A 57671-nucleotide genomic window follows, 5' to 3' on the forward strand; every position below is an offset into this window, starting at 1 on the left:
AGGAAGAAGAGTATCGTTATAGTTATCGTAATGCCCTCGTTTATGAAGAAGAAGGTAAAATAGCAGGCTGCTTATTCGGTTATAAAGGAGAGCTTGAACAACAATTAGACAAACCGTTACAAAAGAAGCTGGTTCAGTATGGACTTGATCCAACGGTCTCTTTCTTTCCTGATCGAGAAACTTTTGCAGGAGAATGGTATTTGGACTCTATTATCACTCATAAAGATTATCGTGGAAAAGGAATTGCTAAAAAATTAATTTCTGCTCTTCCTGATATTGTAAAAGAGAAAAAGAAACGATTATTGGTCTAAATTGTGATCAAAACAACCCAATTGCTCGTTCGGTTTATGAAGCAGCTGGTTTTCAGAAAACCTCTGAAATGATTTTGAGTGGCCACAACTACGACCATATGCAAAAAACAGTATAATCAAAATAAAGAAAGAGCTGGAACCTTTTGTCCCAACTCTTTCTTTTATCTACATTTTTTCAACAAGCTTCCTAACTACTTCTTCTGCATGTCGCAACAACATACCTGCTGAATTATTTCCATATTGTAATCCTTCAATAATTTGTCCATGAACAAATAAATTTTCTATTACACCATAGCGTTGACTGACCGCACAAGAATCTGGCCAAGTAACTTGAACGCCATCGAAGGGTTCTGGTTGAAGAATCCGCTTGTTTAGTGTGTTATTTAGTAATGCACTATTGTATTTAGAAATTTTAATTTGTTTGTTTTGTCCCGTTGAATTAATGAGATAGTCCACTTTCAATTTTCTACCTCCTGAAAAACCAATTTCAAATTCCGTTGGAAATTCAGTTACAGACTCCATATCTTTGAATACAGAAACTTGACCACTATCCCACCAAGTAAGGAGATTATTTACTGTTTCTTGAGGAATGGACGTTCGAATCAACTCAAAAAGACCTTTATATTCTTGTCTGTATCTTTTTTTATCTATTTCATTTAATGCTAACCAATAATTTGGAAGATAATAATCCATATGATGAATAATAGCTTGAAGAACCCCAAATTTTTCATTATCAATCAATTGTCTTTCTAATTGTTCTTTTGTTCCTTGACCAAATTTAGCTATTGTTTCACTTAAGTTGATGCCAAGTGATTCACATTCTTTTTCAAACCACTCTATCATTCTATCTAAAGAAACAAAGCCATTTTGTCTCTGTTTTTCAAGTTCAAGATTTTCTAGAGTCACATACTGTAAGGATAATGCAGGCTCATGCACTCGAACAGTAGTAAAGCGACCGGTATCTGAAACAAAATAAATTTTCATGTCTTCTTTCAACATTTTTAGGCAGCGCATCATATCTAACCCTGTTAATCCAGTACCAATAATTCCAACTCGTGATCCTTGTGGAATTATTTGTAACTTCTCTTCGGCAGGATATGGGTTGTGAATATAACGGGGGTTACCATATAAATCATAAGGGTCCTGATAGGCCATATGACCTACACAAAGGTGTACCAGATCAAATTCTTCTACTGAAGAAGGCGAATGTACAAGGATTTTTCCATTTTCTAATAAGTCGAGATCCGTAACCTTTTCCAAGATAACGGTAGCATTCAGGTCTTGAATGGCTTGGTCCATCACTTCACGTAAATACTCGCCATACCATGGTCTTGGGAAGTGTATTTTAGCAGCATCCGTATAACCTTTTTTTCTTCTATCCATTCTGCAAAACCTAATTTTTTATCTTGGTCCATACTCATTGTATCAGCGGGCTGGTTTAGCAATAATACATCTGTATCTGGCTGATACGGAAGTCCAGTTCCTATGGTTTCGGGTGAATCATATATAACAATTTCTTGATCTTTAAAAATGGGATATTTGCTCATTTCTTTTAAAACACTTACTCCAGCAACTCCCATGCCAACAATGGCAATTTTCATATAGTAGCCTCCATTTATCATTTGAAATTTCTATTTTTTCAAAAATTAATTCAATATTACTTTAATTCTTATCAGATTAAATCCATTCTGGTTGCAACAACCTTTTTCAACGTGTAAAATTGAAACTATTGACTCATTCAAAATCATTTAAAGGGAAAGGAGAGATTGAAATGGAAAAACGTTATGAAGAACTCAAAAAAGCTGAAAAAGGAGCGATCCGTAGTATTGTTGCTTATGTTTTCCTATCGCTTTTAAAAATTATTGTAGGAAATCTTTTTCATTCCGTTTCTTTACTTGCAGATGGATTCAACAACTTAACAGATGTCATTTCTTCGATTGCTATTTTGATTGGTTTACGAACAGCCAGAAGACCTGCGGACGATAACCATCCGTATGGGCATTGGAAAGCTGAAACGATCGGTAGCTTAGTCACTTCTTTTATTATGCTTTTAGTTGGATTTCAATTAGCTTATTCCAGTATTAATCATCTCTTCAGCCGAGAGCAGCTTCCTATACCTGATGGCAGAACAGCTCTTGTCGGCCTATTTTCTACAATTGTAATGTTTAGTGTTTATCTAGCCAATATCCGTTTAGCTAAAGAAGTTCGAAGTAGCGGATTAAGAGCCGCTGCTAAAGATAATCTAGCAGATGCTTTGGTCAGTTTAGGAACTTCCATAGCAATTGTTGGTACCATCTTCAAATTATATTGGTTAGACAGTGCAATGGCAATTATTGTTGCTTTAATTATCTTAAAAAATGGTTTTGAAATTTTTAGAGATAGTAGTTTCAAATTATCAGATGGATTTGAAACGGAAGAGCTAGAACTATACCGTCAAAATATTTTAACGATTCCCGACGTGATGGACGTAGGTGAATTGAAAGCTCGTAGTTATGGAACGAATATATATGTCGATGTAACCATCAAAGTTGCTGGCAGCCTTTCTGTTGAAGAAGGACATCGCATTACTGAAGAAGTAGAAGAGCTTCTTTCTGCCCGTTATGGTATTCAAGATATTGATGTACATGTAGAACCAATAGAAAAAATCCAAGCAGATCACTGAGGAATCAGAACCTTTGATAATCAGTGATCTGCTTTTTTTTATGTATGTAAATCTATCAAATACTCTTCCCATATTTCTTGCAGTAATTCGCCACTACTTTCCTGAAAGATTAAATCAAAGGATTGCAAGCTAGGTACACTGGTTCGATTGATTAAGACAGAATGTTCTCCACTAAATGCATCCAAAAGGCCCGCTGCTGGATAAACATTCAATCCTGTTCCAATTACGATCAACAAATCAGCCTCTGCTATGGCCTCCCACGCTTTTTGAAAGACTTCTTCATCCAAAGGCTCGCCATATAAGACAATATCGGGACGAATCAGTTCTCCCTTTTGATTACGTGCAATTCCTTTTTCATCCCATACCCTTTCTTCTGTTGCAACGGGTTCATTAAAATGATGGACTTTCCATTTACTAGCATTTCCGTGAACGGGCCAAACATGACTAACACCTGTGGCCTGATGAAGATGATCAATGTTTTGAGTGATGATATCTACTTTTTTACCACTCTCTTCTAATTTTTTAAAAAAGATATGCCCAAAGTTCGGTTGTGCATCTGGAAACTCCAATGTTTTTCGATAATTTTTGAAAAAGAGTTCCGGATAACGTTCTAAGAAATCTACATGAAGAGCTTCTTCACCAGAATATTGCATTTTACTTAATTGATCATAAATTCCTCCTGAAGATCGAAAGTCAGGAATTCCACTTTCTGTACTAATACCTGCCCCAGTAAAAGCTACAATGTGTTTTGCTTCTTTAATCATAGTAGCTAGTTGTACTTTCGTATCCATTTTCTATCTCTCCTCAAATATTTATTATTTTTTCTCTTTTTCCCACTGCATCAACCATTCTTTTTCACCAGTAGGTTCATCTATCATTCTTTCTTTGAATTTAAATCCATTTTGTTTATAAAATTGACAGGCACGTTCATTTTTTTCGTACACTTTTAATTGAATTATTTTTCTATCACATTTCACATACTCGATTAATTTTTTCCCATAGCCTCGTCCTTGAGAGTCGGGAAACACGAACAAAGCGGATAAGTAATTTCCCATCATCGAAACAAACCCTTTCACCTTGTCATCTGCTAAAATAATCAAATTTTCAGATAAAGGAAGATATAATCCCCGAATCGATTCTTTATTTTCCAGCCAATAGTCTGCACTAATAAATGAATGTGATTCAAGGGAGACATCTAACCAAAGATTGGTTAACTCATCAAGCTCTTCTTCTTTTGCTTCTCTAATCTCCACAAATCCACCTCTTATACTCTTTGAGTCTTTCTTCACATATCTAGTATACCGTATAAGTTACATTTTTTTAAGCTTTGAATATTGAAGAAGTACACTCTTTCAATAGTTATGAACAAAATAAAAAGCAACCCTTGAATGTGGCTACCCTTTATTTTTAATCATTTATCATTTTTTATTTAATTAAGCCTGCATTTTCCAAATATGCTTTAGCTACATCTGCAGGATTTAACCCTTCTACGTTTACTTGATAGTTCATCTCTCTCATTTCACTATCCATTATTTTTCCTGAAAGCTTATTCAGTGCTTCGACAACGTCAGGATTCTCTTCAGCTGTTTCTTTTCTCATCAATGGTGCCCCTTGATAAGGCGGAAATAACTTCTGGTCGTCTTCTAGAACCGTTAATCCGTATTCACGCAATTCACTATCCGTTGAATAAGCATCCATCAAATTAATTTCACCACTTTCAATTGCTGTATAGCGTAGTTTGGGTTCCATCGTTACTAAATTGTCAAATTGGATTCCATAAAGAGACTGAATTCCCAAGTATCCATCTTCCCTATCTGCAAATTCACGAGTGAATCCTGCTTTAACATCCCCAACTACACTCTTCAAATCGGTAATCGTTTCTAGACCGTATGTTTCTGCAAAAGATTTCTCTACAGATAAAGTATAGGTATTGTTAAATTCCATTGGTTCTAAGAAAATCAAGTCAAATTGTTCCTCCAAGCCTTCTTTCGCTTGTTGATACACTTCTTCCTCTTCATTACTAACCGCAGTTTCTTTTAAAAATTCAGATATAGCTGTACCAGTAAACTCTGGATAAATATCAATACTATCCGTTCTTAAAGCATTGAAAACAAAACTTGTTTTCCCTAAACCTGCTTCTAACTCTACATTCCAATCTGTCTCTTCTTCAATCAAAATTTTATACATATTTATCAAAATTTCAGGTTCTGCACCTAATTTTGCACCAATCACTAGTGTTTGATTTTGTGAAGTTAAAACAGGAGCTATGACTAAACCTAAAGCAACTACACCTAGACCTATAATTGAGAACATTGCCTTTTTGTAAGAAAGATTTTGAAATTTTTTAAGTAGGTAATCAAATAACAGAGCAAGCAATGCTGCTGGAATGGCTCCTAGTAAAATTAAATTTGTGTTATTGCGGTCAATCCCTAATAAAATCAAATCTCCCAAGCCACCTCCACCAATGAGCGCGGCTAGCGTTGTTGTCCCTACTATTAAAACCATAGCGGTACGAATACCTGCCATAATAATTGGTAACGCTAGTGGGATTTCTACTTTAGTTAATCTTTTACGCGGATTCATCCCCATTGCATGAGCTGCTTCAATTAAAGAGGGATCAATTTCTACAATTCCTGTATAGGTATTCCGTAAAATCGGTAAAAGTGCATAGGCAACTAACGCTACAATTGCAGGGAATTTACCAATACCAAGAAGAGGAATTAAAATTCCCAATAATGCGAGTGATGGAATGGTTTGGATGACAGAAGCAATTCCAATAATAATTTCTGCTGCCTTTTTATGTCTAGTTAGATAGACTGCTAAAGGAACGGAAATTAAGACCGCAAACAACAATGCGATAAAAGAAATTTGAATATGTTCACCTATTGAACTCCACAGCTCACCACTTCGATTATTAAATACATTTATGAATTCACTCATGTTGATTCCCCCTCTCTTCCGTATTTTCAGCTAAATAAAGAAGAAGTTTTGACCGATCAATCATTCCTATAATCTTATCTTCTTTTTCAATTAAAAGAGCATCATTTTCAAAAAGAATGTGTACTACTTCTTCCAGTGATGCCGTATAAGGTAATCGAATATCATCCATCTTTATTTCTTTATTCATAGGCTGCATAATCGTCTCTAATTTGAAAGGTTTTGTCTCTTTTTGACGATCCCCTCCCAGAAAAGTAAATACAAATTCATTGACCGGATGTTTTAGTAATTCTTCTGGTGTACCTACTTGTACGACTTTCCCGTCTTTCATAATACAAATTCGATCAGCTAACTTAAACGCTTCTTCTCGGTCATGTGTTACAAAAACAGTTGTCTTTTTTAGTTGTTTTTTTAATTCTAATAAATCATCTTGAAGTTTTTCTCGACTAATTGGATCCAGCGCGCTAAACGGCTCGTCCATCAAAATGATTTTAGGATCTGCAGCTAAGGCACGAATAACTCCAACTCTTTGTTGCTCGCCTCCTGAAAGTTCATGGGGCTTACGTGATGCATATTTTTCTGGTTCTAGACCAACCATTGTCATTAATTCATTCGCACGGCTTTTCATTTTTTTGGCAGGCCATTTCATCAACTCAGGTACAATTTCAATATTTTCTTCAATAGTCATATGAGGAAACAAAGCAATTTGTTGAAGAACATAACCAATATCCCATCTTAATTCGTATAAATTATACTCACTAATCTTCTTTCCGTGCATACGCACCGTTCCATCTGACAAAGCAATCAAGCGATTAATCATTTTCAATAAAGTTGTTTTTCCACTACCACTAGGACCAATAATGACAAAAAACTCACCCTCATTGATCTTTAAATCTACCCCATCTACAGCAATCGTTCCATCTTCATACTTTTTAGTAACATTTTCAAACGTAATCATCTCAGTCTCACTTCACTTTCTATTTAAAAATCAAAATTTTATTATTTTTACTGTACCATTTTATTTATTTCATTACCTTTTATATGCTTTTTCCAAAGAAATCAATGTCATTCGATAAATTTACTTAATATTTACTAATTTTATTTACTTTATGTATTGAGTAATCTAAAGAAAACCTTTACAATAGAAGAAATAAAACTTTTGAGGTGAATGGAAATGGAACAAGTAGACAAATTGAAAAAATCTTTTAAGAAAAACTTTGGAATGGAACCAACTCATTCTTTTTTTGCACCTGGTCGGATTAATTTAATTGGAGAACATACTGATTATAATGGTGGCTTTGTGTTTCCATGTGCGATTACAATCGGCACTTATGCAGTAGCAGCTAAAAATGGTTCAAAAGAAATGCGCTTATTCTCAGAAAATTTTCCTGAAATAGGGATTTTGTCTTTTGATATAGAAGATGATCTGTATAGAAAAGAACATGGCTGGGCAAATTATGCAAAAGGTGTTTTGAAATACCTAAAAGAAGCTGGTCATGATCTTCATGAAGGAATTGACATTCTTATTGAAGGAAATATACCAAATGGTTCTGGACTTTCTTCTTCTGCTTCCTTAGAACTACTGATAGGTGTTCTTTTAGAAAAAATGGAGAACTTACAATTAGAGCGTTTGGATTTAATTCAAATTGGGAAAAAAGTAGAAAATGAGTTCATGGGTGTCAATAGTGGAATTATGGATCAATTTGCAGTTGGGATGGGTGAAAAAGATACCGCTCTTCTTCTAGACACTAATACGTTGCAGTATGAAAAAATACCTGTTGAACTAGATGACCATGTAATCATCATTATGAATACTAAAAAACGCCGTGAACTAGTGGACAGTAAATATAATGAACGACGCAGTGAATGTGAAGCTGCTTTAGCAGAATTACAAAGTAAACTAAATATTCAGTCTTTAGGTGAGCTAGACGAGAAAACGTTTGACGAAAATATTAATATGATTAGTACAGAAACTTTAATGAAACGCGCCCGTCACGCCGTTACAGAAAATCAACGAACCATTACTGCAGCTGAAAAATTAAAATCTGGGGACTTAAATGCGTTTGGAAAACTAATGAATCAATCACACATTTCTTTACGTGATGACTATGAAGTAACAGGTATAGAACTAGATACCTTAGTAGAAGCGGCTTGGGATCAACCAGGAGTATTAGGGGCACGTATGACTGGAGCTGGCTTTGGTGGTTGTGCCATTGCCATTGTTAAAAAAGATGAAACAAACACTTTTATTTCTCAAGTTGGAGACCGTTATGAAAAAGAAATTGGCTATCCTGCTGAATTTTATATTGCTGAAATTGGTGATGGAGCAAAAGAACTTACCGAATAATATTTCTAGTTAAAGGAGTGAAGTCTCGATGGACCAATTGATTGTCGATTTTCTTACCTTTGGTATTAAGAAAGGTTATATCCATCCAATGGATCGTATTTTAAAACAAAATGAATTATTAGCATTACTAAAAAAAGAAGAGCTAGATCCTTCTATCCAGGAATCAAACCCACTTCCTGAAGCTAAAACATTAATCCCATATTTTATCGATTACGCAGTAGAAAAAGGAATCATTATCGATATTCCTTTTAAAAAGAATATCTTTGCTGCCAAAATAATGGCACTACTGACACCAGATGCTTCTCGTCTAAACGAGCATTTCTGGGAAAAATATAAATCTGATTCAAAAATGGCTACTGACTATTTTTACCAATTAAGTATGGATAATGATTATATTAAAATGGAAGATATTGCAAAAAATATTGAATTCGAACATGATACAAAAGTTGGAAAGCTTGAGCTAACCATCAATTTATCTAAACCTGAAAAAGATCCAAAAGAGATTGCTGCTGCTAAATCACAACCTACTTCTTCCTACCCAAAGTGTCCATTATGTATGGAAAATGAAGGTTATGCAGGTACTCTGACTCATCCAGCGCGCAGTAATCATCGCATTGTACGTTTCCCTTTAAATGGAGAGACATGGGGACTTCAATACTCACCTTATGCTTATTATACCGAACATTGCATTTTCCTTGCAGAAGAACACCGTCCTATGAAAATTAATGAACGTACTTTCGAAAACTTATTCTCTATTATTGAGCAATTTCCACACTATTTTGTTGGTTCGAATGCTGATCTACCAATTGTAGGGGGTTCTATTCTATCCCACGACCACTATCAAGGAGGAAAACATACCTTTGCAATGGATAAAGCTTCTTTACTTGATTCGTTTACTTTGCCCTCCTTTCCCCATGTGAAGGCAGGCATACTTCAATGGCCCATGTCCGTCATCCGTTTAGAAAGTATGGACAAGAATGAACTACAAAAAGCAGCCGTGTATATTTTAGATAAATGGCGCGTCTATTCAGATCCAAAATCTGATGTTTATTCTTTTACAGAAGACATACCCCATAACACCGTTACGCCTATTGCTCGTAGGAGCGGAGAAGCCTTCGTATGCAATTTAGTCTTACGGAATAATCGAACGACCGCTGAATTTCCGGCAGGATTATTTCACCCTCATCCTGATGTTCAGCATATCAAAAAAGAAAATATTGGTTTAATTGAAGTAATGGGTTTAGCTATTTTACCTCCTCGTCTGAAAGAGGAACTGATTGAAGTTGAAAAATTCTTACGCGGAGAAGAACATGCCATGGAAGACATGCATGAGGAATGGGCTAGAACGATTTCCTTTCCAGTAAACGGCGAAGAAAAAGACGTTACGAAAGTTGTTCAAGAAGCTATCGGAGAAGTATTTCTGCACGTTCTCGAAGATGCAGGTATCTATAAATTAACCAAGGAAGGTTTAGAAGGCTTCTACAGATTTATAGATACACTTTAAAAAAACAGAGGCCTTCCTACATGGAATATTTTCCAGTATGCATGTAGGAAGTTCTCTGTTTTGTTTATAATCTATTTTTATATGAACAAACTTCTTCATTTTTTATTTCTCATTTACGAGAGCAGGATTTTCTTCTAAAATCATGTGAATCACTTTTCCGTTTAAATAGGCAATTCCTCCAATTGTAAAAAAGACAATATATGGGGCAATGTAGAAGGTAAGGAAAAGCAAGAATCCATCCATAATAAAGAGAAAGACCGTCCATTTCAAATACTTTAGAGACATGAAGAAAGATATCGTCATTATTTTCTTTTTATTTATTTCCATTATCCCTAACAGAGGGTAGATATATATCAGCATAAAAACACAAAGAATGCTGATGAATAAGATAACGAAGAGGAAAAAAGTTGAAATTGCTTGATTAAAAGAATAAAGAAACTTCATATCTATAAATAAAAATAGACCAGTCAATACTGTTGCCAATCCAAAAAGAAAAGTGGACTTGAATTTATTTAGAAAAACTTCTATAAATTCTTTTACTACCCCTTTTCCGCTTTGCTCTGCCAATTTCATTCCTACATGAGAAAAAGCCACTGTAGAAGGACCTAGTGTGATAATCGGAAAAGAAAAAACAGCCCAAATTAAAGTAAGCATCATGAAATCAGAAAGTAATCCCATCATTCTCCATAATGGATGATTCAATTCAAAAAAAGTTTTCATTTTCGTGTAGTCCTTCCTTCTTTATATTCCATGGCTGCAAGGTACATTAAAAATTCTACCGTCATTTCTTTTCTTTCCGAATTAATAGGAATTGCACCAATAACTGGCGAGTCAGATGCCTTCGTCTTATTGATTAAGAAAAATTCAGTCAAATCAACTCCAAAAGCACTCATTTCTTTTTCGTTATTCTTAAAATAAATAAATTCTGCCTTCCAATTTTCTATATCTTCTTCATCCAGCATTTTTTTCAAATCAATAAATCCACCTAATTCTGCATAGTGTTGAATCGTTTCTTTATCAGAAATAACAAAATCAATTTCATGACCGGCAATCAATGCAGTAAATTTCCCCATTTGGTCATAATCTGTATATACTTCTTCACTGGTAGAAAATGAAATGGAAGTATCGAATCTGTATTCATGATTTTCATTGAAATCTTTCAAATAATTCTCTTTGAAATCCTTCATCCAACCATCTGCTTCTTCTTGTTTTATAGGACTATTAATTAACGTACCATTCCATTTTGTTTCCGGTTTAGTAAGTAAAGCAGGAAAATCAAGTAGAAGGATCATTATAATGAAACCAATAATACTAATAACATGTATTTTATAATAGTCCCAAAAATGTATACCTGCTTCTTTTATATTGTGAATCTTTTTCATCTTTTATTTATCCCCTTATGTATGAAGTACTAGTTAGAAGTATTATACAGGAATAATGACAAAAAAGAGTGAACATTACATAAGTGTAATATCCCCTCTATTTTCTTCCTACTTATCCTTTCACACCTGCTGATGCTACTCCTTGCACAAAGTACTTTTGTAGAGATAAAAATACAATTAAGACAGGTATCAAAACTACTACTGAAGCAGCCATTATCAATGCATACTCAGCAGAATATTGCGTAATAAACATTCGCAAACCGATTTGGATTGTCTTCAATTCATCCCTTGTTAAATACAGTAATGGACCTAAAAAGTCATTCCATGTATTTACAAATGTAAAAATAGTTAAAGTGGATAATGCTGGTTTGGAAAGGGGCAACATGATTTTAGCATATATTTGATAATCATTCATTCCATCAATTCGAGCTGCTTCAATTAAAGAATCAGGAATTCCTTCATAGAACTGTCTCATCATGAAGACACCAAAGGCTGAAAAAGCCTGTAACAAGATGATGGCTAAATGAGTATTGTTTAGACCAAACTCTCTCATCATAATGAACTGCGGAACCATATACGCTTGCCAAGGGACAGCAATAGTCGCAATATAAGCCAAGAATAAAAAGTTCTTCCCTTTAAAGTATAACTTAGAAAATGCATATGCTGCAAAACTACTTGTTAGAAGTTGTAAAAATGTAACAATTAAAGTAATTTTTGCAGTGTTTTTAATAAAGTTGGCTAGTGGGATGCGAATCCAAATGTTTTTGTAATTACTCCAAACTGGATTTTTTGGAATCCATTGAATGGGAAATGAAAAAATGTCTTTGTCTAGTTTTATTGATGAGGATAACATCCATATGAAAGGGAACAACATCGTAATCATGATCACAATCAATAAAACATATATTAGCACAGTTGAAAGTTTCGTTTGCTTTTTTATCGTAATCCTCTCCCTTCCCTATTCTTTGTTAAAGTTTCGTTCTCCTCTAAACTGAACAACTGTTACAATCAATACAATCACAAACAACAACATGGAAATAGCACTAGAATAACCGAGTTGCCAGTTTTTAAAAGCAGTATTATATATTTCGTATACCAAAACCAAAGTAGAAGTACCTGGACCTGCTTGTGTAATCATATAGACAATATCATATACCTTAAAACTATTAATAGTCAGCATCATTAATACAAAAAATGTCACAGGACGTAATTGAGGAAGGGTTACATTCCTGAATTTACTCCATTTATTAGCTCCATCTAATTCTGCAGCCTCATATAATTCTTCTGAAATTCCTTGTAGACCTGCCAAAAAAATAACCATATAATAGCCCATTTGTTTCCAAACACTAAAAAGAACAACAGTAAACATAGCCCAGTCTTTATCTGCAGCCCATCTAGGCGGATTTAATACACCCAGCATTCTAAGAATTTCATTGATCGGTCCATTTACTGGACTGAAAATCATATTCCAGACCGCTGCAACTGCCACTAGAGATGCTACATATGGGAAAAAGCTAATCGTCCGAAAAATATTTTTTCCTTTTATTTTACTATTTAACAGTACAGCTAAACCTAGGGCGCTAGCTAAGGTCAATGGAACCGTACTTACTACATAAACCATCGTATTCAGGAATGCATCTCTGACTCGAGTGTCTCCCCACATACGGGTAAAGTTATCAAATCCTATAAATTTCATTGGATTACTGCCATCCCATTCGTGAACAGATAAAACAATTGCAAAAAGAATAGGGCCTAAAGTAAAAATTGCGAACCCTAAAAAGTTAGGGATTATGAAAGAATAGGCTGTTATATTTTCTTTCCATCTTCTTTTTTTAGCTGATTTACTTAACTCTGTGGTTTGTTGCATCCGTCTACCTTCCTTTCATAAAAAATATTCTTAATAAAAGCCATTTTAAGAAAAGCTGACTCTTGAAAATGATCGTCAGCTTTTCTACTGATTATGGCTTGCATCATATAATCTCTTTTATTTTAATTTTACTACTTGTTCGCTAACGTTTTTCAGTTCATAACTTATCGCCGCATTTTTAGTCATGATGTTATCATGAGCATCATTTAAAATGGTTTCTACTTCTGCAGCATGTTCATCTAATGGTAATTCTAAGTAATTTGTTTCAACTTGTAGAGCGTCTTTACTCTGCTCATCTGAAGGGAAACTTTCATTAGAAGTAATAGTGTTTATAACTTCTTCTGTTTGGATTGCTGGCATAGTTCCTGTTTCTGCAATAATTTGTGCACCCTTTTCACTAGATACAAATTCAACAAATTTATAAGCTTCTTCTTTATTTTTCGAATTGGAGCTAATACCTAAAGAAGTGATTGTTCCAGCTGCAGTTCCCTCAGGAGCATTGTTTGTTAAAGGCATGGTTGCAATTCCCCATTCAAAATCCTCACTCTCACCACTAGAAATTGCTTCAGATAGAGTTGGAATGAACCAAGTTCCCATTACGAGAGAAGCAACATTATTCTGATAAAATGCTGCAGAATAGTGTAGACTAGATGTCTTTAATGCTGCATAATCTTGAACAATTTCATCATCTTGTTGAGCTAATACTTTTTCATAAACTGGTTCTAAGAAAGAATAATCATCACTTACAAGAGTGTTTTTACCATCGAGTATTCCATATAACTGAACTTGACTTCTCCATGTGTGGTAATGGCCGCCATATACTTTTTCTCCATTTGCCTCTGTAGCTTTCTCTGATACTTCTCTGATTGTTTTATCATATTCATCAAACGTGATTCCATTTTGTGGATAATCTACCTTTGCTGCATCAAATAAATCTTTATTATAGTACATTACATAGAAATCACTACGGAATGGTAATCCATAAAATTCATCATCTACCGTAATTTGTTCTACTGTACCGCTATACTGATTTAAATCAACATCTTTTGTTAATTCACTCAATGGCTCTAACTGATTCTTATTTACTAAAGATGCATACCCAGGAATATCTTTTATTGTAACAATATCAATACTATCATCTCCACCAGATAACTGCGTTCCTAAAACAGTCATGAAATCGGTTGAACCTAAATCCAACAATTCAATGTTCACACCTGGATTATCATCTTCAAAAGCTTCTACAAGTGGCTCATAATAAACAGTAGCATCTTTATCCCATAAAGCCCATGTTAAAGTCGTTTCATTTCCATTTGCAACTGTCGAGTCCTTGCTTCCACTGTCTTCAGTTCCACTATTATTTCCACAAGCTCCCAAAATAAGTGTACTTAAAAGTAAAGTAGACGCTACATAGGTAAATTTGTTTTTAAACTTTTTCATTTTTATTCCTCCATTTTTTTATTTTTGCATTTTTTACCAATACATATTCCAACTTCTAGACAGACGCACTAATGATTCTAAATAGTAGTAGTCACCCCAAATTACGGATTCATCTACCCCTTTATTACTATTTTTATCATATACACCATGTTTCAATAATCCATTCGCTTCCGAAATTCCTTTTGTTGTATATAACTCACTTAAACTTTTAGAGATTTTAATCGCAGCCTCTTCATATCTATTCCGATTTGAATTAGAGAGTGGAAGTTGCTTAGCTAATTCTAAAAGCCCACAAATAGATATTGCTGCTGCTGAACTATCACGTTCTTGTTGGCTTCCTTCCTGGAATATTAAATCCCAGTAAGCAACGTTATCTACTGGTAGTCGAGAAATATAATAATCTGCCAGTCCTTGAGCTGATTCCAAGAATGTATAATCTCCAGAATGCAGATAACTTAGTGTAAATCCATAAATTCCCCAAGCTTGACCTCGCGCCCAGCAAGAGTCATCTGAATAACCTTGTGCCGTTGAACCTTCCACACCTTCGCCTGTTCTTCGATCAAAGAAATACGTGTGATAGGTAGTATTGTTTTCTCGAATGATATACTTTTGAGTTTGCTTTGCATGACGAATAGCTGCTTTTTTGTATACGTCATTCCCTGTTAATTCACTAGCTTTATAAAGGAGTGGCAGATTCATCAGTCCATCGATAATCATTCTTCCATTTTCATTTAGATCATCTAGATTTCCCCACGCTTGGATAATTCCAGCTTTTTCATTAAAACGGACCATCAGGCAATCTGCAGCCTGAACAATTAAGTCTCTAGATGTCTTTGTTCCGTTTACTTTATAATCAGCTACTGCTGATAAGCTATATAAAAATCCTATGTCATGCGTTTCTAACTCTACTTTATTCTCCAAACGTTCTTGAAAAGATTTCATTTGAACTGAAATTACTTCATCGAACTCATTTGTTTGAGTTATCTCTTTTGCTAAAAATAACATTCCAATCCAAAAACTAGACGTCCAATAATTATTAGGGGTTGCTTCATAAATCAAATGATGAGATGCTGCTCCCGGAACTTTATTATAGAAAACGGGAATATTCTTCCTAATTCGATCTAATACAAAATCCAAATCATTTTTTAACCATAAGAATTCATTTTCCACATCATTTCCACCTTTAAAGTTTTTCCAATCTAAATACATATTTACGATGATATGTTCCTCCTTCTTTTTTCGATCTTAACTCTGTTCGGTATACAAGGACCTCCTCCCCTCCATGTGTTTTGATTTGTTCACTTAAAACGAAAGCTTCTTCCTCGTTCGCTTGAAAATGCAAAATTAATTCATCATTTTTTCCTATCCAATGAACGGAATTATTTAGAATGATGGGTTTACATCCACTGACAAAGTTTTGAATTACAGCGTTCTCTCTCTCTGTTGCAAACTTAAGTTGATCTTCTAATTCAATCTCTCGCTGTTCTGGATTATATTTCCAAGTTCGTTTATAAGACAGTATATCTGCTGTTTGCGTGTACACTTCTTGTAAATCTACAGAAAACAGTATTTTATTTTCTAATTCTTGGTATTTTGCATGTATGGCACCAAATTCACCAAATTGCTGTTCTTGCCCATTTACAATCGGAACAGAATGTCCTAAAGAACGATTATGTAAGAAGTGATAACGATGATTATCATCAAAATAATCTTTCGTATATTCACCTGCTCCAAAATCAGTCAAAAATAATTCGTCCAAATTTCCAATTAGGAAATGACCAGAATCATTGTGGTTATGAGACTCATCATTCCGTCCCCCTTTGGTTGCAAACACAAAATTTTCTTTCACATTTTTTACAATGAGCCACTCTGAGTTTTTGAAATAGTGACAAAAACTAGCCTCTTCTTCTTCATACACTTCTGTCCATATCAAATTTCGATAGAGAGGCGCCCAACGATAGCAATGATCAAAATGAAGTGAATTTATCTTAGAAACGGAAGGAGTCCGAACCTTATATGTATAACGGCAAAATGTTAACAGACCACTAGGAATTTCACTATCATGAGAATCAGAAAAAGGTATAAATCTTTCCTTGCCGATATGAGTGTAGTAAGGAAAAGATGCAATGGCTTTTAATTTAGTATTTGCTAAATATTTATCATCCTTAAATTTTTCTTGGTACTTCTGTGCAAAATAACAATAGTAGCCAAATCCATAAGACCAATATGCAACGCCTTCTACACAAGCTCCATCTTCTCCAAAGCTACTGAGATACCTATCAAAAGATGTTTCCAATCGTTTAATAATTTGATTTTGTCTGTCGCTATTATAAGGAAGTAAAGATAATGCAGTCATTCCGATACAACCAGCAATCACTGCGCTCCAGTTATTTTCTAACCGCTCCCATTCCCATTCTTTCTCTTCAAAAGGCAAAAGAATTCGATTTTCAATTTCGTCTCTGATTCTTTTTTTATCTGATTCGAAAGTAGTACTTCATGTAACTCCATAATTTCAGATAGCGTTTGAGCCGTTTCAGCTGCAAATAAATCAATCATTCTTGGACTGCTGCTATCAAATGTCTGTTCGACCGGATTCAATTTTAAATGGGCAGGGAGCGCCCACGTGTATTCATTACATACTTCCCAGATTACTTCTTCCAGAAATTCGATAACTTCCGGTTGATTTGCAGATATACTTATGGAAAGAGCTAAGGTGGATAATTGACGACGTCTTTCAAAATATTGCTTTTCCAAAGTTAAACGATTCCCTTGAAGAAGATAATTTTGATATCCCTTCAAATCAATAGTAGCTACTTGTCTTTCTTCCATTATTTTAGAAGTATCTCTTACAATCTCATCATAGAATGTTTCATTCACCATTGTTCTCATATTTTTCCTCGCTCAGTCAACACAATATTCTTTTCTTGTTCTTGATAAAACATTCGTATTCTGTTGCCTTCTATCAAAACAGTGGGAATCTCTATTTTCTTCAGAGCTTCAATTCCTCCCACTAAACTAATCAAGCGATGATATCCTGGTTCTAATTTTTTTCCACACTAGGAAATACACTTCGATTAAAATAAATATTCGTATTGGGTTCTGTAGTCTGAATTTTTGGATTAGCGAACCCTTCTAGAGCAAGGATGGCTGATGAACCTACAGGAGAGTTATAAATAATCCCATTTGGAATCATTTCTACACTATCGCGATCCTCAACAGGAACAGAGAATCCTCCTTCTACTGCATGAATAGAACGTTCGTTGTGAATTTCATGGATTCGCACATGCCAATCTAAAAAAGGAATAATCGTTGTACGGATACGGACATTTTTCCATGGATGCCAGACGCTTATCACATATTCATCATTAATTTCATAATCTTCACTTACGAGTTTACTTCGATAGTAGGTTTCTTCTTCTGAAAGAGCTAAGCAATTATCAAAACCGCCTTGTTTATAATAAATGGATCCTTTAGAAAAACTTACTCCAAATGTGGTCGAATAAACAAATTTACTATACTTACCGTCTACATGAGCTTGTTTTTTTTCTAATTGTCCAGCGACGTAAGCTTGTAATTGATTCCCACTTTGAGAAATTAACATTCGAGCTTCTGGAATGGCTTTTTGTTTTTCAGAATAATGAATTGGTAAGGATTCTGCTTTCCAAAAAGGATGTTCTGCAGGAACAGCTAGCAGTAGAAAGGTTTTTGTAGCCCAGTAAGGAGAACCAGGTCCATTGTATCCTTCAGCCATGATAAGATTAGGGTAATGATAACCGATTGTTAAAAGTCCCTCCGTAGAAAATATGTCTTTTTGCATCCACTGCTGCATATTTCTACTCAATATCCCTTTCATTTCACCCCAAGGAATTGCTTCCACATCTGCAAAGACCAAAGCAGACCAGAAAGCTGACTGAGAAAAACGATAAGAAAGACTACGGCCAAAAGGCAATGCCTCCCCCTTTTCATCAAACCAATATTTAAAAGTGCTAGCAAATTGAATCGCTCGTTCTTTAAAAACTTTTACTCGTTTTGGATCTTCTTCTTTCATGTACTTGCAATACAAAAGACTATAGTAATGGATCGCAAATGAAATATAATAATCAACTTGGCCAGGATTTTCATCATAGTACCATCCATTGCCAAGATAACAGGTATCAATAAAGTCTAAATCCTTTTTTACTTGGGTCTGATCCCATTCACGACCACAAACTTTCATGGAAATGTTAACTAATACACGGAAAAACAACCAATTACTCATCGGAATAGTATGGTTATTGATTTGCATGAGCCAATTGCAAAGATAATCCTGTTCTTTCTGATTCAATAAATCCCAAGTCTTATCTTTCGCAAGAATGAGTGTATTCGCTAAGGAAGCCATTTCTACCAGTCTCTGATCGTAATCCCCAGCCTCTCCCCAATAATAAGGACTTTCCGGATTCGTACCTTCTTTTATGCCTTCTAAATAATATGCTTCTAATGTGGGGTGGTTGCAATTAGTAAGAAATGGAGCAAATCCCCATAATGGCCTTAGAAATCCTTCTATTTCTTGGATATCTTCTGAATAAACCGTTCCTGTATTCCCTAACTTTAGGCGGCCAGGTTTACTTCTTTCATAAAATGGAAGTAGAGGATTTATTATATTTAAAAATGCCTTTTCATATTCTTCTTTTGTTTGAAACTTATTTATTTTTAAATTTTGTTGTGAGAACATAAGATTGCCCCTTTTTTAGTTAAAAAAATAGTTTTTACTACTTAATTGAGAATCCCTTCAACGTAGCCTTCCTTGTTTTTAAAAAGACTATAAATTGCTTACATTCATACTTATTGTATAACTAACAGATTTTATTTACAAGCTTTTTAGTAAAAAAAATTATTTTTACTACTTTTTTACATTAATCATCTATTTATCTGTTATAATAATAATAAAAAGAGAAAGGAGACAGCATGTGCCTACAATAACTGATATTGCTAAAGAAGCAGGATTATCTATTGCTACAGTATCACGAGTATTAAATTATGACCCTACTCTATCTGTAACAGATGAAACCAAGAAAAAGGTATTTGAAATAGCTGAAAAACTGAACTATACGAAATATAAAACGAAACGCTCTAAAAGAATTGAGAAGAAAAAAGAATAGCAATTGTTCATTGGTTGGGCAGTAAAGAAGAAATTGGAGATACTTATTATATGTCCATTCGGATTGGAGCAGAAAAAAAGCACTTGAATTAGGCTATGCTCTTATAAAAGTATCAGATATGGATGAGAATTTCCCGGTAGACATTGATGGAATATTAGCTATCGGAAAATTTGATCAAGTGACTGTCAAAAAAATATCAAATCAGCATAAAAATGTTGTCTTTGTGGGAACAAACTATCCTTTAGAAAACTTTGATACCGTAAATGGAGATTTCACTCAAGCTTCAGAAAAAGCTTTAGAATTTTTAATAAAAAAAGGTCATAAAAAAATTGGCTTTATTGGGGCAGAAGATGAAGCCAATCTGTATGGATTTAGAAAATTTAAATCTCCAGCAATTAATGCTTATCTTGATTATTTAAATTTTTATGATCTATATAATGAATCCTATTTCTTTTTAAAAATACATCTGATTCAAATGTTCAAGTTGGATATGAATTAATGGAACGGGCTCTCACGGAATTAAAAGATGATCTTCCTAGTGCTTTTTTTGTTGTGAATGATGCAATGGCTCTAGGTTGTTTGAGAGTCTTAAAAGAAAAAGGGTTAAAAGTTCCAGATGATATTAGTTTAATAAGTATTAATGATTTGTCTGTAGCAGAATTTATTTCTCCGCCTCTTACAACCGTAAAAATTTTTACGGAAGAAATGGGTGAAGTTGGTGTAAAAATGCTTATTGAACGAATTGAAAATTATCCTATTGCTCGAAGAGTTATTTTAAGCACAAAATTAATTGTAAGAGATACTGTAAAAAAAATAAAAGATAAATGCTAGGGAACTTTCCTATAGCATTTATCTTTTATTTTTTTTAGTAGAATCACGTTCCATATAAATAGTAGATAGTGTTATTTTTTTTACTATTTCCCGTTTAGACTCTATTCGTTCTATCAATAAATCAATCCCAGATGCACCGAGGACCTTGGTGTCAACATGGATTGTAGAAAGAGCAGGATAAACATAACGGGCAACGTTACTATCATTAAAGCCAATTATACTAACTCTTTCCGGTACCGGAATTTGTTTGTTTTGCAATTCCCGCATCGCACCTATTCCAATGGAGTCGTTTGCTGCAAAGAAAATAGTTGGTAAGTCTTCTGGATGATCGATTAAAGCTTGACTCATCAATTTTTGACCTGAATCAGTAGAAAAAGGCCCTTCATAAAAATATTTTTCATTATACAGATGAAGTTTTTCTAATTCACGACGAAAAATTTCCTTTCGTGGATCTTTCAATGGATGAGGCTGATCCTGAGTGTACTCTTCTCCACCAAGAAAGCCAATCTTTTCATGACCTAAAGAAATTATTTCATCTACAACAGAACGAACGGCATATTCAAAATCAATAACAACTGAATCTGCTCCTGCACTCATCTGATCAGAGTCAATAAAACAGAGAGGTTTTTTAAATTTTTTTAACTGTTGCACTTGTTTTTTATTAAACTTTCCAATAGCACAAATCCCATCAATATCTTCATCTATTTTTATAGGTAACTTATGAAATAATCGTTCAACTTCTAAATTTTGCTCAGTAATTCGTTGCTCTGCACCTAATCGAATTGCTTGATAGTATAAATCGTCTAATTCTTCCTCCGGTGTATACCATTGAAGAAGTAGTATTTTCTTAGAAAATTTTTTTGTTTTATATTTTTTGTAATCTAATTCTTCTGCAGCATCTAAGATTCTTTTACGTGTATCATCACCTACTGAAAGAGTTTCATCTTCATTTAAAACACGAGAAACAGTAGCTGTAGAAACATTTGCTCGTTTTGCGATATCTTTTAAAGTTGCCATTTTCTGCTTCTCTCCCATTTAAACAGTAGATAAACATTTACCTAATGTTTACTTATTATTTCAAGTATACTTTTTTCTTTCGGTATCGTCAACGTGAGAATAATAAGTTATTCTTTTAGTTCAATTGGCAATCCATCTGGATCTTTAAAGAAGGTATATGGAGTATTTGTAGATTCATCTATGCGAATTGGCTCACATACAATTCCTCTCTTTTCCAACTTTTCTACAGTTACCTCAACATTTTCTGTAGTTAAACATAGGTGTCTTAATCCAACCGCTTCCGGGCCCGTTTTTCTTTTCGGTGGATTCGGAAATGAGAATAGTTCAATCTCACTGTCTCCAATTTTTAGATCCAACTTATATGAATCACGTTCTACTCGATAAATTTCTCGAATAATGGGTAATTCTAATATTTCAGTGTAAAAATGTTTGGACTTTTCATAATCACTAGCAATAATAGCTACATGATGAATTTTACTAAAAAGCATAATGTGCCCACCTTTTTTCTTTTCTTTTTAGTATACTAGAATGTTCTAATGGATGTCTAAAAGACAAAATAAAATACCAACAAAAAGCTCTTAAAAACCAGAAACTTTTTGTTGGTATATTTATTGGCTCTAGAATATTAAGTGTTGATAGATTATTTTGTACTTGTGAAAAAACACAAAGAGACAAATGAATTTTTCCGTTAGAATGAAGGTATCGAGTCTTTATCTAAAGGAGGAAATTCATTTGTCTCATACTCATTCTATACGAACATTACTAGGAATTAAAGATGAACATATTATTATCCAGAAAGAAAATTGCTTGAAAGAAGAAGTGGCCAACGGCCTTCACTGTCACGTTCTCTCAGCAACGCTTACTTACACACCAAAAGCATGTGTCCGATGTGGGTGTGTAAATCAGAAGTCGATTGTTAAAAATGGCTTGAAAACAACACGTCCACTGCTTTTAGATACCGCTGGCTACCCGACTTATTTAAATTTGAAGAAACAACGTTTCTTGTGTCGAGAGTGTGGGAAAACCTTTATTGCAGAAACAAGTGTCGTCAAGAAACGTTGTCATATCTCAGAAGATGTTAAACGCTCTATCGCGGTGAATGGGACGCGAAACATGTCCGAAAAGGACATTGCACAAATACATCGGGTTTCTAACCACACAGTCAAACGTGTCTTTGAATCCTTTTATGATACGTTTCGCCAAACCTATCAATTTCTGCCTGACAATCTGGCCATTGATGAATTCAAGAGTGTCAAAAATGCGGCCGGGGCCATGAGTTTAATCATTTGTGATTCCGATCAGAAAAAAATATTCGATATTCTAGAAGACCGTAGAAACAAATCGATTATCGATTATTTCATGCGCTTTCCTAAAGAACAACGTGCTAAAGTAAAGACAGTTGTGGTGGACCTCTATGGTCCTTATCAATCTCTTTTTCAAGCGATTTTCCCAAACGCCGATCTCATCATTGACCGATTCCATATTGTCACACAAGTAAACCGTGCGTTCAATATAGCACGGATTTCTTTCATGAATACCTTAAAAAAGTCTAGTGATCTGAAGGATAAACGCGATTACACCAAACTGAAAAGGTATTGGAAACTTCTTCTAAAAAGGGAAGAAGATTTATCTGCGACGGAATACTCCTACCAAACGCTATTCAAGGATTCTAAAACAGAGCGAGGCATCGTTCAGTATCTTTTATCACTGGATGAAGGTCTTAAACAAAATTATGATGTATATCAAACGATTCTTTTTATGACAAATTATCGAAAACCCGAACTCTTCACTGCCTATATACATGAAAAAAAGAATCATCTAACAGCTAAAATGGAACAAGCATTAAAGACCTTCCGTAAATCAGAAACAGCTATTGTAAATGCCTTAACCTATCAGTATTCCAATGGATTAGTCGAAGGGATCAACAATAAAATCAAAGTCATTAAACGAACTGCCTATGGATATCGAAATTTCTATAATTTCCGTAATCGCATTTTCATTGAATATAAATTACTGGACATAAAAACAGCAGCTTAGGAACCAAATAGTTCCCCAGCTACTGCTATAAAACATTGTGAAAGGTACTCTTCATAAAAGCTCAAAAATTCAATATCAACACTTCTTGACAAAGAGCCTATACATTTGCATTACCAGAAATAATTTTTTCAATTAATTGTTCAGGATTTCGAATTCCTTCTTGAACTCCAACGTTCACAAGTTTTTTTCCTTCAAATCTTGTTTTATCTAAGCCAGTATCAGAAGCAATAATAATTCCATCGGCTTCTTCAATCTCTTGAGCTGTTAATTCATTTTCTACTCCAATTGACCCATGGGTTTCGACTTTCATATCGACTCCCATTGCATCTGCTGCCTTTTGTAAATTTTCTGCTGCCATATACGTATGAGCAATTCCAACTGGACAAGCGGTTAGGGCTACAATTTTCTTTTTCTTCTCTGTCATTGTGAACACCCTTTCTGTTGTTTCTAATCTAATTATAACCTTTTTTTAATATAAACAATTTTATCTTTTAAACAAAAAATAAAAAATACACTCGTAAAGGTATCGCCTGTAGCGATCCTCAAAAGTGTATTTTTTACTTTTTCTTATTCCTTAGTTAAAACATTAGAAACCACACAAAGTTCTGAATAAGAGTTATTTAATGATTCAACTTCAATCGTTGATGTCATTGAGGAAATAAAAAATGACTCTCCTTGTTGAATCTCTAGTTCTTCTTGATCACTTACTATTTTTATAGCTCCTTCAACACAAAGTCCTGCATAAAATTTTTCATCTAATTGAATTGTTTTTTTATTTTTTATTTTTACAGAAAAGACTTCAAAAGAACGAGCTATACTTGCTGGAACTAATCGATCAACTGTAAAATTGGATTCTTCTAAAAGCTTTTCTTTTTCTAAGAAAAATTTTTGTTGAACATCTTCTACAGAATACTCTTCATAATCAAAAATATCCAAACAAAAATCTAAATCTTTCCCCATAAATCTCGCGCCTTCCGGAACGACAATACCTTCTCTTTCAAACTCGCAACGCACAACTAAATCGGAAGGCTCCATAATTTCAACCATCAAGACATTTTCACCAATTGCATGAGGAACACCACCAGGAATATATACGATATCACCTTGTTGAATAGGTATTTCTTCAAAACATTGATCCATTTTTTCTAAATCTTGACTCTGAATAATTTCCTTCCATTCTTCTTTTGTAGGAGCCTGTTGAAAACCTAAACGAATGTACCCTTTTTCACTATCTCTTATTTTTAAGATGTAATAGGCTTCAAATTTTCCCCAGTCTGAATTCATAAAGTCCTTTGCAAATTCGCGAGTAGGATGAGCCTGCGTATGCAATCGCATAGACGAATCCAAAAGTTTAATTAAAAACCCTAAATTTAAACCATATTGTTCGTAATGTTTGGAGCCCAAATAGGAAATTGGGTCCCGTTCAATCATTTCAATAAAGGATTGATGATGGACGACGTGAGAAATCCCTTCTTTTTCCACTTCTAATAATCCTTTGTTATTAGCTTCCACGGTTGAGGCAATCCACTCTTCGGGCTGCTCGGAATCCTTTGCGGGAGTTCGATTCTTTAATTCGTCTATTCCCTTTCCGCCAGTATAATTTCGCCGAACTCGATTATCTTTAAATTTTAAAATTTTCATTTTAGCACTCCTTTCTTATTCTAAATACAATTTCTATATTTTATGTATAATCCATGATCGATAAAAAATTATTATTGTCTATCATTCTATTATACTATATATATTGTATAGAACTATTTTAAATTCTATCAGTTTATTCAACTGTTACTGATTTAGCTAAATTTCTTGGTTTATCTACATCATAACCGCGTTGTAACGTAGCATAGTAAGCTAATAACTGCCCTGGTATAACAGCAACTAATGGAGCTAAGATTGGATGGGTTTTTGGTAAAATAAATTGATCCGTTTTCAGTGCCAACCCTTCCATAGCGATCACACACGTTTTTGCTCCACGAGAACGTACTTCTTCTATATTTCCTCTCGTATGATTCGCACTAGACTCTTGCGTAATAAACGCTAAAACGGGTGTTCCTTCTTCTACTAAAGCAATTGTACCATGCTTTAATTCACCAGCTGCAAATCCTTCTGTTTGAATATAAGAAATCTCTTTTAATTTTAAAGCTGATTCCATAGAAACGAAATAATCCAATCCTCTACCTATGTAGAATGCATTTCTTGTATCTTCTAAATATAAATTAGCTAGTTCTGATATCCGATTTTTTTCATTAATAATTGTTTCAATAGCATTAGCTGCAATCCCTAATTCTGGAATCATGTTGATTTTCTTTTCTAAGCCTTTTTCTCTAGCAAGAACATCTGCTACTACCGCTAAAACAGTTATTTGTGCAGTATAGGCCTTGGTCGAGGCTACTGCAATTTCTGGTCCTGCATGAAGTAATAAGGTATCATTCGCTTCTCTTGATAAAGTTGAACCAGCAACATTTGTAATTGTTAACGTTGGGTAATCCCATTTTCTTATCATTTTTAGAACTTGACGACTGTCTGCTGTTTCTCCAGATTGGGTTAGAAAAATAAAGAATGGCTTTCCAGAAATTAATGGTGGGGCATAAGAAAACTCACTAGAAAGATGTACTTCTACTGGAATCTCTGCAATGTTTTCTAAAAGTGGTTTACCCACCCAACCAGCGTTATAACTCGTTCCACAAGCTACGATATGAATCCGATCTGCATCCATCAAATTTTTTCTTAGTTTAGTTGGAATAGAAAGCTTTCCTTCTGCATCTTGGTAGTGTTGAACAATCTTTCTAATGACAGCTGCCTGTTCTTCTATTTCTTTAATCATATAAGAAGAATGTGTACCTTTTTCAAAATCAGATGCATCTAATTCAGCTTGATAAGAGTCTCGAATTACTTTTTCTCCATCAATAGTCTCTATTACTACAGAATCTTTAGTTAAAGTAATCATTTCCCCATCTTCAATCTCTACATACTGATTGGTTTGTTGCAGAGAAGCCATGGCATCACTGACAACTACATTGAAATCTTCACCCAAACCGATTAATAGTGGGCTTTTATTTTTTGCTGCGTATAAGACATTAGGAGTGTTTGCGTCTAACAATGCAAATGCGTAAGAACCTTTTACTATTTTTAATGCTTCACGAAAAGCTTCTTTTCCAGAAAGATTTTGTTTGTCTGCAAGTCGTGCGATTAATTGAACCACTATCTCACTATCCGTATTTCCTTTTCCTTCTATATTACCTAGGTATGTATCTTTAATTTCAAGATAATTTTCAATTACTCCATTATGAACAAGAGTAAAACGGCCATCTGCGGACTGATGTGGATGAGCGTTCATAACGCTTGGAACACCATGTGTAGCCCAGCGTGTGTGCCCAATCCCTACGTTTGCAGGAATATTAAAATCAATGTGTTTTCGTAGATGAGCAATATTTCCTTTTTCTTTAAATAAATGACCTTGATTTTTTTGATCAAAAATAAAAATCCCTGCTGAATCATAACCACGATACTCTAATTTTTCTAGACCATACATTAATACTTCTTGTACCGCATCTTCACCGATATATCCCACTATTCCACACATAATAAAAATCCTCACTTCTATTTTTGATTGCTTCTAGGTGTGGGAGTAAGTTTTTGTTAAAATGAAACAGTTCACATGGTTCCATCTTTTTTTACCTTACTCTGTAGATTACACAAACCTTGAGTGATCCGCCGAATCATTCGATTCACTCAATCCTCGTCACTTAAAAAAACTGAAATCTCTTTTTAAGCCTGGCGCTATCCTGATAAATTACCCGATCCTCCTCTTTCTTATTTTCCAGAAGCAATGTAATTATATACTAATTGACGTCATTTAGTCAAAAGTTTTTTAAATAAAAAAGCTGCCATTTAGACAACTTTTAATGAATAGTAGAAAATAATCCATACTTTAATTTAAATCGATTCAAAATTTTAATCCATGAATTACTAAATAGCAAGATGAAAAAGACGTTTGATAGCGCATGGGCAAGATCAAAGAAAAAGCTAGATGTGTAATAAAGAGCAATTACTTCCCAACTAAATGTTAAACCCAGCCCAAGAATGACCCACAAATTCATCAACCAACCAAAGAAAAATCCCATTATAAATCCGTAGATACACCTACCTACTATATTTTTCATGATCCATTTATTTCGGAACAAGCCGGCTAAGAGCCCAATCATTCCCCAGGCAAACATTTGCCAAGGTGTCCAAGGACCTTGTCCCAGGAATAAATTAGATACAATGGCTGTTAACGTACCGATGACAAAACCACTCTGCGGTCCTAATACTATTCCAGAAACAATCACAACAAAAGTAGACGGCTGGACACTAGGTAACGAAGCAAATGGCACACGACTAACCGAAGCAATCGCTCCTAAAATCGCTAGCATAACTAATTCCCGACTGGTTAGTTTCTGATGTGAAAAACGAATCATAAACGGAACAAATGAAGCAGCCATTAATAATAAACTAAAAGCTAGATAATGCTGTTGAATCCACATAGGGAATGCAAGTAATCCAACAAAGATAACAGTCGTTATACCAATCAAGATTTGTTTTGAACGAGCCATTTTTTTTGTGCCTCCTTGATTGTAATCACTTGTGGAATAGGTAGCTTACGAGTAATCCGATTCATCACTGTTGTATAATACATATTGCCTTGAAAGAAGTCACGAGTATTTTCTGTAATTGTAATCTGTCCTTGAAAAATCATACTGCATCGATTGGCAGTAACAGAAGCAAACTCAACATCATGTGTAACCATAATAATCGTCATACCTTCTACTTCAGCTAACTTACGTAATAACTGTTCCAGCTGAACTTTAGAATCAGGATCTAGTCCCTTTGTTGGCTCATCAATTAACAAAATGCGAGGGTTCAAAAGCAATGTTCCAATCAAAGCTGCTTTTTGTAATTGACCTCCACTCAAATCATAAGGGTGACGATGTTTAAAAGGCTCTAGATTAAATTTTTGTAGTAATTGAGTAATATGTTCTTCCGCATGAGGTACCTCAAATGCTTTCGTAATCATCATGTATTCTTTCCATAGGCTATCTTGTAAAAAAAATAATTCCGGATTTTGTGGTAAGTAGCCCATTACTCGAGGATCCATTTTCTTTTGTTTCTTTCCATCTACTTTCATACTACCGTGTTGAGATTTTAAAATACCATTCATAACCTTTAATAAAGTAGACTTCCCGGTTCCATTTGCTCCGAGAATGGCATGAATTTCACCTGCACGAAAAGAAACCGATAAATTATTCAGAACCAATGGAGAATAAGGATCATATTGATAATCTATTTCCTTTAACTCCAAGATATTATTCTTTTCTTTTTCGATATTCTCAGTTTGAAAATCACTTTCTAGAATCGTTTTTTGTTCTAACCATTGCTTCGCTTCTTTTACACTTAACGGTATTTCTTCTTCATTGATATGATTACTATACGTTAAATATAGTCGAGCGGCATTAGGGAGATAACTTTTTAAAAGGGTATCATTCGCAAGTTTTCCTACAATTTTTTTTGTTTCTCCAAAATGAACCAAATTCCCTTGGTCTAAAACCATTACTTTATCGGCTACGGAAAAGAGCTCCTCCAAGCGATGTTCAGCTATGATAACGGTAATCCCAAATTCGTCATTTAAACGAGCTAGCGTTGAAATGAATTCTTTAGCCGCTATTGGATCGAGTTGACCTGTTGGTTCATCCAACAAAAGAATATCAGGATCCAGTAGTAACACTGAAGCCAAGTTAATTAATTGCTTTTGTCCTCCTGATAATTCATCCGTTTTTTTTGTTAGTAAATCACCTAAATCAAAAAAGTGAACCATTTCGGCAACTTTTTTTCGCATTTCTCCTGTTGTAAATCCCATATTTTCTAATCCAAATAATAATTCATCCATTACTGTATCCATCACAATTTGATTGTCCGGATTTTGAAATACCATTCCAATTTCTTTTGCTCGAATCAATGGTGTATGATTACTCATTGGCTGAGATTTATAGATCATTTCTCCTTCTGTTTCACCATGAGGAGCTATATCCATTTTCAACAAACGTAATAGAGTGGACTTCCCACTCCCGGATGAGCCACAAAGAACAATAAACTCTCCTTTTTCAACAGAAAAAGTGAGGTCATTTAGTGCACGTTGCTTTTCTTCTGGGTAAGAGAAGCAGATTCCTCTAGTTGATATAATTTCCACTTAATAACTTCCCTTCCTTCCATTACTATGGGAAACCCAATAAAGAGAACCCAAATCACCATTAATATATTTTGAAATCCACCTTGCCAGAACGGTTCTAATTGAGGGAGCAATTCGAGAACACCTATTTGAGTTCTCCATCCGTAGAATAGCATAACACCACTAGTTAAAAGAAACAGTAAAGCTAGATAGTCTCGGCGTTGCATTTGAAATGCGTGGTAGTGACTCCTTCTCCCTGTACCATATCCTCTAGCTGTCATTGAGTCGGCTGCTTGAATCGAATCCTCTAAAGATCCGCTCAATAACATTTGTAGTAATTGCATTCCATTTTTAGCTCGCTGGCGGATGTTTCCTTCTTTTATCGATAATCCTTTTACAGATTGCATATCTTGCATGTCATTAATCTTCCTTCTTAAAAGTGGAACAAAACGCATGGCTAACATAATCAGCAGTGTCCATTGTTGACTAAATTTTGAAAAGACGAATAGAAATTTATCTGTTGTAAATAATATATTAAATGTTACAAACAAAGCCAAAATCCCTACTAGCGTTAGAGCAATCATTGCTCCTTGAATGATTGCTTCTAGCATAATTTGTTTATTAAATAAGTAAAATAAAATATGGTTTCCTCGTTGATTAAATAAAGGTGTTAGTACAAATGTAAACAATCCCATAGTGATCATGAGTGTAGTCCATTTTTTTAATTCTCTTCCCTTATCTAGCATCATATTGAATAGTATGATTAAAAGAAAAGATATCATTAAAAAGATGGGATGCTGATATAACATGATTCCTGTTACTGTTCCTACAAAATAAATCAACAAAACAAATGGGTGGGTAGAGCGGATTCCTCTTACCAATCTCCAGAATCCTCTAAATAATTTTTCGTATAATTCCAATTAACAGAATCTCCAGGTTCCACAGCGTAAGCACCCGCGCTTCGATCAATCATCTTTCCGTTTACACGTATGTGCCATCCACTTAACTCACCCTCATCAAATTCGTACAAATTAGCAATTCCACGCATATATGCAGAACTACCAGAACCAGTTATTTCATATTGAATACCATTCTGTTTAAAGATTCGAAGAGTAACATCTAGAGCTGTATCTCCCTCGCTGTACTCCACTGCCGTATTATTTAGAATCGTCCCTTTAACGGAAGGATCACTCGTAACAGAAACCGTAACCGTTTCTACAGGAATTACTACTTCAGGCACCTCTTCTGGCTTTTCAACAGGAGCTTCTGTGGTTTCTACAGGAGCTACTGGTGTTTCAACAGGCGGAGTCATTTCTTCAACTTCTTCCTCTACTTTAGGAGGAGTGGGTTGGACTGGTTTCTCAGAAGGTTTACTTTCTTTTTGCTCTTTCTTTTGACTTTGTGGAGAGTTAGATGATGAATAATCCAAATCTGATTTTATAGATTCTTCATTTGGTTTTTCTATCTTTTTAATAGTGGTATCATTTTTTTCTGTTTTTTCTGATTCTTTACTTATAGACTTGTTATCTTTAATAATATTTGAAGAATTACTCTCTTTTTCTAGGCTACTTTTACTACTTTCTTCTGATGATTTTTTATCAGACTCTTTCCTAGCGGTCTTTGAACTTGTTTTCTTTTTATCATCTTTAGAAGTATTTGGTTCTTCATTGTTGGATGATAATGAAAAAGAGCTACTTTCAGAAAAAGCTATTTCTTTTTTATTATTACTTGAATCCGAATTTACTGCTTTAATACCGACGGCCAGTAAGAGAACGAAAATCAATGCTATAAATATGGAGAGATTTCGTTTTGATTTCATTACTTTTCTCCTTTTTCTAATATTATTTTGAATCTAGTCATTATTTTAATTTTGAATAAAATTTAATCCCAGATTGAATCAACAAACACCTATACGCATCAAGTGGGAAAGGAACGTTCACCACTTAATGCGTAAGGGAAGGAGATATCAAAAGGAATACTTTTTATTTATATAGAGTTTTTAAATTTTAGTATGTTTCTTTCTATTTACATAGATAATTATGGATCCCATTGTAATGGTTAGTAATCCTAATATTGCCACGTTACTTTCTTCTAATCCTGTATCTGGTAATTTTTCTTCAGAATGATTCGCATTATTTTTTTCATTAGTATTGCTTGGATCTACTGGGTCTGTTGGATCTACTGGATCTGTTGGGTCCAATGGGTCTGTTGGATCTACTGGATCTGTTGGATCTACTGGATCTGTTGGGTCCAATGGGTCTGTTGGATCTACTGGATCTGTTGGGTCCACTGGGTCCGTTGGATCTACTGGATCTGTTGGGTCCACTGGGTCTGTTGGATCTACTGGATCCGTTGGGTCCACTGGGTCCGTTGGATCTACTGGATCTGTTGGGTCCACTGGGTCCGTTGGATCTACTGGATCTACTGGGTCCACTGGGTCTGTTGGATCTACTGGATCTACTGGGTCTACTGGGTCTACTGGGTCTACTGGGTCCGTTGGAACTTCGGTAGGATTTGGATTCTGATAAATTGATCCTGTTCCTCCCACAAATTTTTCATAAGCTACAAAGGCTAGTAATGCTTGTTGCGTAGCCATGCCATTTGATTTTCCATCTTTAATAACATGAGCATATCCTTCGTCTTCTTGTTTAAATTCTAATAAGTGTTCCAGCAAGTTTCCACCTGGTTTTGTAAATGCTTCACTTGTTGGGTCAATTCCTACAGAAGCTAGTCCAACAATAGCTTGGGAAATAGACTCACTTGAATCTCCCCCATTCCATGTATCAAAGAAGCCACCATTCTCTTGTTGCATGGTTGACATAACCGTTACAGCACGATCTATTGCCGTTTTTACATCCGCGCGGTCTTGGTAAGGTGCTAACGCCGATAAAGCCATTCCAGTGATGTCCATGCTAGGAGTATTTCCGAAAAATGACCAGCCTCCATCTGCTAATTGATTTTTCAATATTCCATCAATTAAAGTTTCGCGTGTTCCTTCTGTGACTTCATAGTCATTACTATCCAAGGCAATTAACGTATAGATGTAATTATTGATAAGTGTGCTTTCTTGTTCTAACATATTTTCAATTAAATTGTATCCAGCAAAGTTAGTCGCATCTTTCCCTTGTAAAGACAAAGAGATGATAACTTTTTGAAGGTTTAAGCTATTCAGCTTTCCGTCATTTTCTTTCAGTACTGTTTCAATAGAATCCAGGTAACTTGTTGGAATCTCGAAATCAGTAACATGTGCAAGACTCCAAATCCACCACTCACTAAAGTACTCAAACGTGATATCGTTAGAATCAATATAATTTAGAACTCCTTGAATTTGAGCTGCAATATCTACTTGACTTGGGGCTACTGGGTCCGTTGGAACTTCGGTAGGATTTGGATTCTGATAAATTGACCCTGTTCCTCCTACAAATTTTTCATAAGCTACAAGTGCTTGTAATGCTTGTTGCGTAGCCATGCCATTTGATTTTCCATCTTTAATAACATGAGCATATCCTTCGTCTTCTTGTTTAAATTCTAATAAGTGTTCCAGCAAGTTTCCACCTGGCTTTGTGAATGCTTCACTTGTTGGATCAATTCCTACAGAAGTCAAGCCAATGATTGCTTGGGAAATGGATTCACTTGAATCTCCCCCATTCCATGAGTCAAAGAAACCACCATTTTCTTGTTGCATCGTTGACATAACTGTTACGGCACGATCTATGGCTGTTTTTACATCCGCGCGGTCTTGGTATGGCGCTAACGCTGATAGGGCCATTCCAGTAATATCCATACTTGGTGTATTTCCGAAAAATGACCAAGCTCCACCTTCTAATTCTTTACTCAATATCCCATCAATTAAAGCTTCTCGTGTTCCTTCTGTGACTTCATAATCATTGCTATCTAGCGCGATTAACGTATAGATATAATTATTGATTAACGTACTTTCTTGCTCTAACATATTATCAACTAAATTATATCCAGCTACGTCAGTAGCATCTATTCCTTGTAAAGATAATGAAATGATTACTTTTTGAAGCTCTAGACCATTTAATTTTCCATCTTTTTCTTTTAGTACTGTTTCAATAGAATCCAGGTAGCTTGTTGGAATCTCAAAATCAGTAACATGAGCTAAACTCCAGATCCACCACTCACTAAAGTACTCAAAAGTGGTGTCATTTGAATCAATATAGTTTAAAACTCCTTGAATCTGAGCTGCAATATCTACTTGATTGGGAGTTTCTGGACTTGTTGGATCTACTGGATCTACCGGATCCGTTGGCTCTCCAGGACTTTGTGGTTCCTCGGGATCTGTTGACTCTCCAGGATTTTCTGGTTCTTCTGGATTTTCTGGTTCTTCTGGATTTTCTGAGTCTGAAAAATTTTGAATTTCCAATTGAATATGATCTCCATCGTTCAATAAAGTGGTAATTACTCCATTTTCAGATACTTTATTATTTACTGATAAATTCCAATAATCAAACTCACCTAGTGTTTGATTTCCAATATTATTGATGTAAGTGAAGTACGTTTCATCTACCGCTACATTTAATTTTAATGAATTACTAGATGCTGCTTGATAAAGGGCGTCATAAGCAGAACTTCTTGCATCTAATGAAACATTAGTTTCTGGCATTACCAAATTACCATTTAAATCTTTTGCTGAAACGGTAACTGAAATATCTGGATCATTTTCTTCAGGATTCATAGATATCAATACAAAGTTTAAGTTATCTCCATGACTGATTTTGTAATTGGAAACACCTACTTGAGAATACTCCCCTTGTGTAAGGAAAGACCAATAATTGTTTATACCGTCCCCTTCAACATTTCCAATTGCTTCAACGAATTGACCTAAACCACCATCAAATTCAGTAGTAGCCACTTCAACTCCCTGCTTTTCAGCCGCTGAAATTAATGCATCATAAGCAGTAGCCCCTTCTTCAACTTTTACAGCTGTTAAAGGAAGAACTTTATTCCCTTCACTATCTGTTGCTTGAACAGTTACAGCATGATCTAACGTGGCTGCTAACGTTTCTTGGGGAATGAACCCAATAACACTGCCTAATGTAAATAAAAAAGAAAGTATTAAAATACTGATTTTTCTTAACTTTTTGTTCATTTGTACACTCCTATTACTTTATTTATTCTTTTCAATATAATAACCAAAACTTAAATCAAAAAAATACACCTCTTTTAACGAGATGCATGTAAGCGTTTTATGAACATGCAAACGAAATAATTCATTTGCATACACACCTCCCTATACTCGTAGTTGGAATGGTAGAAAATAGGCAGATATCCTGGCTTGTGGTTTTTGCTTTCTATTGCCTTCCCATCTTGATGACAGTGGCATAATAATAGAAAACTCGCACTTACAGTGGCGGTACCGCGTCGGATTTGAACCGAACTTTCCTTTTATTGACATCACTTAATGATGTTAACCTATTATTCAGTATTTAATTTCTACTTTCATTATATGGGACAAAAACTTGTTTTACAACTAAATGAAGAAAAACTAATTTTTCAATTTTTAATTATCATAGATGCTATATTTTTATTACAAAAAAACCAATCCGTTTTATACGTTCTACCTGTATTTACAACGCTAAAGTACTTTTTCAAAGTCTATAACTGTATCTATAGATGGGTTTTACTAACACCCGTTACAATTAACTGGTTTTTATAACGCCGCCCGTTCTATCTTGTTTGACACAAAAATATCTATTCACACAAAAAAAGAAAGTAAGAAGTTCTTTAGAACATTTCTCACTTTCTTATTATCTATTAAATTTTAACCTCAGAAATAACTCTTTTTCGTTCAATCACTATATATGTCGCTATACTTACAATCATCAATCCAATCATGATAATAATACTTTGCATTCCGAAAAACAAATCAAAGTGATCAGATAAAACTCCTACAAAGGTAGGTGCAACAGTTGCTCCAATTCCTCCTGTGACTAAAATCCATCCCATAGCCATCGGGTATTGTTTGATGGACACTCCAGCTAAAGTTACAGCAGTTGGATAAATCCCTCCCATCGTTGCTCCAAGAGCCAATGAAGAGAGAATAACTGTTAGAGTAGTTTGACTATAAATCAGAGCTACAAAGGAAACAAACATACCTAAGCTGATACCAATCAACAATCTTTTTCTAGACATTTTCCCACTCACTATAGAGCAGTATACTCGACCAATTAAAATACCTAGCCATAGAAAACTGGAAAGTAGCTGAGCTTTTTCTAGAACCAAAACATTCGTATCTACAAAAAACTTCACTAACCAACCTGTTATTGCAGCTTCACTACACATATAGAAAAACAAAATAGCAATAATAACCCAAAATAGACTATCTTTTAAAAATTCAAATGAAATTTTCCGTTTTTCTTTCGGTAGTACTTGTACATCAATATCTGCTTTTGAAAAGAAGATTTGTGAAAGAATAATAAAAACAATAATCATAATTAATATTAATTTCCAACCTTCACCACCCACATTTGCCATTGTTAAAGTCAATAAAAATGGTGAAATCAATGCTCCAATTGCAAAGATAGCATGCATAAGGTTTAGAGCTTGCGGGCTACTATTAGAAACGTCATTTACTGTTTTATTTGTGAAGTTTGAAACACTTCCTCGACTGATCCCAACGAAGAAAAAAGCGAGAAACAAGAAAAATGCATGACCTACTCCACTAATTAAAATAATAAAACCAATGATTACAAAACTTCCTAACACAACCACTGATTTTTTCAGACCTAAGTATAAGGGAACAATCCCACTTAGAAAACCTGCTACTAAGTTCCCAATTTGTTGTCCTGAAACAAGTAAACCACTAACAGTGTCATCTAATTGATACTTATCACTAAGTATCGGTAAGAGCGAACCAAAAAGCATTCCATATAATCCATTAACAAAAAACATAAAAAAGCTAACGCCAATTATATATTGTGCCTTCTTGTCTAAACGCCCATAAAATGAATTTTGAAACATAATAGCCTCCTAAAATACAATGATCATTATATGTAATTTTCACCAATATCTTTGATGAATGAATGGCAATCCTCTTTTTCAGGAGCCTTATCTATGTCAATATTCAATTATATCAATTTTGATCCACGTTTACTTCATAAATAGAAATGCATCATAATTTATATTCTTGATTTAATAGTTCCATTTGTTTTTTTCGTAGAAAGAAATATCCAAAAATAGCTACTAACGTATTACTAATCAACATCCCTAACCATACACTATATTCACCTAAACTAGAAATTTGTGTAAGAATAAAAATAATTGGTATTCTAAATACATACAGTCTCGAAAAACTAATCATCAAGTTAAACTTTGTTTGTCCGGTTCCTTGGAAATACCCGATAACAATTTGCATGGCTGCCCATGGAATTGCTGAGACTGAATAGACGGTAATCGCGTTGACAGTATGTCTCAAAACTTCAGAATCCTGATTTGTAAATAACGCTGCTACAGGAGTTCTAAATATAATGAGGATGGATATGGTACTAAAAGCAAGTGTACAAGATATTATGAAACTCTGATTAACAAATTTCTTTACACGCTCATAATTTTTAGCCCCTAAATTTTGAGCTACTAATATAGATACACCTGTTCCAAAACCTGTTAAGAAAGAAAAGATAACGGAGTTAATACGATTAGTAATTCCAAATGCAGTTAATACGCCTACGCCATAGGCTAAAGCATATTTGTTTACGATGATTTGTCCAAAAGACATCGTAGATTTTTCAATCATAATAGGAAATCCGATCGTAAGAATTTGCTTGATCTCATCCCATCTAATTAAAATAGGATCTTTTTTGCTAACTATTCTTTTGTTAATAAATAAATCATAAAGTGCAAATCCGGTTATAACAGCATTACCCATAAATGTGGATAATAAGACTCCTGCAAATTTTAAATCAAAAACAAAAATAGTTACAACAAGAAATACTAACTTTACTATAATAGATGTTGTATTTACTACTGTAATTCCCATTGTTTCGCCTTGGGCACGTTTGATTCCATAGTAAGCTCGATTCATAAATAACAGTAGAATATTAAAAGATAGAATTCGAAAATAGGTTGTCGCCATTTCAAGTAAACTTGGGTCAATTGAAAATAGCAGAAGGATTGGACGAGTAAACAAGAAAACTAGCAACGCTGAAATACTTCCAATTAAAAAAGCTAAAATTAACAATTGGTGCATAATATGTTTTCCACTTCTACCTGCACCAATTTCTTTCCCAATCATACTTGTACTTCCAATTGCTAAACCATCACCAATCGCTACAAATAGACTCTCAATTGGTTGAATAAAAACGATTGTCGCAAGTTCTAAAGCACCAATTTGTGAGACAAAAAGGATATCTACTAATCCATATAAACCAAAAAACAAATTATTTACTGCTACTGGACTCGCAATTTTAATAATCGTTTTATTTATATTCCCTTCTAATATTTCTTTTTCATTCATATTTTCTCCTTCAATCTTTAATTCAATTGTTTTTTAAACATTATTAGAAGACCTTTTCCTATCAAAAAGATAGTTCTAGGTCTTCTATATATGTTTAACTATTTAATTTTATCATACGTATATTAGATACGTAATGTATGACCAGTGATTCTTTCTATACGAATCTATATAACATTTTAGTTGGTTTAAATAAGGTCTTGTCCACCATTAACTTGAATAATTTCTCCTGTTAGGAATGAAGCTTTTGGTCCAACTAGGAAATCAATTACACTTGCAACCTCTTCAGGTTGACCCAATCTCTTCAGAAGAATATTGTTCTTCCATGAGTTGAATACATCAATATTTGTTTCTTTAATTTGTTTGTGGAAATCAGTATCAATCGTTCCTGGTGAAACTCCATTTACACGGATTCCATATTCCGCTAAGTCTTTTGCCATTGCACGTGTCAATGTCACAACTGCTCCTTTAGAAGTTCCGTACATTCCTGCTCCTGGTCCACCTGCATTCCATCCTGCGTTAGATGCAAAGTTAATAATAGAAGCATCTTCACCCTTTTTAAGCATTGGAATAGCAGAACGTGTTACGAAGAACACACTGTCCAAGTTTAAAGCTAGTACGTCACGGTAGAATTTTGTTTCCATTTCTTCGAAACGGGAACGTCCGCCAAGTCCGCCAGCACAGTTTACTAATACATCTAGGTGATCATATTTCGCTTTGATTTCTTCAAAACCTGCTAGTACAGCTTCTTCTTCCATCACGTTGAAATAGTATAGATCTACTGTTACGCCAAGATCTTTCAGCTCTTTTTCCGCTGCTGCTCCTTGTTCTTTGTCAATTCCATTAAGAATAATAGAATATCCTAGCGCACCTAGAGATTTAGCTGTTGCTAAACCTATTCCTGTTGTTCCACCTGTAATCATCGCTAACTTTGTCATTTTATTTATCTCCTCCTACGAAGTCTTCTCTATGTGGTGTGAAAATATCTAATAATTTTCCTTTTTTCAAGCAAACAGCACCATGAATAATTTCTGGCTCTTTATAAGTTGAATCGCCTGCTTTCAAAACTTTCTTTTCTCCACCGATATCAAATTCGAACTCACCTTCAATAATGTACGTAATCTGCTCATGTGGATGGCTGTGCATAGCACCAAAGGAACCTTCTTCAAACATTACTTCTACAACCATTAAATTATCTTCATATGCTAAGATACGTCTAGTAACACCATCGCCTAAATCATCTGTAACCATATCTTCTGACATATAATAATGTTGAACCATATTTCTATCGCCTCCTCTTATTTTTAGTTAACTTTAAATAAGGTCTTGTCCACCATTAACTTGAATAATTTCTCCTGTTAGGAATGAAGCTTTTGGTCCAACTAGGAAGTCTATTACACTTGCAACCTCTTCAGGTTGACCCAATCTCTTCAGAAGAATATTGTTCTTCCATGAGTTGAATACATCAATATTTGTTTCTTTAATTTGTTTGTGGAAATCAGTATCAATCGTTCCTGGTGAAACTCCATTTACACGGATTCCATATTCCGCTAAGTCTTTTGCCATTGCACGTGTCAATGTCACAACTGCTCCTTTAGAAGTTCCGTACATTCCTGCTCCTGGTCCACCTGCATTCCATCCTGCGTTAGATGCAAAGTTAATAATAGAAGCATCTTCACCCTTTTTAAGCATTGGAATAGCAGAACGTGTTACGAAGAACACACTGTCCAAGTTTAAAGCTAGTACGTCACGGTAGAATTTTGTTTCCATTTCTTCGAAACGGGAACGTCCGCCAAGTCCGCCAGCACAGTTTACTAATACATCTAGGTGATCATATTTCGCTTTGATTTCTTCAAAACCTGCTAGTACAGCTTCTTCTTCCATCACGTTGAAATAGTATAGATCTACTGTTACGCCAAGATCTTTCAGCTCTTTTTCCGCTGCTGCTCCTTGTTCTTTGTCAATTCCATTAAGAATAATAGAATATCCTAGTGCTCCTAGAGATTTAGCTGTTGCTAAGCCTATTCCTGTTGTTCCACCTGTAATCATTGCTAACTTTGTCATGTATACATTCTCCTATTTCTATTATATTTTTATTAATTGCATCATCACTATTGTTGAATCATCCATGACATTTCAAATCGGGCATTTTGACTTTTTTGTCTAACGATTATACTTGTTCGCCACTCTGAAATTGGATTGCTCGGTGAATCTGCAATAAATAATTGACTATCTTTAAGATTGATTGTACTTATTACTTGTTGTTCTCCTAATTGCCAAGTCAGTGTAACCATTTCTTCAGCATTCTTCGGAACTAATTCTTGAATATTTTTAAAATAACTATAGCCATTTTCTTGGTATCCTAAATCAGCATTTTTCACAACTGTAAACAGATCATTCAAATCTGTAAGTAGAGTCGATTCTACATGGAAGAAGTTATCATAAACATGTTCCTTATTAGAACTAACCATGAATAAATCATTAAATCCTTGATCATTTAGAGAGATTTCACGTTCAAAATCTACACCTTCATATACATCTTCTGCTTTTGCATTGACTTTTGTATCAGAGAAAGACAGTTTTTGACCAGGTAAAAATGAAGTTTGGTCTTGTCCATCAACCATTACAGTATTATGAGATGAGCTACGACGATGCCATTCATTACATACAACTGATCCATAACCAGAGTTAGATAGATCACGTGTTAGTGTTTGATCATTTAGCATTACTTCAATGGTCATTTTATCTGGGTGAGCGTGTGACGGACCATTGTGCCCGTATTTATAGAAAACATCAATCCGTTCATTTTTCAATAATGCGTAGTTTGATTTTTCCATATCCACGGATTGTCTATTTGGCTCAACTGTTTCGACTTTGTTTATTTCAGGAACAAATAGTAATTGCTCCAATGAAAGATCATTTTCAAAATAACACGGTTTCGATAATGGAAGTTCTCCACGCTCGTAAGTAGCCGAGATTATTTTTATAAATAATTTACCCACTTCACTATTTTCACCAAATAATTTGGCACCAATAGCGTAAATGTAAGAGTAGGTTTTCAAATTCAGTTTTGGCTAACCATCATTCGGATTGGGTAGTTCTTGATTAGAAAAAGCATAGTTGTATGCTGCTACTAACATCTTCTTGATGACATCCATTTCTTCAAATGAATGCTCGTAACGTTGTGCAAATAACGCAAGATAAGATACACCCTCAAGAGTAAAGAAATTATAGTGAATGGACCCTTCATACCAGAATCCATCTTCAGTAACCCCTTCTCTTAGTTGTCGATTAATATTATAGGTTCCATCAAATGCAAACTCGATCATTTTCTTGTTTTCACTAAACAAACCAATTACACCAATCGCACTATTTAACCAGCATGATATATTATGAACTTTGTTTACTTGTGGATTAGCTAGTGCAAAGAACTCTTCACTAAACTCTTCCTTGATGTTCTTCAATAATTCTTCTGGTAATTCCTCTTTAACCAATTCTAAACCGGTAAAGATTCGAATGAAGAAGATAGATTCATTCAAACATTGTGGCATAATTCTGCCGCAACCCCATGCAAAATCAGATAAATCATCATAAAATTCATCTTCTTTATTATGAAGTTTGAATTTTGTGTAGGAATTAAAGTAAAAACTAGATATAGAAACTAATGTATCCATATACTTTTTATCATTTGTTGATTTATAGAGTACTGCAGCTTTCAGAATTGTAAGAGCTGCTTCATTTCTGTATATCGTACGCCACACTCTTGTTAACAATGGAGAAGAATAAACTTCACCACACAAGGGACATTGATGTTCATTTTCATTTTCTGGGTTATAAGTTAGGACACTTCCGTCTTCCTTACAAAAATAGTGATGACCCCAAGCACTCGTTTTGGATGGATCATCTTTAAATGTTGAATAAAAACTATCTACTTCTTTTTCTAATTGATTTAACATTGACTTCATCTGAGGTTTCTCCTCTAGAGCAGTCGCTAATTTACTTGTACTAAAGAAATCCATTAAGATACAACACTCCTTTTAAGCCTGCTTTTCATTTGAACTTTTACGATTGTTCTGGCATAAACCATATACAAGAAGCCAAAGAGAAATGGCTCTCCTAAAAGAACAGCTGTACCACTAGGCAGAGATAACAATCGCTGTAATAGATTGTTTATAACAAAATAAGTAAACATTACAAGAGCAACAGTAAACATTGCTTTAAAAATGTAAATCAGTCGTTCCTTACTTTTTTGCAGAATGGTTTTATCCATGTAACTAGAAGCAGGCTTCTCATCATTGATTTCAGCTAGAATTGGTTTTAAAACAAACATCTCTATAATCCCAATTCCTAAACCTAAAAAGAAAACCAAATCGATTAATCCTGTCCTACCTATATTAGTTCCCCAGGCAACTAAGAAATAAATAGCACCTGCAGCCCAAAATTGAATAAACCTTGAAATGTTTTTTGGGGTAACAATTTTATTAAATAGTTTTTTTACCATGTATCTCACCTTTATGATCTCTTTGAGCTGTTATCAATAGAATCACAGTCCCTATCAAGAATACACTTACACCAACTACTAACAGAATAAAAGAAGTAGAAATATTCTCAAATGGTACTGCTCTAGCTGATTGTCTAGCATTTAGAATCAAAAAGATTGTATATAAACCAGATCCACCTGCAGCTAACCCTGCGAGTAAAGTTGTCAAGGCGTTCGATGTACTCCATTCATTAAATGAAGTTAAAATAGCTATCATAATTAAACTAGCAAAGATGAAAAGGAACAAAAAGAATCCGATTTCTCTAATAAACATTAACGTAATCGCTTCAATGTGAACCTGTGATAAGGCTAGCTCCAAAATAGCAACACCTATCATAATATATTTAACGATGTGAAATAACTTTGATTCAATCATTTGAATTGCTCCAATCTTTACGCATAATACTCAGCTAATTTTTTCTCAATATATTTATCTCGATCCTGAGAACTTTTGATGGTAATCAATAAGCTTAACCCTAATATACCAACACTTATTACCATCAATATCAGCATCAGTAAAGAATATTTAGAAACTTCTGGTAAAAGGAAACATCGAATCAACTGAACAGCCAACAATGCAGCACACATTACCATTCCACTTTTTTGATAAAGTCTTAAACGAACAGCTATTAAGAAACTAAATAGAGAAATAGCAATGGTTAGTAATACATAAACACCAACTACATAGCTAACTCGCATATGGTTTAATGTAAATAAAGAGACAAAAGCATTTAAAGCTATGAAAAGCATCATTAATGAATATGCTGAATCGTTGTCCTCATAATAAACATCTGATTTTTTCATACGATTGCCTCCTCTTTAGCTGGTTTACGAAAATTATTCCAAGCAATGACCGCAATCAAAACAACTGCTACTGCAGGTATAATATATGTTAATTGCAACATAACCGTTGGATCTTGACGTGTATCTAATGTACCTATATCCAATGTTTTATGCCAATCAGTGAAATATGGCATCGTTTGTATTAATGTTACAACTCTTGTAATTAGATAAATAGCCACGGCACTTAGAGCACCTATCCATAACCAGTTACGACTTTTATGATCAATACCAGTAAGTAAACAAAAACCTGTAGTCACTATAATCACTAGTGAAGTACTAAAAATAAAGTGATTAACAACTTGCAATTCTTTATAAAACGTATAGGTTTCGTTTGTGCCAGCATAAAAATAATCATAGAATCCTGTCATAAAACCTAGTGAATAGATAAAGTAAATAACGCCTACTACAACCAAAAACCAGACTGGTGACATTATTTTTCGCGGCAAGCTTTCTTTTGCCAAATTCATAGCTTCTCTCCTTACTACTTACTTATTCATATGACATTTCATAATATGTATTTATTTTATGTTCACAGTCTCATGTTTGTAACTTTTGTAGCTTACAAACATGATTATCTGTGGACATTGTCACTTGTATATGTATCAATTTTTATTAAATTTTACTTATTCTTATTCAGTCATTCTTTCATAAGCAGATTGATAAATACTTGTATATGTATCAATTCCACCTTTAGAATATAGATCTTGAATTTCTTTCGCTTCTTGTGGACCATTTGCAGAACCTGTTATGAATAGATATGTTTGGTCTGTTTCAGTTTCACCAATAGAAGTTGTATCCAATTTTGCTTGCTCTTGTTCATTTAGAGAGAAAACAGTTGGTACTAATTGCAATAATGGTTTATCTGCTCCGTAGCTCGGTGTGATAACTTCTGCCTCTTGATAAGTTGCCCAAGATTCGTCACCTTTATTTACGGTATACTGATACTCAAAACCAATTTCTTTTTGGTAACCTAATGGCATTAGAGATCCGACAAAATCACGTAGGAATGCTGATATGTCACCATCTTTTAATTCATCTGCTGTTTCGAAAATCCACTCACCAAATTTTGGATAGTCGATTCCGTCTGGACCAGTAAATGTTTCTCCTTCAGCAAGCATTTCAGGAGTACCGTAGTTCTGAACAACGCTTCCTTCTTCACTAAACATGTAATCCATTAATTTTAAAGCTGCATTGATTTCTTCTTCACTTACTTTAGAAGAAACTGCCCAACCCTCTGGTTTAATTGTACGAGTATTTTCAATGAAATGAATCATTTCATCGTCTGAACCTAGAGTAGTCAATGGGGGTAGAATCGCAGTAACATCTTCGTTCGCTGCTGTTGTTGAAGCAATCCAGTCATACGTCATAAATCCAAATTGTTTTTGATCATCATAGTCATCTTGTGCGTAGAAAATATTACGGAAACTGTCCTTGTTATTTAAATCAGCAAATTCTGAGTGAACTAATCCTTCCGAATATAATTGACTTAAATATTCATAGCCTTCTACCATTTTATCTTCGTTATGAGAGAACGTTAACTCTCCATCTTCGTTCAGATAAAACTTCGAATCTTGTGAGTCACTACCGTATACTCGTTGTCCACCAAAATATGAAATTAAACGCAAGTAATCTTGACGGTTTTTAGAGTCTCTTACAAAGTATGGAGATATAATTGCTCCATTTACTACTTCACCTGTACTTACTTTAGACAAGGTATTTGGTGATAACTTCATCACGCGCCATAGTGCAACTAGCTCATCCATATCATATTGTGCTTCTGATCCTAAGAATAAATCAGAAGGTTTTTCTAATTCAGGATATGTTTCTTCTATATAAGATAACAATGTATCCAATGCGTCATCTCGAGATAGTTCTCCACTTGCTGCTTTTTCATTTTGCAAATCAACTACATTTGTTTTATTTCGATCCCAATATCCATTATAGCTAGTAGATAAAGTTGCTGTTTCTTCTTCTAATTGATCTTTACTATCAACTAGTGCTGTAACCCAAGTTTCACGACCATGAAGAACACGAGCGTAATTGTCTATCTCAGCTACGTAAGGAATGTAATAGATTCCACCATCATAAGCAGTAATGGCATCTGCAATTGTTGGATTTTCTTCTAGATATTTACTAAAGTTTGGAAGTTGACCCATTTTTTCATTCAAGTCTACGAAATAACCTTTTGCACCGTACTGCATAAATGCATCACCTTTAGCTCCACCATAGATTGCTGCATTATTAAATCCTGTAGCAGAAGCAATTTCAATCATTTCTTCAGCTGTTTGGTTTTGAACGGTAACATCTTTAATCGTAAATTCCATTTGATCTTGAATATACTGCCATGTTGGTTTTAAGTCTCCTGTTGAAACCACATCACCATCTGGCATTGTTAGTGGAGTTGATTGGTTATAAGTCAATGTACGTTGATTATTACCTACTGCGTAACTAATATTTAAATTAGAAGCGTACTCAAGATCTTCATTCGATACCGGCGTAGATTCTGTAGACCCTTTATCTACTGTTGAATCTTTTGAACCATTTGTATCCAATCCACCACTACATCCTGCCATTAATAACATGGTTGACAGTAATGTGATACTTTTTTTATTAATCAATTTTTGTCCTCCTCAGTTTCTGTTTGTCTTTTTTATTTCTACATTTTAACTCAAAGTCCTTTTATCCTTTGACGCCTCCCAGGTTTACACCCTTCGCAAAGTATTTCTGAATGTGTGGATAAATTAGTAATACTGGAATAATCGAACAAACTAATATTGCATACACATAAGAATCTGCTGCATAAGCTAAGTTTACCGGCATATCATCAAACATCGATTGATAGTTTTCAACTAAAATTCTCATGTACACTTGAACAGGTAATTCTTTAGAATCTGTTAAAAGAATTCGTGCCCAGAAGTACCCATTCCAACGACTTGTCGCGTAGAAAAGTGTAACGGTAGCAATTCCGGCCTTGGACATGGGAATAAATATTTTTGTTAACAGCTGAAATTCTTTTACACCGTCAACAGTAGCCGCTTCTTCAATTTCTAAAGGTACTGCTTCAAACGTATTTCTCAATAAAATAATGTTATACGCTTGTATTCCAAATGCAACAACAATTCCCCAACGATTATCTACTCCAATATTTACATAGTTTAAATACTGAGGAATCATTCCTGCTGTAAACCACATCGTAAATACTACAAAGAAGTTAAACTGTCTTCTGAATAATAACTTTTTCTTAGATAGAGCGTATGCCCCTGTAACAGAGATAAACATACTCCAAGCGGTTCCAAAGAATGTATAAAAGAGAGTGTTTATGTAAGAAATCCAGAAACCTTTATCTTCATATAACAATTGATATACTGAAAAATTAATATCTTTCGGGAACAATCTAACTTGTCCCGATTCGTAAGCCATCTTCCCACTGATCGAAGCAGAGAAGGCATAGACCACTGGATAAAGTGCCATGATGCCAAAAGCCCCTACCAATATATAAGAAAGTACTCTAAATATTTTTTCACTTCTATTTAATCGATCCATAACTTGTCCCTTCTACTACCACAATGATGTTTCTGATACTTGTCTACTAATATAGTTGGCTCCGATAACCAAAGCGAAAGCAATAATTGCATTAAATAAATCTGCAGAAGCTCCTAATGCTTGGTTTCCTCTTTCCAATCCAACTCGATAAACAAAAGTACTTAGCACATCGGCGGTAGAATATGTATTGGCGTTATATAGTAAGATGATTCGTTCGTAACCAACTGTTAGAATCGTACCAATTCTCAAAATAATCATAATGATTAAGGTAGGAGCCATTCCAGGGAACGTCACATAACGAATTTCTTGTAGTTTATTACCGCCATCTACTTTTAACGCTTCATATAATGTAGGAGAAATCCCCATGATGGCTGCGAAATAAACAATGGAACTATAACCTGCTTCTTTCCAAATTCCTGTTAATATGTATAGTGGTCTAAAATAACTAGCTTCTTGAATCAAGTTTGTATTTTCTGAAATAAGGCCTAAGTTAATTAATAACTCTGCGATTACTCCAGTATTTACTTCTCCGTTATAAACGAGTGTAATCACTAAACCAGTAATTGTTACCTCTGATAAAAAGTGAGGGAGATACGAGAATGTCTGCATCACATTACTATACGTTTTGTGTCTAATTTCACTCATGAATAACGCTAAGAAAATGGGAATTGGGAAACCAAAAACAATTCCGTATAAACTGATTACAAAAGTATTTCTAAACGCTGACCAAAATTGGTCTGAATAGGTCCCAAACATTAATGTTTTAAAGTTTGAAAATCCTACGAAATCACTATTTAAAATTCCAAGACCCGCATCATAATTCTTAAATGCGATGAGTAGCCCACCCATTGGTTTGTATGCCCACATGAGGAACCAAATGACCAATGGCAAAAGTAAAACATACAATCGCCAATCTTTTTTAACTAAACTCCATCTTCTTTTCCATGACTGTTCTTTAACCATCACTTCACCACCTCTTTGCCAATTTTATAATGATCAGCCAAATTAACTAAGAGTCCTTCTGTATTTTTTAATAAAAGTAAAACTAAACATGAAATTAATACACTAAAATTCAATTGCAACATCGTTTGCTGAATAGCTACAATAGGGGATAATCCTACTAAGAAACTAAATATTCCTCTGGCAAGTAATGTTACCAGGTAAAATACAATTCCATACGAAATGTATCCTTCTTGTTTCATCACTTTTTTTATTTTCTCCATGATAAACGGAATGACGATAACACTTCCACTTGTCAAGATATAATAAATAATCAATCCTACTGTAATATTCTGTGAATAGTAGATCAGAGGAAGCGTGAGTGCTAAACTAACGACCACTCCACTTTCTTTCCATCTAATCAAAGCAATTAATACAATTAAATACGAAAAACTCATGTAAAATCCCGAATTAATAAAACGCTGATGTAAGACTGTACTGGTAACCTCACAAGCAATCGCTAAAATTGAAAGGATCAACAAATCAATTGTTCGATAATCAGCATGAATTCGTTTCATTATCTCAATACCTTTCGTAGTTGTCCTTGAGGATTATTTACTTCCAACTCCATTGTAATTTGCCCTTTATCATCTGTCTGTAAATCTAGAGCATATTTAGAAGTTTCCCCTTCTACTTGAACCTTAATATCTTGATTACTTTCACTAATCGTTACTTTGAACGGATTTGATTCATTAGTAGAGAACGGACAGAAAACAGAAATAAAAAGACCATTTTTTTGAAGAGTTTCTGTTTTATATGCAAGAGTTCTCATTGTAATATCACGATAATTATCTGGTTCTTGGGTTGTCATTACTTCTTTAACATAAGTATCCGTTTGGGTCGTTGTTGCTGGTTGTTTAGACCACTGATATACTTCTAAGCTACTTTCAGCATTTTTATAAGACAACAATTGACTATTCTCAGTTTGATGACTTATTTTCGCTTTTGTATCTGTATGCAACAACCAAGAATAAGTATGCTCTTTACTACTTGCTAGTTCGTCTATCATAATGAATACACCATCTTTAAGGTAAATTATATGGCGTTTTGCTTTTTGCATCTCTAGATCTTTTTGGTATGTTTTGGCCGTTTCACCAACTACATAAACAAATTCTTTTTCATCGACAAACGCTTCCAATTTTCCGACCATGTCTTGAGAATACTCACTGTAGACGTTCTTTTGTCCTTCATCATGATAACCAACGTCATCAACTAATACTCCGTTATGAGTAGCTAGTTTTGATTTTCGGTTATACCCTTCATCTATTGCTAAAAACTCTCCATTCGCATGCATAATAAAGGAGTTGTTATCTGGGTGATGATGAGATAATCCAAAAGAGTTATACCCTTTTTCTTCTTTCAACTTCCATAGGCGTTCCCACTGCTTTGCTCCCCCTGGAGGGCTACATTTAAATGAGAAATGAGTTGCATCTCTTTCCCATGAATCTCGAATGACTACTAAACCTAAGTCGTCGAATTTTTTTACTAATGGTAAATCCTTAAAGTCCTTTTTCTCTACCTTTGGATCATAGAAGATTAATTCAAAGAAAGATTCTGGTAAAATTCCTGGCTTAACTTGTGACTTGTAAGCTTCTTCATATAGTAGGTGATCTACCACTTCATCTCCCATATACTGTGCGTAAGGATTTCCATATTCTGCTGCAACCTTGTAGTAAATAGCCGTTGAATGTCCACTGTTGCGATCGTGACAATCACCGAAAGGAATTTGTTCTGCTAAATTTGGAGCTGCTTGGTATAAACGGTAATCAAATGTATTCTTTAAAAATCCAGATTCTTTGAAGTAATCAATTCCTTCACGTTCTTTTAGCAAGTGGCCATAAATAAATAACCACATCGCTCCATAACGCCAGTAGACTACTCCTTCGTAAGAGCTTCCATCTTCCGGCAAGCCTTCAAAGACAATTTCAAAGTTATCTTTAGCTGAGTCTATCCACGCTTGACAATTAGGGTTTTCTTCAACTAAAGCATATCCAGCAGTAGCTAATCCATTTAGGTTAATCCAATTATGATTTTGCCAATAATTAGTGGACCAACCTTTTCCTTCTGTTTTTACTTTGTAATCGTACATTCTATTACCTTGTAATAATAATTTTTCTTTTATTAATGTAGAGTCTTCTATTGAAAGGTCATCTTTCAACCAGTCATATCCAATACTTAATCCAAAAAGAATCCAAGCAGCTGATAAGTCTACATCTACTAGATGGGCATTCCCCCAGTGTGGATATTTTGAGACTGCTAACATCCAACGTTTTGCACCCTCGAGATATTCTTCTTGTTCTGTTAAAATATACATGAGTGATAAGTTTGCAATTGCCATACCATAGTAAGTAGTACTTTTTTGAGGATGCTCCTCTGGCAGCTCTGCGCTTAGATAGCCCTTACATTGTTCTGCCAACCTTTTATAAAACTTTTTCTTAGATGTATAGATATCCTTTCTTAATTGGTGGATATCCTGATCTAAAAAAAGATATTTTTTCAAAAATAACAACTCCTTTGTTGTAATATCAACTTCCGTAAGCCTTACGCATTTACGAAACTCTTTCGCGTATCTATATATTAGTATATCTATTGTCCTTTGTCCAGTCCATTTTGTCTTTTATATTTAAAAAAATTTTTTTAGGGTTCACAATCTACAATCAAATTCTTAATTTCAGTTATAAGGATTGATTCTATAGACCTTATCTACTTGTGAAAAAGTTTTTTTGTGTAAAATATTAAAATTATGAGAATTTGAATAGAATCACTTTTTATAATTTAAGTTTTTAAAAAATCTACTTGTCTATACACTTTTTTATTTCTTGATAGATGGAAACGATGAACTCTTCATGCTACGTATCCCACTGATCAGCATCTTGTATATACATATGCTCCTTACTCAAATGATTATTTCGTAATAAACATATTTAAAATTAATATTTGCAAGTCATTATCCTATCTATTTAAATAAACCTATGATAAGATAGAAAAAAAAGTTTATACATTTTTGTATATACGGAAGATTGTAAGGGTAAACAAAATAAATACTTTACCAATAATTTTTATTAAAAAATAGGTTAACCATTGAAGGGATGTAAGAAGAAGAATGGCTATGAGTAATGCAGCATTAAGAACTAGCTACATTTTGGATATTGTTTCTAAACATGACAAAGGTGTTACGTTATCTGAAATAGCACAAGAATTAGGTGCGCCAATCTCTAGTGTCAATGATATTGTCAGAGCATTAGTTCACACAGAGATGCTGGAGCTATTAGATGAGAAAAGTAAAGTATACGGTGTGGGAATCAAATCATTTCTGATTGGTCAGCGATATATTAATAACACAAACATTTTAGAAAAAGCAGTACCCATTATAGATAGTCTATCAAGCACATTGAATAAAACTGTCTTTTTTGGTCGATCAGTTAATGAAAAATTAACTTACATCTATAAGAGTGAACCTGATGAAATCGTTAGCTCAACATGTTCCATTGGTAGCCAAACTTCTTTACACACTACCTCTCTAGGTAAAGCAATTATGGCGTATAATGACCAATTAGCTGAAGACATACTTAATCGAAACTTACTTAAGAAAACTGAATTCTCCATAATAGATCCTCAAGAATTACGAGACGAATTAGCGAAGATTCGCTTACAGGGCTATGCGGTTGATGACCGCGAGAACGACTCCCGTCTTTTCTGCGTAGGAGCACCTATTTTTGATATAGACGGAACTGTTACCACTGCTATTAGTATTAGTGGATTAGTGGATGATAATCGTGATATCGAATATGAAGTCAATTTAATTAAAGAAAAAGCTAAAATTATTTCCCAAAAAATGGGATATACAGGTCGGTTTCAATAAAAAAGAACAGTAGACTATAACTAACGTATAGTCACTGTTCTTTTTTGTGTTCCTACTATTTCATAACGTCGTTCTTATGTGATTAATAAAATAAATATATAAAATATAAGCTACCTCTTTAGTGTTGGCTTTTTAAATCCAATACTAAAGAAGCGGCTCATCCTTCAATGATCTATATAGTTTTATTTGTTTTTATTTGGTCATTCTTTCATATGCTGCTTGATAAATACTTGTATATGTATCAATTCCTCCCTTATCATAAAGAGCTTTGATCTCATCAGTATTTTGTGGACCATTTGGAGAACCGGTTATGAATAGATACATTTGATCTGCTTCAGTCTCTCCAATAGAAGTGGTATCCAATTTTGCTTGCTCTTGTTCGTTTAGTGAGAAAACTGTTGGTGTTAGTTTCAAGAGCGGTTTTTCAGCTCCATAGCTAGGTGTAATAACCTCTGCTTCTTGATATGTTTCCCAAGACTTGTATCCTTGATTAACTGTATATTGATATTCGAAACCTATTTCTTTTTGATACCCTAGTGGCATTTGAGATCCAACAAAGTCACGTAAGAATGCTGAGATATCACCATCTTTTAATTCATCTACAATATCAAATGTCCATTCGTCATATTTTGGATATTCAACACCGTTTGGACCTGTGTACATTTCTCCTTCAACAAGCATATCTGGAGTTCCATAGTTCTGAACTTGATTTCCTTCTTCACTAAAGAAATAATCCATTACTTTCAAAGCAGCATTAATTTCTTCATCACTTACTTTAGAAGAAACTGCCCAACCTTCTGGTTTGATTGTACGAGTGTTTTCCATGAAATGAATCATTTCATCATCAGAACCTAGAGTAGTTAATGGTGGCAAAAGTGCAGTTACATCTTCATTTAGTGCTGTTGTCGATGAAATCCAGTCAATCGTCATAAAGCCAAATTGTTTTTGTGCTTCATAATCATCTTGTCCATAGAACATATTGCGGAAAGCATCCTTATTATTTAAATCTGCAAATTCTGAGTGAATGAGTCCTTCAGAATATAATTCGTTTAAATACTCCAAACCTTCAATGTTACCCTCTTCGGTAAAAGAGAACACTAATTCACCATCTTCATTTAAAACAAAGTTAGATTGTTGTGTATCGGCACCAAAAATCCTCTGGCCACCAAAATAGGTAATTAAACGTAAATAGTCTTGACGGTTTTTGGAGTCTCTCACAAAAAACGGATAAATGATTGATCCATCCACCACTTCACCAGTACTTGCTTTGGATAATGTATTGGGTGATAACTTCATCACACGCCATAATGCAACTAGTTCATCTACATCATATTGAGCTTCTGTTCCTAAAAATAAGTCAGATGGTTTCTCTAATTCTGGATAAGTCTCTTTAATATAAGACAATAATGTATCTAAAGCGTCATCTCGAGATAACTCACCACTTGCTGCTTTCTCATTTTGTAAAGCAACTACATTCGTTTTATTTCGATCCCAATACCCCTCATAAGCAGTTGGTAATGTCGCTGTTTCATTTTCTAATAACTCTTTGTTATCAAGAATAGTCATCACCCATGTTTCACGTCCATTAAATACACGAGCATAGTTATCTATTTCAGCTACGTAAGGAATATAGTAAATCCCACCGTCAAAAGCCGTAATTGCATCTGCAATTGCTGGTCTTTCTTTTAAATATTCACTAAAATTTGGTAGTTGATCCATCTTTTCGTTTAAATCTACAAAGTATCCTTTGCTTCCATATTCCATATATGCGTCGCCATTAGCTCCACCATAAATCGCTGCATTTTTAAATCCTGTTGCAGAAGCAATTTCAATCATTTCTTCAGCCGTTTGATTTTGTACGGTGACATCTTTAAGAGTAAAACCCATCTTATCTTGAATATATTGCCAAGTAGGTTTCAAATCTCCAGTTGAAATAACATTACCATCTGCCATTGTTAATGGGGTTGATTGGTTATAAGTCAGCGTACGTTGATTGTTACCAACTGCATAGCTTATATTTAAATTTGAAGCGTATTCAATATCTTTGTTAACAACAGGTGTAGACTCTGTGGTTCCTTTATCTACAGTTGATTCTTCTGAACCATTTGTATTTAATCCACCACTACAACCTGCCATCAATAACATTGTTGATAATAGTGTAATACTTTTTTTATTAATCATGTTAATCCTCCTCTTTTTATGTTTAAATAGTTGACCTGATCGAAACACTTTTGCTAAGTTTTTCACAATTAATATACTCTTTCACCAATTGTGTACCCATAGACAATAATCCGTATTCTTTTCCACATATTAGCTGATTAATTATATAAATTTCAAATCACTCAAGAATAGAAAGCCCTTACATTAAGTGCTATACTTTCTGTTTTTAGTTTAGTAAATACTATTCTAAACTAGTGAATATTGAATCTAAAAATAATTATTCAGAAATAACCACTCCTTTATTGTAGTATGAACTCCGCATGGATTACGTATCTGCGGAACTGTTCCGCGTATCTATATACTAATATACTACTATTACTTTGTCCACTCTTTTTTTGACTATTTTTTAATTGTATAGATTATTCTCAATAGAGAATTTTTTTGAAATTTTGAAGTGGATCAGCCTATAAAATATCGCACTCATCATATTTTAAGAGATTAGTCTACATAGGTTCCCACTATCAAATGCAGAGTTGGCTTCTACTTTTCTATGGTTTAAGAGTCACTGTACGTTCCTAGTAAACTTTAAAAAATATAAATAAAAAAGGAGAGAATTTCTTCTCTCCTAAAAAGTTCAATTTTTGGGGTCCGTATATTTACCGAAACGTATGTAAGTCTTTTCTCATTTAAAACTAGTCTATGCCAATTTCATTTCGCACAACATCTGCGATACGTGTCACATAGTCATGTGTTTTTTCATCTGTTTCAGCTTCCGCCATAACACGTAGCAAGGGTTCCGTTCCACTTGGTCGTACTAAAATACGACCATTTCCTGCCATTTCTTCTTCAACTTCATCCATAATTGCTTTTACAGCAGGAATCTCCATAACGCCGTTCTTATCGGATACACGGATATTCACTAATTCTTGTGGATAAATAGTTACTTCAGCAGCAAGTTCAGAAAGCTTTTTACCAGTATTTTTCATAACATTCATTAATTGAATTCCAGTTAAAAGACCATCGCCCGTTGTATTCATGTCTAAGAATACAATATGACCAGATTGTTCGCCACCAAAATTATATCCATTTTTACGCATTTCTTCCACTACATATCGGTCACCAACTGCCGTTTTTAAAGCAGTCATACCTTCTTCTTCTACTGCTTTATGAAATCCAAGATTACTCATAACGGTTGATACAATCGTATTATGGTTTAATTCATTCTTTGATTTTAAATATTTCCCACAAATGAACATGATTTTATCACCATCGATGATTTCCCCATTTTCATCCACTGCGATACAACGGTCGCCATCTCCATCAAAGGCTAAACCAATATCCGCACCTTTTTCAACGACAAATGCAGCAAGTTTTTCAGGATGAGTAGAGCCAACTCCATCATTAATATTTAAACCATTTGGTTTTACACCCATTGTATAGAAGTCTGTTTCTAAATCAGCAAACAAACGATTTACAATTGGTGATGCTGCACCATTGGCACCATCTAAACAAACAGTCACACCTGATAAATCGTCTGGTATGGTTGTTTGTAAATATTGGCTATACTTTAGCATTCCTTCGGGATATTCATCCACTACACCTAATCCTTCTGCAGAAGGTCTTGGTAAATGATTTTCTTCTTGATCCAAATATGCTTCAATTTCTAACTCTTGCTCATCAGATAATTTAAACCCATCTGCACCAAAAAATTTAATTCCATTATCTTCTGCAGGGTTGTGAGATGCAGAAATCATAATACCAGCGATTGCGCCTTGTACACGGGTCAAGTAGGATACTCCAGGTGTTGTCAATATTCCCAATTGTAAAACTTCTATCCCAACGGATAATAATCCTGATATCAAGGCATGTTCCAATAACTGACCTGATATACGTGTATCGCGAGCTACTAATACAAGTGCTCTTTCTGTGTCCTTTGAATGTTGACGGAGTACATATCCACCATAACGTCCTAATTTGAAAGCTAGTTCTGGTGTTAATTCACTATTTGCCAGTCCTCTTACTCCATCTGTTCCAAAATACTTACCCATTTTTAAATTGTCTCCTTCATATCGAATAATTAATCTATTTCTATTTATTTAATTATTCTCATTCTGTTTTTTCAAGGCATTAATAAGAATTGTCGAGCTTTTTGACCACTCGGTTTCCTGTTTTTTCTGGTTAATTTACAGTAGTTTTTACTTTAACATTTACTTGTACTTCTTTTGGACTCAATGAATTTGCTGTAAACGGTAGTTGAATTGGTAACGTAACAATCGTATCTGTTTTAATCCCTGTTACATCAACCTCTACCTCTACTTCATCAATATCTGCTAAAAGATTACGGTTTCCATTAATTGTAACATCACCTTCATCTAAAATATCAAATTCATAGGTCTTTCCAGTTTCAGGTGTACCTTTTTGTTTTGCGATCAACGGGACTGTCTTTTTATATGGTTCTATAGGAATCTGAATATTTATTTCTTGTGGTTCAATCGTCACATTTAATTTGTTTTTATTACTATCTTCGACTTGTATGACCGAGTTGACATTAATATCACTATTTAAAAGTGAGTTCGGTGCTACTTTTACATAGATCCGATCAATCCTTTCAATGGTAGAACTAGGACCGGTTATGATTACAGTACTTTTACTCAATTTCGGTTCACCAGCGATAAATTCCTCATCTACAGTAGAAGAGTCAAAAATTACTTGTACAGGACTTTCAATTGTTACTTTTTCTTCAATTTCGACATTTACACGAGAAGGTGTTAATTGATAAGAAAGATTTTCCGATATATTTTCGGCTCGTAGTTGAATCGTATGTCTACCTGGCCCTAAAAGATTTAAATCTTCCGTAACAATATTATAATCTCCAGCAGACAACGTTTGAACGAGAACACTCTCTGGTCCCGATAATGTCAATACAACTGTCTCAGGAAGTCCTGAAAGAAAGTACTGACTAGTATCCATATTAATTTGGATTGGAAGATTCGAAATAGTTTCATTTCTATTCGTACTAATTGCATCATTTCTGTTTGTTGTAGTTAGTCCATAATTCTCTGAATAAACATATCCAAATAGTAGTAAAGCAATTAAAAGTGCAATAATCCGAATCATCCATGTATTTTCAAAAAGGTTTTCTTCTTTTTTCTTCATTCAGAATTCCCCCATTTCAAATTGTCAAAAAATTCTTGGAGTAAATTCGATTTAGTTTCCTCTTCTTCCTCTGCTACAAATTCATCAGTCAAATAGTTTACAAAATCTTCCCTATTCATTTCCCGATAGAGTTTATTATGGTGAGCAATACTTATCCCACCTGTTTCTTCGGAAACAATAATGGTCAAAGCATCTGTTCCTTCACTCAAACCGATTGCTGCACGGTGACGAGTTCCTAACTCTTTAGAAATCATAGGATTCTCTGATAAAGGCAGATAACTAGCTGCCGCTGTAATCTTAAAGTTTTGAATAACTACAGCACCATCATGTAGCGGAGTATTCGGAATAAAGATATTAATCAATAATTGATTGGTAATATCTCCATGAATAGGAACACCCGTATGTGCAACATCATCAAGA

General features: G+C 34.4%; 51 protein-coding genes, 1 pseudogene and 1 riboswitch (2 of these 53 cut by a window edge). Of the genes and pseudogenes, 7 read left to right on the plus strand and 45 right to left on the minus strand.

Features of this window, described 5'->3' with window-relative positions; all coding sequences use genetic code 11:
- A protein-coding gene (locus tag LZ578_RS00255) for a GNAT family N-acetyltransferase (RefSeq protein ID WP_235145420.1) crosses the window boundary here: on the plus strand, positions 1-311 show its 3' portion. 136 nt of this gene lie to the left of the window's left edge; the window shows 311 of its 447 coding nt (coding positions 137-447); its start codon lies beyond the left edge, outside the window; the stop codon is at positions 309-311.
- 165 nt (positions 312-476) lie between these two features.
- Here LZ578_RS00255 and LZ578_RS00260 read toward each other — a convergent pair whose 3' ends face one another.
- Together LZ578_RS00260 and LZ578_RS00265 are read right to left on the minus strand one after the other, a co-directional pair.
- The gene (locus LZ578_RS00260; RefSeq protein ID WP_235145421.1) at positions 477-1694 is read right to left on the minus strand and encodes an FAD/NAD(P)-binding protein; all 1218 of its coding nucleotides are present in this window, start codon (positions 1692-1694) and stop codon (positions 477-479) included.
- Complete coding sequence (locus LZ578_RS00265) at positions 1610-1912, minus strand: FAD/NAD(P)-binding protein (RefSeq protein WP_235145422.1); 303 nt, start codon at positions 1910-1912, stop codon at positions 1610-1612. The genes LZ578_RS00260 and LZ578_RS00265 overlap by 85 nt, the downstream gene beginning before the upstream one ends.
- A 170-nt stretch (positions 1913-2082) precedes the next feature.
- Here LZ578_RS00265 and LZ578_RS00270 point away from each other — a divergent pair, with 170 nt between their 5' ends.
- On the plus strand, positions 2083-2973 hold the full coding sequence (locus tag LZ578_RS00270; RefSeq protein WP_235145423.1) for a cation diffusion facilitator family transporter: 891 nt from the start codon (positions 2083-2085) through the stop codon (positions 2971-2973).
- A gap of 38 nt (positions 2974-3011) precedes the next feature.
- On the opposite strand, the gene LZ578_RS00275 is transcribed toward LZ578_RS00270, so the two are convergent.
- From LZ578_RS00275 to LZ578_RS00290, 4 genes are all read right to left on the minus strand, one after another.
- Entirely contained in the window at positions 3012-3764 is a 753-nt protein-coding gene (locus tag LZ578_RS00275; RefSeq protein WP_235145424.1) for an NAD-dependent protein deacylase, read from the minus strand.
- Positions 3765-3788: 24 nt separating this feature from the next.
- On the minus strand, positions 3789-4226 hold the full coding sequence (locus LZ578_RS00280) for an N-acetyltransferase (protein ID WP_235145425.1): 438 nt from the start codon (positions 4224-4226) through the stop codon (positions 3789-3791).
- 172 nt (positions 4227-4398) lie between these two features.
- A complete protein-coding gene (locus tag LZ578_RS00285; protein WP_235145426.1) occupies positions 4399-5913 on the minus strand; it encodes an ABC transporter permease/substrate-binding protein in 1515 nt (504 codons plus the stop codon).
- Positions 5906-6868, minus strand: a complete 963-nt coding sequence (locus LZ578_RS00290) for an ABC transporter ATP-binding protein (protein WP_235145427.1) — start codon at positions 6866-6868, stop codon at positions 5906-5908. The genes LZ578_RS00285 and LZ578_RS00290 overlap by 8 nt, the downstream gene beginning before the upstream one ends.
- Positions 6869-7084: 216 nt before the next feature.
- Here LZ578_RS00290 and LZ578_RS00295 point away from each other — a divergent pair, with 216 nt between their 5' ends.
- Both LZ578_RS00295 and galT read left to right on the plus strand, forming a co-directional pair.
- Positions 7085-8257, plus strand: a complete 1173-nt coding sequence (locus tag LZ578_RS00295; RefSeq protein ID WP_235145428.1) for a galactokinase — start codon at positions 7085-7087, stop codon at positions 8255-8257.
- 28 nt (positions 8258-8285) lie between these two features.
- Entirely contained in the window at positions 8286-9761 is a 1476-nt protein-coding gene (gene galT, locus LZ578_RS00300) for a UDP-glucose--hexose-1-phosphate uridylyltransferase (RefSeq protein WP_235145429.1), read from the plus strand.
- A 102-nt stretch (positions 9762-9863) separates the two neighbouring features.
- Here the strand turns inward: galT and LZ578_RS00305 are convergent, their stop codons facing one another.
- The 9 genes from LZ578_RS00305 to LZ578_RS00345 form a co-directional block, all read right to left on the minus strand.
- On the minus strand, positions 9864-10481 hold the full coding sequence (locus LZ578_RS00305) for a YesL family protein (protein WP_235145430.1): 618 nt from the start codon (positions 10479-10481) through the stop codon (positions 9864-9866).
- A complete protein-coding gene (locus tag LZ578_RS00310; protein ID WP_235145431.1) occupies positions 10478-11143 on the minus strand; it encodes a hypothetical protein in 666 nt (221 codons plus the stop codon). Before LZ578_RS00310 ends, LZ578_RS00305 begins: the two co-directional genes overlap by 4 nt.
- A 112-nt stretch (positions 11144-11255) precedes the next feature.
- Positions 11256-12026, minus strand: a complete 771-nt coding sequence (locus tag LZ578_RS00315) for a carbohydrate ABC transporter permease (protein ID WP_235146471.1) — start codon at positions 12024-12026, stop codon at positions 11256-11258.
- A gap of 75 nt (positions 12027-12101) precedes the next feature.
- The gene (locus LZ578_RS00320; protein ID WP_235145432.1) at positions 12102-13010 is read right to left on the minus strand and encodes a carbohydrate ABC transporter permease; all 909 of its coding nucleotides are present in this window, start codon (positions 13008-13010) and stop codon (positions 12102-12104) included.
- 117 nt (positions 13011-13127) lie between these two features.
- Positions 13128-14447 carry an ABC transporter substrate-binding protein gene (locus LZ578_RS00325; RefSeq protein WP_235145433.1) on the minus strand — a complete coding sequence of 440 codons (1320 nt, stop codon included), beginning with the start codon at positions 14445-14447 and terminating at the stop codon, positions 13128-13130.
- Positions 14448-14480: 33 nt separating this feature from the next.
- Positions 14481-15617 (minus strand): glycoside hydrolase family 88 protein, encoded by a 1137-nt coding sequence (locus tag LZ578_RS00330; RefSeq protein WP_235145434.1) that lies wholly within the window; start codon positions 15615-15617, stop codon positions 14481-14483.
- A gap of 13 nt (positions 15618-15630) precedes the next feature.
- Positions 15631-16881, minus strand: coding sequence for a heparinase II/III family protein (locus LZ578_RS00335; RefSeq protein WP_235145435.1), 1251 nt, complete (start codon positions 16879-16881; stop codon positions 15631-15633).
- The gene (locus LZ578_RS00340; protein WP_235145436.1) at positions 16842-17336 is read right to left on the minus strand and encodes a hypothetical protein; all 495 of its coding nucleotides are present in this window, start codon (positions 17334-17336) and stop codon (positions 16842-16844) included. Before LZ578_RS00340 ends, LZ578_RS00335 begins: the two co-directional genes overlap by 40 nt.
- Before the next feature lie 151 nt (positions 17337-17487).
- Entirely contained in the window at positions 17488-19158 is a 1671-nt protein-coding gene (locus LZ578_RS00345; RefSeq protein ID WP_235145437.1) for a DUF2264 domain-containing protein, read from the minus strand.
- A 235-nt stretch (positions 19159-19393) separates the two neighbouring features.
- Here LZ578_RS00345 and LZ578_RS00350 point away from each other — a divergent pair.
- Positions 19394-20416 (plus strand): annotated as a pseudogene (locus tag LZ578_RS00350) (LacI family DNA-binding transcriptional regulator).
- An 18-nt stretch (positions 20417-20434) separates the two neighbouring features.
- Here the strand turns inward: LZ578_RS00350 and LZ578_RS00355 are convergent.
- Together LZ578_RS00355 and LZ578_RS00360 are read right to left on the minus strand one after the other, a co-directional pair.
- Positions 20435-21433: a LacI family DNA-binding transcriptional regulator gene (locus LZ578_RS00355; RefSeq protein ID WP_235145438.1), complete on the minus strand. Its 999-nt coding sequence runs from the start codon at positions 21431-21433 to the stop codon at positions 20435-20437.
- Between the two features lie 107 nt (positions 21434-21540).
- On the minus strand, positions 21541-21921 hold the full coding sequence (locus tag LZ578_RS00360; RefSeq protein WP_235145439.1) for a VOC family protein: 381 nt from the start codon (positions 21919-21921) through the stop codon (positions 21541-21543).
- Between the two features lie 244 nt (positions 21922-22165).
- On the opposite strand from LZ578_RS00360, the gene LZ578_RS00365 reads away from it, so the two are divergent.
- A complete protein-coding gene (locus LZ578_RS00365; RefSeq protein ID WP_235145440.1) occupies positions 22166-23470 on the plus strand; it encodes an ISL3 family transposase in 1305 nt (434 codons plus the stop codon).
- Between the two features lie 97 nt (positions 23471-23567).
- On the opposite strand, the gene LZ578_RS00370 is transcribed toward LZ578_RS00365, so the two are convergent.
- From LZ578_RS00370 to LZ578_RS00485, 24 genes are all read right to left on the minus strand, one after another.
- Positions 23568-23894, minus strand: coding sequence for a PTS fructose transporter subunit IIB (locus LZ578_RS00370; RefSeq protein ID WP_311198582.1), 327 nt, complete (start codon positions 23892-23894; stop codon positions 23568-23570).
- A gap of 143 nt (positions 23895-24037) precedes the next feature.
- Positions 24038-25111: a type I phosphomannose isomerase catalytic subunit gene (locus LZ578_RS00375; RefSeq protein WP_235145441.1), complete on the minus strand. Its 1074-nt coding sequence runs from the start codon at positions 25109-25111 to the stop codon at positions 24038-24040.
- A 133-nt stretch (positions 25112-25244) separates the two neighbouring features.
- The gene (gene glmS / locus LZ578_RS00380) at positions 25245-27053 is read right to left on the minus strand and encodes a glutamine--fructose-6-phosphate transaminase (isomerizing) (protein WP_235145442.1); all 1809 of its coding nucleotides are present in this window, start codon (positions 27051-27053) and stop codon (positions 25245-25247) included.
- Positions 27054-27372: 319 nt separating this feature from the next.
- Entirely contained in the window at positions 27373-28065 is a 693-nt protein-coding gene (locus LZ578_RS00385; protein WP_235145443.1) for an ECF transporter S component, read from the minus strand.
- Positions 28041-29696: an ABC transporter ATP-binding protein gene (locus LZ578_RS00390; RefSeq protein ID WP_235145444.1), complete on the minus strand. Its 1656-nt coding sequence runs from the start codon at positions 29694-29696 to the stop codon at positions 28041-28043. Before LZ578_RS00390 ends, LZ578_RS00385 begins: the two co-directional genes overlap by 25 nt.
- Entirely contained in the window at positions 29633-30595 is a 963-nt protein-coding gene (locus tag LZ578_RS00395) for an energy-coupling factor transporter transmembrane component T (RefSeq protein WP_235145445.1), read from the minus strand. The genes LZ578_RS00390 and LZ578_RS00395 overlap by 64 nt, the downstream gene beginning before the upstream one ends.
- Positions 30550-31494 (minus strand): DUF4430 domain-containing protein, encoded by a 945-nt coding sequence (locus LZ578_RS00400; protein WP_235145446.1) that lies wholly within the window; start codon positions 31492-31494, stop codon positions 30550-30552. Before LZ578_RS00400 ends, LZ578_RS00395 begins: the two co-directional genes overlap by 46 nt.
- Positions 31495-31674: 180 nt before the next feature.
- Positions 31675-34788, minus strand: a complete 3114-nt coding sequence (locus tag LZ578_RS00405; protein WP_235145447.1) for a DUF4430 domain-containing protein — start codon at positions 34786-34788, stop codon at positions 31675-31677.
- A gap of 153 nt (positions 34789-34941) precedes the next feature.
- Positions 34942-35130: riboswitch (cobalamin riboswitch) on the minus strand.
- A 323-nt stretch (positions 35131-35453) separates the two neighbouring features.
- Positions 35454-36659 (minus strand): sugar MFS transporter, encoded by a 1206-nt coding sequence (locus tag LZ578_RS00410; RefSeq protein WP_235145448.1) that lies wholly within the window; start codon positions 36657-36659, stop codon positions 35454-35456.
- Positions 36660-36810: 151 nt separating this feature from the next.
- Positions 36811-38151, minus strand: a complete 1341-nt coding sequence (locus LZ578_RS00415) for an MATE family efflux transporter (RefSeq protein ID WP_235145449.1) — start codon at positions 38149-38151, stop codon at positions 36811-36813.
- Between the two features lie 185 nt (positions 38152-38336).
- On the minus strand, positions 38337-39086 hold the full coding sequence (locus LZ578_RS00420; RefSeq protein ID WP_235145450.1) for an SDR family NAD(P)-dependent oxidoreductase: 750 nt from the start codon (positions 39084-39086) through the stop codon (positions 38337-38339).
- A 1-nt stretch (position 39087) separates the two neighbouring features.
- Positions 39088-39429 (minus strand): cupin domain-containing protein, encoded by a 342-nt coding sequence (locus LZ578_RS00425; protein ID WP_235145451.1) that lies wholly within the window; start codon positions 39427-39429, stop codon positions 39088-39090.
- A 33-nt stretch (positions 39430-39462) separates the two neighbouring features.
- On the minus strand, positions 39463-40212 hold the full coding sequence (locus tag LZ578_RS00430) for an SDR family NAD(P)-dependent oxidoreductase (protein WP_235145450.1): 750 nt from the start codon (positions 40210-40212) through the stop codon (positions 39463-39465).
- Positions 40213-40259: 47 nt separating this feature from the next.
- A complete protein-coding gene (locus LZ578_RS00435) occupies positions 40260-41150 on the minus strand; it encodes a heparinase II/III family protein (RefSeq protein ID WP_235145452.1) in 891 nt (296 codons plus the stop codon).
- A gap of 72 nt (positions 41151-41222) precedes the next feature.
- Positions 41223-42113, minus strand: a complete 891-nt coding sequence (locus LZ578_RS00440) for an alginate lyase family protein (protein ID WP_235145453.1) — start codon at positions 42111-42113, stop codon at positions 41223-41225.
- 53 nt (positions 42114-42166) lie between these two features.
- Positions 42167-42649, minus strand: coding sequence for a hypothetical protein (locus tag LZ578_RS00445; protein ID WP_235145454.1), 483 nt, complete (start codon positions 42647-42649; stop codon positions 42167-42169).
- Positions 42630-43064 (minus strand): hypothetical protein, encoded by a 435-nt coding sequence (locus LZ578_RS00450; protein ID WP_235145455.1) that lies wholly within the window; start codon positions 43062-43064, stop codon positions 42630-42632. The genes LZ578_RS00445 and LZ578_RS00450 overlap by 20 nt, the downstream gene beginning before the upstream one ends.
- Before the next feature lie 17 nt (positions 43065-43081).
- Positions 43082-43492, minus strand: coding sequence for a hypothetical protein (locus LZ578_RS00455; RefSeq protein ID WP_235145456.1), 411 nt, complete (start codon positions 43490-43492; stop codon positions 43082-43084).
- A complete protein-coding gene (locus tag LZ578_RS00460) occupies positions 43489-43962 on the minus strand; it encodes a hypothetical protein (RefSeq protein WP_235145457.1) in 474 nt (157 codons plus the stop codon). Before LZ578_RS00460 ends, LZ578_RS00455 begins: the two co-directional genes overlap by 4 nt.
- Positions 43963-44160: 198 nt before the next feature.
- The gene (locus tag LZ578_RS00465; protein ID WP_235145458.1) at positions 44161-46149 is read right to left on the minus strand and encodes a hypothetical protein; all 1989 of its coding nucleotides are present in this window, start codon (positions 46147-46149) and stop codon (positions 44161-44163) included.
- Between the two features lie 61 nt (positions 46150-46210).
- Complete coding sequence (locus LZ578_RS00470; RefSeq protein ID WP_235145459.1) at positions 46211-47074, minus strand: carbohydrate ABC transporter permease; 864 nt, start codon at positions 47072-47074, stop codon at positions 46211-46213.
- 15 nt (positions 47075-47089) lie between these two features.
- Positions 47090-48037 carry a sugar ABC transporter permease gene (locus LZ578_RS00475; protein WP_235145460.1) on the minus strand — a complete coding sequence of 316 codons (948 nt, stop codon included), beginning with the start codon at positions 48035-48037 and terminating at the stop codon, positions 47090-47092.
- Complete coding sequence (locus tag LZ578_RS00480; protein WP_235145461.1) at positions 48037-48591, minus strand: hypothetical protein; 555 nt, start codon at positions 48589-48591, stop codon at positions 48037-48039. Before LZ578_RS00480 ends, LZ578_RS00475 begins: the two co-directional genes overlap by 1 nt.
- Positions 48591-50573: a DUF4962 domain-containing protein gene (locus tag LZ578_RS00485; protein WP_235145462.1), complete on the minus strand. Its 1983-nt coding sequence runs from the start codon at positions 50571-50573 to the stop codon at positions 48591-48593. The genes LZ578_RS00480 and LZ578_RS00485 overlap by 1 nt, the downstream gene beginning before the upstream one ends.
- Positions 50574-51182: 609 nt before the next feature.
- Here LZ578_RS00485 and LZ578_RS00490 point away from each other — a divergent pair.
- Positions 51183-51935: an IclR family transcriptional regulator gene (locus LZ578_RS00490; protein ID WP_235145463.1), complete on the plus strand. Its 753-nt coding sequence runs from the start codon at positions 51183-51185 to the stop codon at positions 51933-51935.
- Between the two features lie 192 nt (positions 51936-52127).
- On the opposite strand, the gene LZ578_RS00495 is transcribed toward LZ578_RS00490, so the two are convergent.
- From LZ578_RS00495 to cdaA, 4 genes are all read right to left on the minus strand, one after another.
- The gene (locus LZ578_RS00495) at positions 52128-54116 is read right to left on the minus strand and encodes a hypothetical protein (RefSeq protein ID WP_235145464.1); all 1989 of its coding nucleotides are present in this window, start codon (positions 54114-54116) and stop codon (positions 52128-52130) included.
- A gap of 671 nt (positions 54117-54787) precedes the next feature.
- Positions 54788-56143: a phosphoglucosamine mutase gene (gene glmM / locus LZ578_RS00500; protein WP_235145465.1), complete on the minus strand. Its 1356-nt coding sequence runs from the start codon at positions 56141-56143 to the stop codon at positions 54788-54790.
- Positions 56144-56273: 130 nt separating this feature from the next.
- Positions 56274-57251 (minus strand): YbbR-like domain-containing protein, encoded by a 978-nt coding sequence (locus LZ578_RS00505; protein WP_235145466.1) that lies wholly within the window; start codon positions 57249-57251, stop codon positions 56274-56276.
- A protein-coding gene (cdaA, locus tag LZ578_RS00510; protein ID WP_235145467.1) for a diadenylate cyclase CdaA crosses the window boundary here: on the minus strand, positions 57248-57671 show its 3' portion. Its footprint extends 419 nt past the window's final position; 424 of the gene's 843 nt are visible here — the last part of the coding sequence; its start codon lies beyond the right edge, outside the window; it ends in the stop codon at positions 57248-57250. Before cdaA ends, LZ578_RS00505 begins: the two co-directional genes overlap by 4 nt.

Origin of the sequence: Jeotgalibaca sp. MA1X17-3, assembly GCF_021513155.1 — a bacterium.
GTDB lineage: Bacteria > Bacillota > Bacilli > Lactobacillales > Aerococcaceae > Jeotgalibaca.

Coding starts and splice junctions, on each gene's coding strand:
- LZ578_RS00260 (WP_235145421.1), bottom strand. CDS start 1,694: ATGGATAGAAGAAAAAAAGGTTATACGGATGCTGCTAAAATACACTTC.
- LZ578_RS00265 (WP_235145422.1), bottom strand. CDS start 1,912: ATGAAAATTGCCATTGTTGGCATGGGAGTTGCTGGAGTAAGTGTTTTA.
- LZ578_RS00270 (WP_235145423.1), top strand. CDS start 2,083: ATGGAAAAACGTTATGAAGAACTCAAAAAAGCTGAAAAAGGAGCGATC.
- LZ578_RS00275 (WP_235145424.1), bottom strand. CDS start 3,764: ATGGATACGAAAGTACAACTAGCTACTATGATTAAAGAAGCAAAACAC.
- LZ578_RS00285 (WP_235145426.1), bottom strand. CDS start 5,913: ATGAGTGAATTCATAAATGTATTTAATAATCGAAGTGGTGAGCTGTGG.
- LZ578_RS00290 (WP_235145427.1), bottom strand. CDS start 6,868: ATGATTACGTTTGAAAATGTTACTAAAAAGTATGAAGATGGAACGATT.
- LZ578_RS00295 (WP_235145428.1), top strand. CDS start 7,085: ATGGAACAAGTAGACAAATTGAAAAAATCTTTTAAGAAAAACTTTGGA.
- galT (WP_235145429.1), top strand. CDS start 8,286: ATGGACCAATTGATTGTCGATTTTCTTACCTTTGGTATTAAGAAAGGT.
- LZ578_RS00305 (WP_235145430.1), bottom strand. CDS start 10,481: ATGAAAACTTTTTTTGAATTGAATCATCCATTATGGAGAATGATGGGA.
- LZ578_RS00310 (WP_235145431.1), bottom strand. CDS start 11,143: ATGAAAAAGATTCACAATATAAAAGAAGCAGGTATACATTTTTGGGAC.
- LZ578_RS00315 (WP_235146471.1), bottom strand. CDS start 12,026: ATGATTACGATGTTGTTCCCTTTCATATGGATGTTATCCTCATCAATA.
- LZ578_RS00320 (WP_235145432.1), bottom strand. CDS start 13,010: ATGCAACAAACCACAGAGTTAAGTAAATCAGCTAAAAAAAGAAGATGG.
- LZ578_RS00325 (WP_235145433.1), bottom strand. CDS start 14,447: ATGAAAAAGTTTAAAAACAAATTTACCTATGTAGCGTCTACTTTACTT.
- LZ578_RS00340 (WP_235145436.1), bottom strand. CDS start 17,336: ATGAGAACAATGGTGAATGAAACATTCTATGATGAGATTGTAAGAGAT.
- LZ578_RS00345 (WP_235145437.1), bottom strand. CDS start 19,158: ATGTTCTCACAACAAAATTTAAAAATAAATAAGTTTCAAACAAAAGAA.
- LZ578_RS00355 (WP_235145438.1), bottom strand. CDS start 21,433: ATGGCAACTTTAAAAGATATCGCAAAACGAGCAAATGTTTCTACAGCT.
- LZ578_RS00360 (WP_235145439.1), bottom strand. CDS start 21,921: ATGCTTTTTAGTAAAATTCATCATGTAGCTATTATTGCTAGTGATTAT.
- LZ578_RS00370 (WP_311198582.1), bottom strand. CDS start 23,894: ATGACAGAGAAGAAAAAGAAAATTGTAGCCCTAACCGCTTGTCCAGTT.
- LZ578_RS00375 (WP_235145441.1), bottom strand. CDS start 25,111: ATGAAAATTTTAAAATTTAAAGATAATCGAGTTCGGCGAAATTATACT.
- glmS (WP_235145442.1), bottom strand. CDS start 27,053: ATGTGTGGAATAGTGGGATATATCGGTGAAGATGCGGTACAAGAAGTA.
- LZ578_RS00385 (WP_235145443.1), bottom strand. CDS start 28,065: ATGGCTCGTTCAAAACAAATCTTGATTGGTATAACGACTGTTATCTTT.
- LZ578_RS00400 (WP_235145446.1), bottom strand. CDS start 31,494: ATGAAATCAAAACGAAATCTCTCCATATTTATAGCATTGATTTTCGTT.
- LZ578_RS00405 (WP_235145447.1), bottom strand. CDS start 34,788: ATGAACAAAAAGTTAAGAAAAATCAGTATTTTAATACTTTCTTTTTTA.
- LZ578_RS00410 (WP_235145448.1), bottom strand. CDS start 36,659: ATGTTTCAAAATTCATTTTATGGGCGTTTAGACAAGAAGGCACAATAT.
- LZ578_RS00415 (WP_235145449.1), bottom strand. CDS start 38,151: ATGAATGAAAAAGAAATATTAGAAGGGAATATAAATAAAACGATTATT.
- LZ578_RS00420 (WP_235145450.1), bottom strand. CDS start 39,086: ATGACAAAGTTAGCGATGATTACAGGTGGAACAACAGGAATAGGTTTA.
- LZ578_RS00425 (WP_235145451.1), bottom strand. CDS start 39,429: ATGGTTCAACATTATTATATGTCAGAAGATATGGTTACAGATGATTTA.
- LZ578_RS00430 (WP_235145450.1), bottom strand. CDS start 40,212: ATGACAAAGTTAGCAATGATTACAGGTGGAACAACAGGAATAGGCTTA.
- LZ578_RS00440 (WP_235145453.1), bottom strand. CDS start 42,113: ATGAAGTCAATGTTAAATCAATTAGAAAAAGAAGTAGATAGTTTTTAT.
- LZ578_RS00445 (WP_235145454.1), bottom strand. CDS start 42,649: ATGGTAAAAAAACTATTTAATAAAATTGTTACCCCAAAAAACATTTCA.
- LZ578_RS00450 (WP_235145455.1), bottom strand. CDS start 43,064: ATGATTGAATCAAAGTTATTTCACATCGTTAAATATATTATGATAGGT.
- LZ578_RS00455 (WP_235145456.1), bottom strand. CDS start 43,492: ATGAAAAAATCAGATGTTTATTATGAGGACAACGATTCAGCATATTCA.
- LZ578_RS00460 (WP_235145457.1), bottom strand. CDS start 43,962: ATGTCACCAGTCTGGTTTTTGGTTGTAGTAGGCGTTATTTACTTTATC.
- LZ578_RS00470 (WP_235145459.1), bottom strand. CDS start 47,074: ATGGATCGATTAAATAGAAGTGAAAAAATATTTAGAGTACTTTCTTAT.
- LZ578_RS00475 (WP_235145460.1), bottom strand. CDS start 48,037: ATGGTTAAAGAACAGTCATGGAAAAGAAGATGGAGTTTAGTTAAAAAA.
- LZ578_RS00480 (WP_235145461.1), bottom strand. CDS start 48,591: ATGAAACGAATTCATGCTGATTATCGAACAATTGATTTGTTGATCCTT.
- LZ578_RS00490 (WP_235145463.1), top strand. CDS start 51,183: ATGAGTAATGCAGCATTAAGAACTAGCTACATTTTGGATATTGTTTCT.
- LZ578_RS00495 (WP_235145464.1), bottom strand. CDS start 54,116: ATGATTAATAAAAAAAGTATTACACTATTATCAACAATGTTATTGATG.
- glmM (WP_235145465.1), bottom strand. CDS start 56,143: ATGGGTAAGTATTTTGGAACAGATGGAGTAAGAGGACTGGCAAATAGT.
- LZ578_RS00505 (WP_235145466.1), bottom strand. CDS start 57,251: ATGAAGAAAAAAGAAGAAAACCTTTTTGAAAATACATGGATGATTCGG.